Source organism: Laspinema palackyanum D2c, assembly GCF_025370875.1.
Taxonomy (GTDB): domain Bacteria; phylum Cyanobacteriota; class Cyanobacteriia; order Cyanobacteriales; family Laspinemataceae; genus Laspinema; species Laspinema palackyanum.
On record NZ_JAMXFD010000011.1, the window covers coordinates 143,724 to 188,307 of the forward strand.

33 protein-coding genes, 2 tRNA genes and 1 other annotated feature (1 of these 36 running past the window's edge) are annotated in these 44,584 nt (G+C 48.3%); of the genes, 11 read left to right on the top strand and 24 right to left on the bottom strand.

From position 1 onward, the window contains the following. On the bottom strand, positions 1 to 538 hold the start of the coding sequence (locus NG795_RS14960; protein WP_367289460.1) for an SGNH/GDSL hydrolase family protein. The gene continues 2,399 nt to the left of window position 1, outside the view; only the first 538 of its 2,937 coding nucleotides appear in the window; it begins with the start codon at positions 536 to 538; its stop codon lies off the left edge, out of view. A 728-nt stretch (positions 539 to 1,266) separates the two neighbouring features. On the opposite strand from NG795_RS14960, the gene NG795_RS14965 reads away from it, so the two are divergent. After that, positions 1,267 to 1,995, top strand: a complete 729-nt coding sequence (locus tag NG795_RS14965; protein WP_367289461.1) for a rhomboid family intramembrane serine protease — start codon at positions 1,267 to 1,269, stop codon at positions 1,993 to 1,995. Between the two features lie 147 nt (positions 1,996 to 2,142). On the opposite strand, the gene NG795_RS14970 is transcribed toward NG795_RS14965, so the two are convergent. From NG795_RS14970 to NG795_RS14980, 3 genes are all read right to left on the bottom strand, one after another. Beyond that, positions 2,143 to 2,436 (bottom strand): DUF4278 domain-containing protein, encoded by a 294-nt coding sequence (locus NG795_RS14970; RefSeq protein ID WP_367289462.1) that lies wholly within the window; start codon positions 2,434 to 2,436, stop codon positions 2,143 to 2,145. A gap of 305 nt (positions 2,437 to 2,741) precedes the next feature. Next, complete coding sequence (locus NG795_RS14975; RefSeq protein ID WP_367289463.1) at positions 2,742 to 3,632, bottom strand: tetratricopeptide repeat protein; 891 nt, start codon at positions 3,630 to 3,632, stop codon at positions 2,742 to 2,744. Between the two features lie 42 nt (positions 3,633 to 3,674). Further along, positions 3,675 to 3,746 (bottom strand) — tRNA-Gly (locus NG795_RS14980). A gap of 952 nt (positions 3,747 to 4,698) precedes the next feature. Here NG795_RS14980 and NG795_RS14985 point away from each other — a divergent pair. Then, positions 4,699 to 9,306 (top strand): PAS domain S-box protein, encoded by a 4,608-nt coding sequence (locus tag NG795_RS14985; RefSeq protein WP_367289464.1) that lies wholly within the window; start codon positions 4,699 to 4,701, stop codon positions 9,304 to 9,306. Between the two features lie 28 nt (positions 9,307 to 9,334). Here NG795_RS14985 and NG795_RS14990 read toward each other — a convergent pair whose 3' ends face one another. The 3 genes from NG795_RS14990 to era form a co-directional block, all read right to left on the bottom strand. Continuing rightward, entirely contained in the window at positions 9,335 to 11,491 is a 2,157-nt protein-coding gene (locus NG795_RS14990) for a tetratricopeptide repeat protein (RefSeq protein ID WP_367289465.1), read from the bottom strand. Positions 11,492 to 11,495: 4 nt separating this feature from the next. Continuing rightward, complete coding sequence (locus tag NG795_RS14995) at positions 11,496 to 13,151, bottom strand: DEAD/DEAH box helicase (protein WP_367289466.1); 1,656 nt, start codon at positions 13,149 to 13,151, stop codon at positions 11,496 to 11,498. A 206-nt stretch (positions 13,152 to 13,357) separates the two neighbouring features. Beyond that, complete coding sequence (era, locus tag NG795_RS15000) at positions 13,358 to 14,329, bottom strand: GTPase Era (RefSeq protein WP_436836055.1); 972 nt, start codon at positions 14,327 to 14,329, stop codon at positions 13,358 to 13,360. A 239-nt stretch (positions 14,330 to 14,568) separates the two neighbouring features. Here era and NG795_RS15005 point away from each other — a divergent pair, with 239 nt between their 5' ends. Both NG795_RS15005 and NG795_RS15010 read left to right on the top strand, forming a co-directional pair. Next, complete coding sequence (locus tag NG795_RS15005) at positions 14,569 to 15,243, top strand: actin-binding WH2 domain-containing protein (protein ID WP_367289467.1); 675 nt, start codon at positions 14,569 to 14,571, stop codon at positions 15,241 to 15,243. 66 nt (positions 15,244 to 15,309) lie between these two features. After that, on the top strand, positions 15,310 to 16,020 hold the full coding sequence (locus tag NG795_RS15010; protein WP_367289468.1) for a hypothetical protein: 711 nt from the start codon (positions 15,310 to 15,312) through the stop codon (positions 16,018 to 16,020). Positions 16,021 to 16,134: 114 nt separating this feature from the next. Here the strand turns inward: NG795_RS15010 and NG795_RS15015 are convergent, their stop codons facing one another. From NG795_RS15015 to NG795_RS15025, 3 genes are all read right to left on the bottom strand, one after another. Next, positions 16,135 to 16,926: a Uma2 family endonuclease gene (locus NG795_RS15015; protein ID WP_367289469.1), complete on the bottom strand. Its 792-nt coding sequence runs from the start codon at positions 16,924 to 16,926 to the stop codon at positions 16,135 to 16,137. Positions 16,927 to 17,119: 193 nt separating this feature from the next. Next, positions 17,120 to 17,455: a hypothetical protein gene (locus NG795_RS15020; protein ID WP_367289470.1), complete on the bottom strand. Its 336-nt coding sequence runs from the start codon at positions 17,453 to 17,455 to the stop codon at positions 17,120 to 17,122. An 8-nt stretch (positions 17,456 to 17,463) separates the two neighbouring features. Then, positions 17,464 to 18,051 carry an EndoU domain-containing protein gene (locus NG795_RS15025; protein WP_367289471.1) on the bottom strand — a complete coding sequence of 196 codons (588 nt, stop codon included), beginning with the start codon at positions 18,049 to 18,051 and terminating at the stop codon, positions 17,464 to 17,466. A gap of 280 nt (positions 18,052 to 18,331) precedes the next feature. Between NG795_RS15025 and NG795_RS15030 the strand changes: the two genes are divergently transcribed. The 3 genes from NG795_RS15030 (at position 18,332) to NG795_RS15040 (ending at position 25,268) form a co-directional block, all read left to right on the top strand. Next, complete coding sequence (locus tag NG795_RS15030; RefSeq protein ID WP_367289472.1) at positions 18,332 to 19,666, top strand: D-alanyl-D-alanine carboxypeptidase; 1,335 nt, start codon at positions 18,332 to 18,334, stop codon at positions 19,664 to 19,666. 411 nt (positions 19,667 to 20,077) lie between these two features. Next, a complete protein-coding gene (locus tag NG795_RS15035) occupies positions 20,078 to 23,995 on the top strand; it encodes a PAS domain S-box protein (RefSeq protein WP_367289473.1) in 3,918 nt (1,305 codons plus the stop codon). Continuing rightward, positions 23,988 to 25,268 carry a response regulator gene (locus NG795_RS15040; RefSeq protein ID WP_367289474.1) on the top strand — a complete coding sequence of 427 codons (1,281 nt, stop codon included), beginning with the start codon at positions 23,988 to 23,990 and terminating at the stop codon, positions 25,266 to 25,268. Before NG795_RS15035 ends, NG795_RS15040 begins: the two co-directional genes overlap by 8 nt. Positions 25,269 to 25,379: 111 nt before the next feature. Here the strand turns inward: NG795_RS15040 and rplL are convergent, their stop codons facing one another. The 8 genes from rplL to rplS form a co-directional block, all read right to left on the bottom strand. Next, the gene (gene rplL, locus NG795_RS15045; protein WP_254563723.1) at positions 25,380 to 25,769 is read right to left on the bottom strand and encodes a 50S ribosomal protein L7/L12; all 390 of its coding nucleotides are present in this window, start codon (positions 25,767 to 25,769) and stop codon (positions 25,380 to 25,382) included. 136 nt (positions 25,770 to 25,905) lie between these two features. Next, a complete protein-coding gene (gene rplJ / locus NG795_RS15050) occupies positions 25,906 to 26,457 on the bottom strand; it encodes a 50S ribosomal protein L10 (RefSeq protein ID WP_367289475.1) in 552 nt (183 codons plus the stop codon). A gap of 116 nt (positions 26,458 to 26,573) precedes the next feature. Further along, positions 26,574 to 26,740 (bottom strand) — a sequence feature (ribosomal protein L10 leader region). Positions 26,741 to 26,791: 51 nt separating this feature from the next. Continuing rightward, on the bottom strand, positions 26,792 to 27,508 hold the full coding sequence (gene rplA / locus NG795_RS15055; protein WP_367289476.1) for a 50S ribosomal protein L1: 717 nt from the start codon (positions 27,506 to 27,508) through the stop codon (positions 26,792 to 26,794). Positions 27,509 to 27,716: 208 nt separating this feature from the next. Beyond that, positions 27,717 to 28,142, bottom strand: coding sequence for a 50S ribosomal protein L11 (gene rplK / locus NG795_RS15060; protein ID WP_261208678.1), 426 nt, complete (start codon positions 28,140 to 28,142; stop codon positions 27,717 to 27,719). 17 nt (positions 28,143 to 28,159) lie between these two features. Then, positions 28,160 to 28,804 carry a transcription termination/antitermination protein NusG gene (gene nusG / locus NG795_RS15065; RefSeq protein ID WP_367289477.1) on the bottom strand — a complete coding sequence of 215 codons (645 nt, stop codon included), beginning with the start codon at positions 28,802 to 28,804 and terminating at the stop codon, positions 28,160 to 28,162. Next, positions 28,801 to 29,022, bottom strand: coding sequence for a preprotein translocase subunit SecE (secE, locus tag NG795_RS15070; RefSeq protein WP_254563764.1), 222 nt, complete (start codon positions 29,020 to 29,022; stop codon positions 28,801 to 28,803). Before secE ends, nusG begins: the two co-directional genes overlap by 4 nt. Before the next feature lie 260 nt (positions 29,023 to 29,282). Continuing rightward, positions 29,283 to 29,355, bottom strand: a tRNA-Trp gene (locus NG795_RS15075). Between the two features lie 101 nt (positions 29,356 to 29,456). Then, positions 29,457 to 29,819, bottom strand: coding sequence for a 50S ribosomal protein L19 (gene rplS, locus NG795_RS15080; RefSeq protein WP_367289478.1), 363 nt, complete (start codon positions 29,817 to 29,819; stop codon positions 29,457 to 29,459). Between the two features lie 1,179 nt (positions 29,820 to 30,998). Here rplS and NG795_RS15085 point away from each other — a divergent pair. From NG795_RS15085 to dnaK, 3 genes are all read left to right on the top strand, one after another. Further along, positions 30,999 to 32,186: a homospermidine biosynthesis protein gene (locus NG795_RS15085; RefSeq protein WP_367289479.1), complete on the top strand. Its 1,188-nt coding sequence runs from the start codon at positions 30,999 to 31,001 to the stop codon at positions 32,184 to 32,186. Between the two features lie 468 nt (positions 32,187 to 32,654). Then, entirely contained in the window at positions 32,655 to 33,227 is a 573-nt protein-coding gene (locus NG795_RS15090) for an Hsp20/alpha crystallin family protein (protein WP_367289480.1), read from the top strand. A 335-nt stretch (positions 33,228 to 33,562) separates the two neighbouring features. After that, entirely contained in the window at positions 33,563 to 35,476 is a 1,914-nt protein-coding gene (dnaK, locus tag NG795_RS15095) for a molecular chaperone DnaK (RefSeq protein WP_367289481.1), read from the top strand. A gap of 277 nt (positions 35,477 to 35,753) precedes the next feature. On the opposite strand, the gene NG795_RS15100 is transcribed toward dnaK, so the two are convergent. From NG795_RS15100 to NG795_RS15125, 6 genes are all read right to left on the bottom strand, one after another. Further along, the gene (locus NG795_RS15100; RefSeq protein ID WP_367289482.1) at positions 35,754 to 36,791 is read right to left on the bottom strand and encodes a hypothetical protein; all 1,038 of its coding nucleotides are present in this window, start codon (positions 36,789 to 36,791) and stop codon (positions 35,754 to 35,756) included. 24 nt (positions 36,792 to 36,815) lie between these two features. Next, positions 36,816 to 37,874, bottom strand: coding sequence for a hypothetical protein (locus NG795_RS15105; protein WP_367289483.1), 1,059 nt, complete (start codon positions 37,872 to 37,874; stop codon positions 36,816 to 36,818). A 107-nt stretch (positions 37,875 to 37,981) separates the two neighbouring features. Beyond that, the gene (locus NG795_RS15110; RefSeq protein ID WP_367289484.1) at positions 37,982 to 39,379 is read right to left on the bottom strand and encodes a tetratricopeptide repeat-containing S1 family peptidase; all 1,398 of its coding nucleotides are present in this window, start codon (positions 39,377 to 39,379) and stop codon (positions 37,982 to 37,984) included. A gap of 45 nt (positions 39,380 to 39,424) precedes the next feature. Further along, entirely contained in the window at positions 39,425 to 40,396 is a 972-nt protein-coding gene (locus NG795_RS15115) for a S1 family peptidase (RefSeq protein ID WP_367289485.1), read from the bottom strand. Positions 40,397 to 40,425: 29 nt separating this feature from the next. Then, positions 40,426 to 41,040, bottom strand: a complete 615-nt coding sequence (locus tag NG795_RS15120; protein WP_367289486.1) for a COP23 domain-containing protein — start codon at positions 41,038 to 41,040, stop codon at positions 40,426 to 40,428. A gap of 557 nt (positions 41,041 to 41,597) precedes the next feature. Further along, positions 41,598 to 42,479: a ParB/RepB/Spo0J family partition protein gene (locus tag NG795_RS15125; RefSeq protein ID WP_367289487.1), complete on the bottom strand. Its 882-nt coding sequence runs from the start codon at positions 42,477 to 42,479 to the stop codon at positions 41,598 to 41,600. A gap of 1,250 nt (positions 42,480 to 43,729) precedes the next feature. On the opposite strand from NG795_RS15125, the gene NG795_RS15130 reads away from it, so the two are divergent. Next, entirely contained in the window at positions 43,730 to 44,464 is a 735-nt protein-coding gene (locus NG795_RS15130; protein WP_367289488.1) for a Uma2 family endonuclease, read from the top strand. The last annotated feature ends 120 nt before the right edge of the window (positions 44,465 to 44,584 follow it).

Here is a 44,584-nt window from a genome sequence, read left to right on the forward strand (position 1 = left end):
CTGCATCATCCAGGGTCGGTCCTCCGGTACTGAGAAATCCGGGAACATCAAAACGCCTGCCGATTTGAAAGCGATTTTGTCCTTCACCTCCCCAGAGGGTATCGCTTCCTAAGTCACCAAATAGGAGATCATTTCCGCGATTGCCATACAAGCGATCGCTATCTTTACCGCCATACAGGGTATCGTTTCCGTCACCGCCATAAAGGGTGTCATCCGCTTGATTTCCAAAGATTAAATCCTCTCCCGGTCCCCCTACTAATAAGTCCTGTCCTTCCCAGTCTTCGACACTCAGATGACCCGTTCCTCCAAACAGGGTGTTATTTCCGGTCCCCCCATAAATGGTATCGTTGCCGAGATCACCAATTAATAGGTCATCCTCGGGATCTCCCAATAGCAAATCGTTGTTTGAGTCACCGGCGATCGCATCCTCGCTTTCCACTGTGACTGGGGTATTGTTCCCTACGAGCGATCGCCGGATATCTGCTTCAGACAGTCCCGCTAGAATTTCATAAATTGATGAGTCGATACTCCATACCATACGGATTTGCTCCTTGATGTTTAAGAAGGGTCGTTGAAAAAAGAATTGTAAATTTATGGCAATAAACCCTGAATCGGGGTAAAGTGTTTTTTTGAGTAAGGTCTAAATATGTCAACCGGCTAGACTGTCTTTAGTGAGAGGGAAATTAAATTTCCTGGGGGTTCACTCAGAAATCTATTGCTTTATATTTATCCTTTGCTGGGTGGAAAGTCTATCTATCTATCGAATGATTGTAAGAAATAACCTCAAACCCCTTCTCTCAAAATCTGTAGGAAGTAGATTGGCTCACCCGAAAAGAAAGAGTGCTATCACTCACCCGAATCGGCATTTAAGTCATTATCAAACTTTGATAATTTTTATATAAACTTTTGATAAAGATGTAGATTAAATCTTTAAATTTTTCGTAAATGAAGTAAAATCAGTCCCGATAGTGGGGAACAATATTTTTTTTTGTACAGAGTTTAAAAGAAAGGCGGCAGTCCAAAACCAGGGAACAGAGAGAGGAGGTCCGAGGAAGAAACAGGGAAATTCGCGGTTCAGGGCCGATCGCCAGCCTGACTTATCCTCACAAAGGGGGGTAAGGCATCTATCCAAAGGAGTAAATTTTTAACCAAGTGAGACGATCGCCCCGGGGTCACAAACCAGAAAGCGTCACCCTCGGATATCGCTCTCCTGTTTTTGCGTCCATAATAGGGAGTCAAGATTGAGAAAAATCATAATATTTAGCAATGATACCTATTGATGATAATCTCCCCAATCGTTATCCCCCCTTCGCAACATACGGCCTGATTGGGTTCAATGTGGCCCTGTTTGTGATGGAACTCAAATTAGAGGCCACGGGCCAACTCGGGGCCTTTTTGCAAAGCTGGGGCGTTGTCAGCGATCGCATGACTTCGGTTGTCACCGATGCGGTCCGCAATCCCAGTCCTGCCGCCTGGGTTGCCTTAATGGTTATGTCTGCCGGTCCCTTACTGTTTTCGATGTTTCTCCACAGCAGTTTTAGTCAAATTTTGGGGAATATGCTGTTTTTATGGGTGTTTGGCAAGCGGATTGAAGAGATTCTCGGACATGGCCGGTTTTTCCTGTTTTACCTGGTTTGTGGCATCCTCACCGCGATCGCTCAGGTGGCGATCGCCCCCAATTTAGCAGTCCCCATCGTCGGGGCGAATGGCGCAGTTTCTGCCATTCTGGGCGCTTATTTCCTGAACTTTCCTAAAGCTAAAATCGAAACCCTCTTACCCTTACTCATCCTGTTTATTCCCATCGAAGTGCCCGCCTTGTTTTATCTAATGTGGTGGTTTATTCAACAGGCATTTTATGGAATTGGTCAACTCACTGTTCTAAGAATGGTCAACCCCACTAGCTTAGGTTATTGGGCAAATGGAGTCGGATTATTCATCGGGGCCGGATTAGTTTCTCTGTTGGTTAAATATAAACCCAAGACCGCTATTTATTAAAAACCCCCGCACATCATCAGGGTGGGGCTATACAGATTGAGCGAAGTCCGGGGCGTTAGGGCTATACCCCGCCTGCGCGGGCTAAGATAGAGCAAAGAATTGTAGGGTGGGCAATGTCCACCCTACTTTTTTAAGATATAAAACCCTTTAAAAATTGGAAAATTTATGGCTTTTTAAAGCTTGCTGATTAACAGGTTTCGTCTGAAGATTTAACCGGAAATCCGGGCAACCTTCCGCATTTGGACCCTGGGGATGTACGGCACAGAGTAAGTGGGGATCTCCGGAGTAAAAGTGACAGCGATCGCACTCGCCGAGGTTCTCTGATAAATCCCCTTGTTGGAACTGCCAAAACTTACCCCGATAGGTTCCGGAAATTACCCCCGGCGGTGTTTTCACGGGAGGAGTTAAATCATAGCTGACACCACGATAATAAAGTTTCATCAATCTCACCTGTTAGCGATCGAGCATTTCATGAATTCCTAGGCCAATGATTCTTTACCCCAACTCTACCCAATGGTAGATGTCAAACAATTGGAATTAAGGTAGAGTGCCTAAATCTGCAACTCATTTCTTCACTTACTTGATCCTGACATCAGGAAAGCCGCGATCGCACCAATCCTCAGTATGAGTTCCAGTCAACTTTTGGGAAAATTTGCCACCGACTCCCCGGATTTCTGAGCATCCGGGGTGCGATCGGTCCGTCTGTGCATTCTCAACCCTGCACACCCCGAATCAGCGACTCTCCCTCAAAATAGAACCGTCATTAAATTCCGTCGATAACCCTTCGTCAGAGGATGGTCATTTCCTAGTAAGTCAAAAATAGCCAGCATTGCTTTTCTTCCCCCATCCTGTTTATAACTGCGATCGCTTTCCACAATCTTGAGGAAAAGTTGCAATGCCTCCTCATAGTCCCCCGCCACCGTCAAACAAGATGCCTTAGAAAACATTCGGTCCAGTTCACCCTCTCCTGAAGGATGATTGCATTCCATCTTAAACTGAAGTAACGCCTTCACTGCTTGCGCTTGTGCAAAAAATTGGGGTTCATCGGCTTGAATGACCGCTAAAAGTTCCTCAACTTTTCCCAACTCATCTTTACTGATATAGAACTTGGCTGCCTCTAACCGCAACCGTCTATTCTCTGGATAGTTGGTTAACAAGGATGCAAACATCGCCCCCGCTTTGTTACGATTCTCCCCTAAAAGTACCTGACGAATCGCCTCCAACCCTTCCTCTAAACCCGACTTAATATCACAATTTGCCAAAAATTCTCGCAATTGCGGTTCCGGTAACACTCCCACAAACCCATCCAACACTTCCCCATTCCGGATAATTTTCACATCGGGAACCCCTTCCACCCGAAATGCTTGTGCTAAATATTGATTTTCATCAATATTCACCTTTGCTACTACACAATCATATTCTTGGGCGACCTTTTCCAACATGGGCTTTAACATCTGACAAGGACCACACCAAACCGCATAAAAGTCCACGATCGCCGGAATTTCGTAAGACTTTTCTAAAACTTCTTGCTCAAAGTTGTGGTCATAGACCTCAATCGAATATCCCATCGTTTCTTCTGAGTTACTAAACTGCCAATCCTCCCATTGTAATAAAACCCGGGAACGCAGCAAAGCCACTCGCAACCGTAGGCACAAGCCCTAACATTGAGCCAAACAAAAAGCGGGCGATGGGACTCGAACCCACGACGTTCAGCTTGGGAAGCTGACATTCTACCACTGAATTACGCCCGCATCTAGTCCTCGTTACAACCCGTTGCCCTTGGGCACTGAAGTTATAACTTTAGACTAGAGAACCATTATATCGCCATTGCCCCCAGGTTTGTCAAGGGGTCAGTTAAATTTTCCCTCCCAAACACCGCCCAGTCCAGCCAGAGGCCCCCCAAAGTTCGGAGTAACCACTTCAGCCGTTATCTCTTCTCATGTTCGTAGTAACGACTTCAGTCGTTATCTTTTCTTAAGTTCAACGTCCCGACTTCAGTCGTTCTCCCTCTTAAGTTCAACGTCCCGACTTCAGTCGTTCTCCCTCTAAAATCAAGGGTAATCGGGGTATTTTTTCTAATAAAGTTAAGAATTAAGAGCTACCACTTCAGATGCCTCCTCTCTTGGTCCCTAAATATAGAAAATCATCCAATTTATTCCGGTTAAATTCCCCTTCAGGAAGGGCAAAAAATCCCCAATCTCTATCCTGATCCGGGGGGATTCATACCATCCCTAATTAATCAACTCTAAAAGCGTAAAATTAGGAAATTTCCCCTTTGGGAATGCTCCGGATCATCGGTGTGCGCTCACTTGATCCGGGTCGATCGCCTCCATGAAGGAAGGGACATGACCGCCAACTTTGGGGAATTCCCCAGGAACGGCATCCCTCTTCCGGTCTCCCCCATCCCCTCAATTGTGGCATCTCCACCCCCATTTATGATCCCCCGAATCAGTCCTTTTCTGATTAAAAAGGGAGATGAAAGTGGGTGAGGAGTGGCCATCCCAATCCCTAAATGAGGTAGAAACTTTTTTTCAAAAAATGCGAATCCCTCTCTAAAATTAAAAAGCCTAATCCTTTTTTTGAGTGAATCCTTCCTTTGGTAGAGGTAAAATTTCCTAAAAAAATGTACACCAAAGATGAGTAGATAAACGATAATTAGCAAGTGAGCGAATCTGAACACCCAAACAACCAGGACCTCGGTAGATGATGGAACAGCAGCCAGCCAAGCGGAAGACAAGGAGAGAACAATTGGGATGGACAGATATCGCTGATCTGAAGCGCCTAAACAAGGTTCGTGACTGGTCCAGCACAGCCCTGGGAGCAATGGAAACTTGGCATCCCAGTTGGCGGACAGCGGTGAGTTTGGGTCTATCGTCCCAATTTCCGACCCTGCTCTGGTGGGGTCCAGAGCGACGGCTCATCTACAACAAAGCGGCCCTGGGGTGGGTGGGGGACGCCAATCATCCCGATTTCCTCGGTCAACCGGGACGGGAGGTCTTTCCCCGGGAAACCTGGGAGCTGCTCTGCCCAATGTTAGAACAAGTGTTCAACAGTGGAGAAGGCATAGGAACAGAGAGTTGCCGTTTGGTGTTCGATTGCCCGGGGTCGGAGGTGGTGGGGTGGTTCAATCTGTCTCACAGTCCAGTCTATACGGAAGACAATCAAGTTTGTGGGGTCTTGACGACAGCGATCGCCCTGCCTACCCCCAGCAATGAACCCCCTGAGAACGAGGAAAACCTCCCCGAATCATTAGAGGGACGCCAAGAGGAAGCTGCACCCTCTGCCCGGATCTTGCTGGTGGATCATAACTCGGTTCGCCGAGACTATGTAGAGTCCCAATTGGTCCGTCAAGGATATCAAGTCAAAACCGCAGGCGATCGCACAACGGCCCTGGATGTCGCCCGGGAGTTCTCCCCTGCGGCGATTCTCACTGATCAGATCGCCCCGGAAATCTTAGATTGGCTACAGGAACTAGGGACCGGAGTCAACGGAAAACAGATCCCCGTGATCCAGTTTCCCCTAGGAGTGATCGAAGGGAAACCGATGGAGTCTACCGCCCAAATCGAGCGGGGGCCAGAGTTTCTTAACGGTTCAGGGTGTATCCATGAATTGCTGACTCGGGTCAACACTCACTTAACAAACCCTAACCCTAGCCAAAATCCAGAACGCCGGGACCTGACTCAACGGGACTTGACCGATGGACGGAAGGAAGACCCTCTAACTTTCCTGGACAGCATCACCGATGGGTTTGCCTGTTTTGACCGAGAGGGGCGCTATACTTATATTAATCCAGCCGGGGCGAAACTGCTGAATCACCGGGCAGAAAACCTGGTGGGACAGTATGTGTGGGATGTCTTTCCCGAAAGCCTCGGGAGTTCCTTTTATCGAGGGTTTCATCGAGCCTTAGCAGAGGGAAGAACCATCGAACTCGAAGAGGATTATCCCCCGTTACAAAAGCGGTTTGAAGTGCGATTTTATTCTCAGGCCGAAGGGCTTTGTGCGTATTTCCGAGACAAGGGTGAGGGCGCGGAATCAGCCAGCATGGAACTCCACCAAGAACGGGATTTTTTGGCGGCGGTGGTGAATGCGATTCCTAATTTAGTGGTGATTCTCGATCGCCAAGGTCGGATTGTGGGTTTTAACCAAGCTTGCGAAACCACCACGGGTTATACCTTTGCAGAAGTGCAAGGGCTGTATATTTGGGATCGATTGGTGGTTCCCGAGGAAATCGAGTCCATCAAAGGAGTGATCGAGAACCTGCGCTCAACGGCGGTGCCCCAGGAGTATATCAACGACTGGGTAACGAAAAATGGGGACCGACGAGCGATCTCCTGGTCAAACACGATCCTATGTGATAGCAAAGGAGAGATGGAATATGTCATTGGCACCGGCATTGATATCAGCGATCGCTACGCTACAGAAGCGGCCCTGCGTCAATCTACGGAACGCTTTCGGATTGCAGCGGAAAATACCAGCGATCTCATCTATGAATGGGAGATTGCTACAGGACGAGTGGAATGGTTTGGGAACATTGACGAACAACTCGGATATGAGGCGGGAGGATTTGAGCGCACTTGCCAAGCTTGGATGGATCGCATCCATCCGAGCGATCGGGAGCGAGTCGAAAATGCCATAGACCGGCATTTACAGACCCGAGAACCCTTTGATGAAGAGTATCAAATTCAAAGGGCCGATGGGATTTATCTCTATTGGAGCGATCGGGGAACGGCCCTGTGGGATGAGCAGGGACAACCCTATAAATGGATCGGAGCCACAACCGATATCACGTTGCGTCAGTGGGCGCAGAGCGAAATTCTCAAGCTGAATCGCACCCTAAAGCGCCGGGTTAAAGAGTTACAAACCCTCGTCAAGTTTATCCCCATTGGCATTGCCATTTCCGAAGATCCGCACTGTGAACAGATCCAGTTTAACTCAGTTTTGGCTCACAATTTGGGAATTGCCTCCCCGATTGTTACCCATTATCACCCCCAACCTGAAGCAACCGCCCATGGATTTAAGCTCTATCACAATGGCCAGGAACTGGCTCCCGAAGAGTTTCCCATGCGCTATGCGGCCACACATCAGGTCGAAGTGCTAGAGTTTGAAGTGGATGCTATGCATGAAGATGGGAGAGTGATTGAGTTTCTGACTTATGCCGCGCCGATCCTTGATGAAGATGGGCAAACGCGAGGCGCGGTGGGAGCTTTTGTGGATATTACCCACCGGAAACAGATCGAAGAAGCCCTCCGCAACAGCGAAGAACTGTATCGATCGCTGGCGGAAGCTCTCCCCCAAATGATATTTTTGTTTACGCTGCAAGGAAAACTGGAATATTGCAATCCCAGTGGGGTGAATTATATTGGGCTGAGTTTAGAACAAATTCTGCAACGATCAGCCCTAGACTGGATTCATCCGAGCGATCGCCCCGAAGCTCTCGCCCATTGGCGCAAGGCGAGCAACTCGGCAACCGCCTACGAAATAGAAGTGCGCTTGCGGAGGTTGGATGGAGTTTACCGTTGGCACAATCTCCGCTTGAATCCGATTACCGGAGTGGGCGATCGCCTCCTCAAGTGGTTAGGAACAGCCACCGATATTGATGATCGCAAGCGATCGCAGCAGCAAGAGCAGTTTTTAGCCACGGCGAGCAGCGTTCTAGCCAATTCCCTCGACTACCAAACGACCTTGGATAGTGTGGCTCATCTCACCGTCCCTACTCTGGCGGACTGGTGTGCGATCGATGTGGTGGAAAAAGATGGCACGATTGAGCGGCTGGCGGTAGCTCACATCGACCCAGCTAAAGAACAACTCGCCCAAGAACTGTTTCGCCGCTACCCCCCGAAAAAAGACATGGCAACGGGGCAACTTAACGTCCTTCGCACGGGAGAATCGGAACTGTATCCGCATATTCCTGAATCGCTGTTAATTGAGGCGGCATTGGATGCAGAACATTTGCGAATTTTGCGCGAGTTGCGCCTCCATAGCGGAATGTGTGTACCGCTCAAAGCACGCGGAAAAACCCTGGGGACAATCACGTTTGTGTTAGAGGCAGGCAGTCGTTCTTATGATCGCACTGACCTGATTATGGCAGAAAAGCTGGCTCATCGAGCGGCGATCGCCTTAGATAATGCCCGTCTCTATCGGGAAGCTCAAGATGCCAACCGACTCAAAGATGAGTTTCTGGCAACTCTCTCTCACGAGTTGCGAACCCCCCTCAACTCCATTCTGGGATGGGCGCAAATTTTACGCCATCGCAAACTGTCTGAGGAAAAAATGGGATTAGCCCTGGAAACCCTCGAACGCAACGCCCGATTACAGTTTCAATTGATCGAGGACCTGCTGGATGTATCTCGGATTATTACCGGGAAATTACGTCTGAATGTGGCTTCGGTTTCCCTGAACCAAGCCATCAAAGAGGCGATCGAGTCGGTTCGTCCCGCTGCGGAGGCTAAACATATTCAACTGAGGACTCAACTGGATCGCCATGCGGGTCCCGTTTCGGGCGATCGCGATCGCTTGCAGCAAATTGTCTGGAACTTACTCTCCAATGCCATTAAATTTACCCCCCCGGAGGGCTGCGTCACGGCTATTTTGGAGCAGTTCCAGACTTCTATACAAATCCGGATTGTGGATACAGGACAAGGGATTAAACCCGAATTTCTGCCCTATGTTTTTGATCGCTTTCGGCAGGCGGATAGTTCTAGCACTCGCGCCTATAATGGACTCGGGCTCGGACTGGCGATTGTGCGACACCTCACCGAACTCCACGGGGGTACAGTGTCGGCGGATAGTCCTGGATTGGGTCAAGGGGCGATGTTTACCGTGGAACTGCCTCTGATGCCTCGGTGTGAGATTTCGGAACGGACCGAATCTCAAGTTCTGAGTGTAGAGTCTCCCCCGGAGTTAAATCCGACCCATTCGCTGGAGGGTGTGAGAGTGCTGGTGGTGGATGATGAAGCCGATGCTCGGGGTTTACTCACTCTCGTCCTGGAAGAGTGCGGTGCACAGGTCCAGACAGCAGCCTCGGTCCGCCAAGCCCTGATTGCTATTCCCCAATTTTACCCCCAAGTGCTAATTTCTGATATTGCTATGCCGGAAGAAGATGGATATACTCTGATTCATCAGATCAGAAGGATGGAATTATCGGAAGGGGGATATTTACCCGCAGCCGCAGTCACAGCGTATGCACGTTCAGAAGACCGCACCCGCGCCCTCAAAGCGGGATATGATATCCACCTCCCGAAACCTGTGGATACAGCGGAGTTAATCGCCGTAGTCGAACGCCTTGCGGCGCGATCGCGTCATACCCCCTAATCCGGGGAGAGGCGATCGCCGTCAAGAGTTACCGATAGCAGGCTAACCGCTGTTGCACTTGGTTTTGCAGGGTCGGACTTTGCAGCGATCGCACCACCTGCATGGCCGCGTTATAGTCCCCCAATTGCCCATATCGAATGGCGATTTCTTCATACAAACTCCCCCGATCCATCGGGTCTTCTACTTCGGTGTAACCAAACCAATTCCCCTGGTCATCGTACTGTCCCCCAAATCTCATCACATTAGATTCTTCCCCCGGAACTGTCCTGGCCATATCAAAGGCTTTGGCTAAGGCTTCCCGGGCAATATCTCGCTCTCCCGCCTTCAAATTTTTATCGGCTAGGAGGATTAAGTTACTAACTTTTTCTGCCGGGGATTTTAACAATTCTATCACCTGATAGGCTTCAGCAATTTTTCCTTCTTGGATGAACGTCTCCATCAGCCGTTTAATTAAGGTGCTTTGGAAATATTCATCTTTTATGCTGCGGACTAGCTGCAAGGCAAAGTCATAACGTTTACCCTCGATCAGCCGATCAAACACTGTGACCCAGGCATAGGAATTTTCTTGAACCTGGTTGCTGATTAAGAGCACTTGGGCAAATAACTCTTCAGCCTTAGCCTGTTGTCCCGCTTTGGCATATTCTACCGCAACCGAGGCCAACATTTCAAATTTTAGCTCGTTACTTTCTAGGGATTCAACCGCCTTCATGCCTCGGCTTAACAGTTCAGTCGCCCGTTCAGTTTTGCCAAGATTTTGATAGACAAAAGCGACGGCCACTAAGTTAATCGGCATAATTTCAGCAGCCTTAATCGCAATTTCATCATCTCCTCGGGTTGCGGCTTCCCTTGCCAATTCTAACAAAAGATCCTGTTTTTTTTCGGGATAAGGAATTTGTTGGGCCGCTTGAATCGCCACTTCATACAGTCCCAACCGAGTATAATCTTCAACCATATCCGGGAGAAGCAGTTGTTGTTCAAAATTGTCAGGAATTGTGCGGACCGTTTCTAAAGCTTGGTTGGCAATAGTAGAGGCTTTTTCCCGTTGTCCTTGGGTCGCATATTCCAGCGCAATGGCACTGAGGACTTTCGCTTTAATTTCCGGCCTTTCGAGGGGAGCAATTTCCTGTAAAGCTCGGTCCGGATATCCCGCTTCCGCATAATGGATTAAAATCGGGGAAAGGGCGACCATGCGACCGTTTGGATCTAAGATTAAATTGGCTTGACGCAAAGCCTCTGTAAATAAAGGAATCACGCGATCGGTTTGTCCCTGTTTAGCCGATCGCAACCCAATTTCTGCTAAACCCCGGGCTTTAATTTCCGTGTCACTGACGTGATCCCAAACAATTTTATGGGCGCGTTCAATGTTACCTTTGGCCGCCAAATTCTTGGCAATTTCTGCAAAAGTCTGACTCCGATAATAAGCCTCGGAAATTGTTCCAGCAAGCTCTAAAGCTTTATCCAGTTGTCCCACTTGACCATAATAAATGGCGAGGGGTTGGAAATCCCAGGCTTGACTGTAGGCATCCTGATAGACAATGGATTGGGCATAATGGAGCGATCGCCCCAGGATTTGTGAGGCTTGAATGGTATCTTCCAGGGCAATATAGGTTCGGGCAATTTCACTTAATCCCTTGGTTTTAAATGCCGCACCTCGGATGCCCGTTTCTGCTAGAATAGCACGGGCGAGGGTTGTCCGGGCGCGATCTCGTTGTCCCCTTTGGATATACAACCGTGCAATTCCTGCCAAAGTCCGGGTTTTGGCATAGCTATATCCGGTATCCAAACTATTACTCATTCCCGCTGCCGCATCCAGGACTAAGTCTGCCTGAAAACTCTCTCCCTGTTCCACCAGACGATTAACCAGAGTTTCTAACATCCCCTCTTGTGCCTGAGTACCATTGACGACTTCAATGAAGGATAGGACTCTATCTCGGTTTTTACTGACCGATTGCATCCCTTGAAATAGCTCAATCAGGTCCTCTGCTGCCTGATCCAGTTTGCCGGATTGGATATGATTTTGAGCGCGATCGCGTAATTCAAACAAGCGCCCGTCATCGGCTATATTCTGTTCTTCCTGACAAGTCACCCCCTGGGCGATCGCCAAAGGTTCCAACAGCTTACAGCCACTCATGAACAACATCATCCCTAACCCCAATCCCACGGTCCCAACGACTGATTTTTTCATAGATTTATCTAGGGTAGTTATCGCTTCCTTCGTCCGATTCAGAAGTATTTTTAGGAAACTCATTCTCTGGATAGTCTTGACTCGAAACCTGTTCCGAATGTTCGGAGGATTTCCGTTGTTTCTCCCCCCATTCCGAGGCCCTTTCCGCCGCCTTTTTCCGCGATGCTTTACCCACCCCATAAATCGGCGTAGGCGCGGGATTAGGCGAGGAGGAACCCGGTAGGAGTTTTAACGGCTGGGGTTTTGACCCAGGAGTTTCCGGTCCGGTTTTAGGGGTTTGTGGCGTAGTTTTCGCCAGACCCCGCCGCCGTTGCGAGGTCCCTTCCTCCGCTGTATCTTCTGCCACTACTTCATACAAAATTGCTCGTTTATTTTTCTGGGTTCCTTTGCGTAAAATTCGACCTAACCGTTGAATATACTCCCTCGTTGAACCCGTTCCCGATAGCAAGATTGCCACTCTCGCATCTGGCACATCTACCCCTTCATTTAAAACATGAGATGCGATAATCGTTTTATAAATTCCTTCTTTAAATCGAGTTAAAATTTCGTGACGTTCTTTCACCGGAGTTTGATGGGTGAGGGCGGGAATTAAAAAATCCTGGGAAATGCGATAAACTGTAGCATTATCTGCGGTAAAAATCAGGATTCGTTCGGGGGAATGTTGAGCCAGTAAATCCGCAAGAATCCGCATTTTTCCATCGGTGCCCAGGGCTATCTCCTTCGCTTCCCGGTGTGCTAACATGGCCCGACGTCCCGCAGGCGATCGCGCTGAAGCTTGGACAAAGTGCTGCCATCCTTGGAGACTGCCCAAAGCAATGTGAGATTGCTGTAAAAACTCATTGCGCGTTTTAATTAACCGATCGTAGCGATCGCGTTCTAACTTGGAGAGTTTAACTTTAATTTGGACAATTTCATGTTCTGCTAAAGCACCACCGGCTAAATCTTCCGCCGTTTTACGATAGACTTCCGGACCGATTAACTGAGTCAAATCCGCGTGTTTGCCATCCGATCGCTCAGGAGTCGCCGTTAATCCCAACCGATAAGGCGCAATGGAATATTCAGCGATCGCCCGATTAAAATCCGTCGGCAAGTGATGACACTCATCAAACACAATCGACGCATAGCGATTTCCCAACGCCTCCGCATGGATCGCCGCACTGTCATACGTTGCCACCAAAATCGGACTTTTATCCCGAGAACCGCCCCCCAATAACCCCACCTCCACATCGGGAAACGCTGCTGCCAGATGCGCGTACCACTGATGCATCAAATCCAACGTCGGCACCACAATCAGGGTCGTGCGCGGAGTCGCCTGCATCGCCAACTGGGCTAAATACGTCTTCCCTGCCGCAGTCGGCAACACCACCACTCCCCATCGTCCCGCCTGTTTCCATGCCGTCAGCGCCTCTTCCTGATGTTGATAAGGCGGCATCTCAAAACTCGGGACCAACTCCAGAGGTCCAAACCCCTTCGCCTCATCAATAAATTCCGTCCCCTCCGCTTTGAGCGCCTCAATCAACGGACGATAGTCGATCGCACGCACGCGAAACTTTTCCACCCGTTCATCCCAAGTGGCAAAATCAATCCACCCTTTCCCTCGCGGTGGTGGATGCAGCAACAAAGTTCCCCGGTCAAACGTAATCGTTGGTATGCGGCCCATCAGTTCATCAAGTGTTCTATCTCTCACCCATTGTACTAGAGCGTCGCTATCCCATGAAATCCCCGGGAAAATATTACCGTAGTAGAGTAGGGTGGGCACTGCCCACCGACTGGAGGTGGGCAGTGCCCACCCTACCATGATTGCTACATTTATTGTCAGAATGATGGAGGTTCGCTCTATTAACCCACCTGCCGACAACTGATGCTTTAGTCTTCTATTTTATACCCCAATTCAGCCAATTGAATGCGAGATTGTCGCCAATTGGGTTGAACTTTGACAAAAATTTCTAAATAGACTTTACCCTCAATGAGTTTTTGCATTTGTTCTCGGGCCGCTGATCCGATCGCTTTGAGCATTTGTCCACCTTTGCCAATAATAATTCCTTTTTGAGAGGGACGTTCTACATAAATAGTTGCTAAAATCCGGGTTAAATCCTTTGTTTCTTCCATGAGATCTAGGCTGATGGCCACCGAGTGAGGCACTTCTTCTCGGGTTAAATAGAGAATTTGCTCTCGAATCAGTTCGCCAATGATAAAGCGTTCCGGGCGATCAGTGACTAAATCTGGAGGATAGTAATAAGGGCCGGGTTCTAAACGTTCGCCCAGTAAGGTTAATAAATCCTCTAGTCCTTCTCCAGTCGTAGCTGAGAATCTGGCGACTGGCCAATGGAGATTTTCTGCAAGTTCCTGATAGCTGCGATCAATGACTTCTACATCTCGCGGACGGGATAAATTAGACCGTAAGTCAATTTTATTCAGACCTAGAATAACCGGCGTTTTTGTTTGGGTGAGCATTTCCGTAATAAAGCGATCGCCTCCCCCCGCTTCCACTGAACCATCCACCATTAAAAGTAGGATATCTACAGTAGAAATCGCCCCGATCGCATTTTTCACCAACACCTTTCCCAGTTGATGATGGGGTTTATGAATCCCGGGAGTATCCACAAAAATAAATTGTGCTTCCGGGGTTGTTAAAATTCCCCGTAAACGGTTTCGGGTCGTCTGTGCCACCGGGGAAGTAATCGCTATTTTTTGTCCCACCAGGTGATTCATCAGGGTAGACTTGCCCACATTGGGCCGTCCGATAATCCCGATAAACCCGGATTTAAACCCGGCAGGGGGTTCGGGAATGACAGAAAAATCTGAGGGATTCAGGGTCGTACCTCCTAAAAAAATCAAACAGTTTCTTTCTATTTTAATTCATTTTCAGAAAACCTTGACAAATTTTTTGGAGTTTATGTACATCTCAACGGTCAATCTGGCGGTTTAGTGCAGAAGCAACCCCAGGCGATCGGCTCACCTGACTTCGTTACTTTTTGCAAACGACTGTTAAGAATTTGCAATAATCCCTGACAGTCCAGAATTGAGATGCTAAAATTCCCAAATCAAAGCCAAAGCCTTACCTGACAGGAAGTATCATGAATTACTTTTCAGTGCTGGTTAAACTGCTGCAAGATCGCCAATCCTTTCTGGAAGAAATCAAAAAAGGCGTAAAACTCACCAACAAAATCGTTGCTCTCCTGATATCGAGTGCCGTCTTTTTTGGAATCTATGGGGCAATTATCGGGGCCTCTCATAGTTGGATGCAAGTCATTTCTTCGTTTTTTAAATTACCGGCCCTTTATCTGCTAACCCTGCTGATTTGCTTTCCTACGTTATACATTTTCAGTATTATTTTTGGGTCAAAACGGAGTTTCACCCAGTATTTAACTTTACTGATGACTGCGGAAGCGATTATGAGCGCTATCCTCTTTGGATTCGCCCCAATCACCCTATTTTTCCTGATTAGTACCCAAAGTTATGATTTTTTTCTGTTGCTGAATGTCGCAATTTTAGGATTAGCCGGATTTTTGGGGATAAAATTCTTTTATGAAGGGATGCAGCTACTCGCCGAACCCGAAATAACCGGGCAGGATACGCGGACTAAATTGCTTCAATTTTGGTTATTGCTCTATGCTTTTGTGGGGACCCAAATGGCTTGGACCCTAAGACCCTTTTTTGGATCTGCGGGAGATTTCCAACTGTTTAGAGATTTAGAAGGCAATTTTTACGTCAATGTCTTGCAAATCGTGGGGCGCTTATTGGGGTATTAAAACAAGGGCGATCGCCGGGGAAAACCCTTGAGAAAATTAGGAGAAAATAGGAGGATTAAAGAGTTTATGCGCCCCGATTTAGAAAATGCCATCGTCACCGAAAGCGAACTAGAGGCGATCGCTGGGGTGGATGTGAACGATATTGGGTTAAGTCTAGCCTATCGCCCTGCTTTTCTCCAAAATTTGAACAAACTGATCTCCTTTGCGATCGCCCAGTTGTTTATCTTGGTCCTCTTCTTCATTTTACTCACGCCACTGGGAATCTTAATGGTTCGCAATTCCGGGTTATCTGGACAAGAGATGGCGACAACTTTTTATTTTCTGCTATTCACCGGAGGAATCGCTGGAGGTGCAACCCTCATTCTTAACTTGTATTTATGGAGGCGATCACAAAAATTCCAGACCTTTTTAACCCTTCTCGATGAAATCCAAAAATATAACGAAGTCGTGCGATCGCTCGATATTTTAGATAAAATAGAAGCAGCCGGGGGCGAAATCCAACTCAGCGATCGCCAGGAAGTTATCGAAGCCCTTAATATTACCCGAGACAGTTTACTCGGCAGCTTGCGAACCGATAGAATTCTCCGAGAAAATCAAGACCTTATTGACCGTCGTTATGAATTATTTGCTAAAATAGAAAATAATCTCGCCACTTTAAACCACTTACAAATCAGCGACGAAGCCACCGAATATGGGCGATTGCTCAATCAAGCCCTCAAAATTGGCGTCAGCGTCGATCGCGAAATTCGCCGCCTTCAAAATCGCACCTTGAATTAATCAATCTGCGTCCCTATTTCTCAAAAAATTGAATCAACTCCTATTTTTTCCACAAAGGAGGGGCAATTCATGAATTGCCCCTCCTTTCGATTAGTTGTGATTCAATGACCCCAATTATAGGGATTCTAAATCGATGCCCTTCTCCCGGAGTCGGGCTTTAAGTGCCTCTAATTCCGAGCGAGCTTCCTCAGCCCGTTGGCGTTCATCCTCAGCCCGTTGCGCTTCATTTTCAGCCCGTTGGCGTTCAATTTTAGCTAGTTCTTCGGGCAACAGAATCAAATTGCCATCGCCATCAAAAAACCTTAACCAAGTGGCTGTTTCCTGTTGCAATGTTCCCTCCCAAGTTCCCAACCAGAACCCGAGAGAATCGCACCATAACCAACCGCGATCGTCCTTGGTTAACTCCTCATACTTTTGTCCCTTTAACTGCCATCCCCGCAATGAATCTGGCTCAAAGGGATCATAAACAAAATACTCAGGAAGTCTAAATTTACGTTCATAAACATCCTTTTTGTGTCCGAGGTCCTCGCGGGCTGTAGAGGGGGACAGTAACTCTACAATCACATTAGGATACTGTCCTTCTTCTTCCCAAACGACCCAGCCTTGCCGTTCCTTTGTCCCATCAACATTGAGGGCGACAAAGAAATCCGGCCCTTTAAAATCCCGATTTCTGGCTTGTTCGCTATTAAAATAGACGAACATATTGCCCCCAGTAAAATAGTCTTGCCGCCCAGCAAAGGCTTCATGTACTGCGGCAATCAGCACATTCATGGCGATCCGGTGACGATTACTTTCCAAGCATTCTCCATCATCAAAAATTAAATCCGTAGGCGGCATCGGGGGAGTCCATTCATCCTCCACCCCTATCGGAGTTTGCAGTTCTGGGGTGAGTTCAGCTTTAGTCATAAAATTCCCCACCAATTACTAAATTATGATGTTTTGCAGAAATCCAAGGGACAGGGTAGGGACAAGGCAATGGCCGGTCTTTTCCCATTATCCCACGGCTAGATCTATTGTAACAGCGATCGCTTCCAGATTCACCCTAAAAATCAGCAACTTTAGCTTTTTTAAAACCTCCCTAAAATCCTCGGTAAATGCTTCAAATATTCCTTAAATCTGAAACAGAATTATCAATCTCATCTTGCCATTTTAAAACCGCTTCTTTGAACTCCGGCAGAGAAATTGTTTCAATGGGTTCTGCGTCAATTAACAGATTCTCTATGGTCACGGTGTGGGGTGAAAAAATCAAATAGTAGGCATTCCCCGATCGCGTCCATTCGCCAATCTTTCCCGTCTCCAATGCTGCTATTTTGTCTAACAACTGATTAACCCATTCTTGGCTATTTTGAATATCCAGGGTCAGAAACTCTAAAACCCGACGATGAGCACTACTTTGGTCAAACCAGTCCGTTTCGTTACAGGGTTGTTCGATCATAATCTTGATTACCTTAAGGGAAAGCCCGTATTAATTTTACCATCTCGATGGGTTGCCCCAGCAATCCGATAGGAACTGCCATTATTCGCCGTACAAAACCGAGTTTGCTGGTTGCTGTCTGTTGGCGCATTTAATCCGCACCAGGCCCAATGCGGTGCGCCAGAAGGACATTGCACCGGATTAGCTTCCGCATAAGCAATGGAATTGATCACTTGTTCTGGAGTACAGCGATCGGGAAACATCGTTGAAAACTTGCTGCCGCCTCCGGAGGTATGACTCCATTCTCCCCCGTAAATCCCCTGATTATTCACGGATTGGGTGACTCTAAATTGTCGGACGGTAGAGGGGTTTTGTCCCCGGGGTCGCGCATGAAATCCCACCAAACGCCCCTCTCGATTCACCTCCCCACAAAAAATGTGAGCGTGATTCACCTGCTGATTATTATAAGCAGTTACCCAATGGGATGAACTCCCACAATTGATGCCTTGGCCTTGTGCTATACCCTGGAACAAAGCCACTAGCAAACAGGCGACAGCGCATATTCCGATTTGACGGATGGTTCTGCCGTTCAACAGTTGCCCCAATCTGCGGTTCATTTGTGCGTTCAACTTCCGGATTTTACTCATGACTTGAAATTTGCTCTCACCGTATCATACTGGGTCTCTCCAGGTCATCCGCAAATTTGCTAGAGATGAATGGGCAAAAGCTTGATGAAAAGTGAGGGTTTTGAAGTAAAGTGAGGTAGAGCTAAAGTTTGAACGGGGAAGAGAGCGATCGCCACCGGCTGCTAATTAGTCTGAGGATTTGATAGGATGAATCTTCAAGGCTTATGCTATCCTCTGTGTCGAATACCTGCACCGACTTCATCAATTCCCTATGCTAAAAACTCCCCGTTTGACTGCTGCTGTATTGATCACCTTATCTGCACTCATGACTGCTTGCAATCCTTCAGAAGCCCCCCAAACTGAAGTCCCCTCGGCAGAAGCCTCGATCGCAGAAATTCCGACTCCCGAAGCCCCAAAAATTCCGACGATCGCCCCCTTAGATAACCCTGACCCCACGGTTACCGCTGCGATCGCCCAATATATCAACAGCCTCTCCTCCCAAGGATTTGCCTCAGAAAATCAAGGTATCTGGATGCAACGGGGGGAGACTCTCCTCGCCCAACATCAAGGCACTACCCCCCTCCCGGCTGCCTCTCTCACTAAAATCGCCACCTCTTTGGTTGCCTTGCAAACCTTCGGTCCCGATCGCGAATTCGTCACCCAAATTGGCGCAACCGGACCCATCCAAAATGGCGAATTAAAAGGCGATTTAGTCATCCAAGGAGAAGGCGACCCCTTGTTTGTCTGGGAAGAAGCAATGGCGATCGGCAACCGCCTCAACGAAATGGGAATTCAACGGGTAACCGGGGATTTGGTGATTCTGGACAAATTTTATATGAACTTCGAGACTGACTCGGCGATCGCCGGTAACCTCTTCCTCGAAGGCATTAATGGGCAAATTTGGCCCTCAGAAGCGGAAACCCAATATCAAACCTTACCCCCAGGTACTCCCAGACCCCAAGTGGCGATCGCCGGTACAGTCCGAGTTGCCACTACACCCCCGAGTCAAGTCCAACCCCTTGTGCGTCATTATTCCCTTCCCGTGGTGGAACTCGTCAAACGCATGAATCAGTACAGCAACAACCCAATGGCGGAAATGTTAGCTGACGCCGTGGGAGGTCCCCAAATCGTCGCCCAAAAAGCCGCTGCTGCTGCCGGAGTTCCCTCCCAAGAAATCCAACTGATCAACGGGTCCGGATTAGCTGAAGAAAATATCATGTCCCCTCGCGCCGCCTGTGGTCTATTTCTGGCATTAGAACGGGAATTACAACCCCATAATCTGACCATTGGAGATGCGATCGCCATTGTTGGACAAGATGAAGGCATCCTCAACCAACGGCAAATTCCCCGCTTCTCTGTCGTCAAATCCGGCAGTCTCAACGATGTGAGTGCCTTAGCCGGTGCCTTACCCACCCAAACCCAGGGTTCCGTCTGGTTTGTGATTATGAATGGCGGCAGTAACCTAGAAGGATTCCGCATTCAACAAGAAGCACTACTCACTCAGTTTGTTACTCAATGGGGATCGGTCACCGAACTCCCCCCGGAATTAAGCCCAAATCCCCTGCGGAAAACCAAAACTTCCCGCAGTGAAATCGTCAAACAATAGAGGAAATGTCACCCTAATTACTAAAACAAGACACCCGGTTTCTGGGCGTAATCGATTGTGACGGAGCAAATTGTTTTCCAGAAACCCGGTTTGTCTTTCCCTGCTTTACCTCTGCTGCTCAAAGCTGGGTTAAGTTAAATCACTCGCATTAAACATCAAGTTTTGATTTTTTATTTTTAACAGCTTCTGCATCCTGACTCACCTGTGAATCATCCCATCTCATTTAAAGGGGGAGCTAGTCTCCCTAACTTTCTGCGAAACTCTAAAATGCCCCAATTTAAAAATGTTTCCCCCCGGTAAACAAGGTAGAATCAACTCAGGAATAAAAACCACTTAGGTAGAGTATTGATACTCTCGCCTGACTGATTTCTAGCGATACCCCACCTCAAACTCAAAGAGGAGATTGTTCCTATGGTTTACCGGATCTCTCGCATCGCCAGTGCCTTCGTCATCCTGATGGGGGCCATCCATTTGCTGGGTTGGCATTTTAATCCGGAAGGATTCACCAGCGGTTTTCTGGGCAACCCCTACACCATGAAACCCAATACCGCTTTGTGCTTTGTGAGCGTGGGTATTGCTCTAGGATTGTTACAACGACCACGACTCCCTCGACGGTGGCGACAAATAGTCCGAGGATTAGCCTGGTTCGTGATTGCGATCGCCACTCTCACCTTACTCCAGTATCTTTTTAACTGGAACTTCGGCATCGATCAACTCCTGATTCCCCATCTCAAAGTCTCCGTCACCGACCCCTATCCCGGACGGATGGCGGAAAGCGTTGCCGTGAATTTTATCTTGAGTGGGATCTGCCTGTTGCTGTTGGCACAGCAGACCCCACAGAATGACCGACTCGCTCAGATCTTGACTGTCGGGGTAGCCTTGATGGCGTTGGTGCCTCTCTCCGGTCATTTGTTTGGTTCTGAGGTGTTATATCAGTTAGTGGTCCCAACCACTCACACCGCCTTTAGTACCGCAGTCACCTTTCTCCTCCTGTCCGTGGCGATCTTATTCAGCCGTCCAAAACAGGGGCTGATGCGGACGATCCTCAGTCCTTTGGTGGGGGGAATGATGGCGCGGCGACTGTTGCCTGGGGCGATCGCCCTGCCTTTGGTCCTCGGTTGGGTGATCTTTAATGGTTATAAACTGGGATGGTATGATAAGCCCACCGCCTATGCTGCTCTGATCATTAGCGAGATTTTTATCTTTTCCATCGAGATTTATGTCCAGGCTCAATTGCTCAATCGCATCGAGGGCGATCGCCAGGAGTCACACCGCCAGTTCCAGTATGCCGTCATGAATTCCCCAGTCCCGATCATGCTCCATGCGGAAGATGGAGAAGTGCTGCAACTTAATAGAGCTTGGTCCAAGATTACTGGCTATGAGCTTGTAGATATTCCCACCGTTGCTGACTGGGCGGCGCAAGCTTATGGGGAAAGAACACAAAGCTTCCAAGACACGATTCAGACAATCTACGCCTTACCCAAAGACGAGGTTCTGGAAAAAGAGGTCACTATTCGCACCAAAACCGGCGGAAACCGCGTTTGGTACTTTTATGCCGTGACTCTGGGGAAATCTGCCGATGGCCGAAGAATTGCGATGTGTACTGCGGTTGACCTGAGCGATCGCCAGCAAGCACAGCAAGCCCTTCGGGAGTTAAATCAAAGTTTAGAACATCGCATCGCCGAACGAACCGATCAACTCCAACAAGAATTGCACCAGCGGCAGCAAATCGAGGCTAACCTCAGAGGCAGTCAAGCACTTTTCAATAGTTTGATAGAAGGCAGTCCAGATATTATTGCAGCGATAGATACAGAGTTTAACTGTGTGGTGCTAAATGAAGCGGCTAAAACCGAATTTAGCAAGCTGTTTGGCCGGCCCTTGGAAGTGGGGCGGAACCTCCTGGAAGCCTTATCCCATTTACCCAGTGAACAGGCCAATTCAAGAGAAGTTTGGGGACGAGCATTTCGAGGAGAACACTTTAGCCTGACTCTACCATTAGGAGACGCCTCCCACGACCTTCACTATTATGAAATGAACTACAGTTCCATGCGAGATCCCAACGGAGAAATCTTGGGTGCTTCTCTCATGGGTAGGAATGTGAACGATCGGGTTACAGCCGAGCGAGCTTTGCGCGAAAGCGAAGCCAGATTTCAGGCTTTTATGAACCACAGTCCGGCCCTTGCCTGGATTTGTGATTACGATGGCAAAATTGTTTACTGCAATCAAAACTTGGCTAATTTATTCGGTAAGCCTGTAGGAGAGTTGATGAGGAAAACACCCTTCGACCTCAACCCAAGGGAGTTAGCCGAACAGCACATTGCCAACACTCGGTTAGTGATTGATGGCGGTGAAGTCATCGAGGCGATCGAATCCGCATTTCGTCCTGATGGTTCCCTGGGTGAGTTTTTAGTTTATAAATTTCCCATAGCAATTGAAGGAGGAGAGCCTTTAGTCGGCGGAGTTGGGCTGGATATCACCCACCAAATTCAAGCTGAAAAAGCTTTGCGGGAAAGTGAAGCAAAGTTCAAAGCCATTTTAGATAATGCGCCAGCGGGAATTTTTTTGAAAGACCTGCAAGGTCAAATATTGTTAGCCAATCAATATATCCTTGATTTATTACAGATCCCAGAAGAGCAGTGTCTTGGTAAAACCTCTAGCGACTTAATCCCTGGAGAGTTTTCCGAGCAAGTAGACGCCAATGAACGAAACCTGATCGAAAACGGCGTGCCTTATTCTTGTGAAGAATACCTCCTTCGGCCCGATGGCATTCATACCTTTTATACCTCTAAGTTAATCCTCCATGACTTGAGCGGTCAACCTTATGGGATCTGTGGAATTACCACAGATATTACCGATCGCAAGCGGGCTGAAATAGCCTTACTAGAAGCCAAAGAAGCGGCGGAAGCGGCGAACCTGACTAAAAGCACCTTTCTTGCCAATATGAGCCACGAATTGCGAACCCCCCTGAATGCGATTCTGGGCTTTAGCCAAATCTTAGCTGGCGATTCGTCTTTAAATCCGCAACAACAAGAACAAATTGCGATTATCAATAGTAGTGGTGAGCATCTCCTCAATCTGATTAACGATGTCCTAGAAATCTCCAAAATCGAAGCGGGGCGATCGGCCCTTCATCTGAGCAATTTTGACTTCTATGCTCTCATTAAGGGATTAGAAGCCATGCTCAACATCAAAGCCGCCTCTAAAGGGTTACAGATTATTTTTGACCGAGGTACTGTACCCCAATATATCACCACCGATGAAAGCAAATTGCGCCAAGTTTTGACCAATCTCGTGGGAAATGCCATCAAATTTACCCGGGAAGGTGGGGTATCCCTGCGCGTGAGAGCGACTCCACTCCCAGAGGCCAATTCAGAGGGAGCCTCTCGGTCCTGTTTCTACTTTGAAATCGAAGATACGGGCCAGGGGATTGCTGAGGACGAGTTGCCTGGATTATTTACACCCTTCCATCAAACCGCAACGGGCAAAACCGCCTCAGAAGGGACAGGTTTAGGATTGAGCATTAGCCGTAAATTTATCCAAATGATGGGCGGTGAGATTGAGGTCAGCAGTCGCCTGGATGTGGGGACCTTGGTTAAATTTACCATTCAAGTCTCTCTCGCCCAAGCCAGTGACCTCAAAACTGGAAGTCCGGTTCACCGGATTATCGGATTAGAACCGGATCAGCCCTCCTATCGGATTTTGGTGGCTGACGATCGCATTGAAAGTCGCCGCTTAATCCGCTGTTACCTCGAACCCCTAGGATTTGAAGTCCGGGAAGCCGAAAATGGCCAACAAGCGTTAGAAGTATGGGAAAATTGGGAACCCCATTTAATAGTGATGGATATGCAAATGCCGGTGATGAATGGTTATGAAGCCACTCGACAAATTAAGCGCCATTTAAAAGGGCAGGCGACGGTGGTGATTGCATTAACCGCGAGTGCCTTTGAAGAAAATCGCAGATTGATTTTGTCCGCCGGTTGTGATGAGTTCCTGCGAAAGCCCTGCCGACGAGAGGTGCTGTTGCAAGCATTGGCTCAACATCTCGGTGTGCGCTATCGATACGAATATCCCGACTCGGGAAGAGAAGACAAGGGTGATTCAGGGGATCCGACCTTTATTCCAGACCCTTCGGCGTTGCAAGGGATGCCCGTCACTTGGATTCGTGCATTGCACAATGCTGCCCTTGCTGCGGATAGTGAAGCCATTGAGGAACTCATCCAGGAAATTCCGGAAAATTTGGCGGCGATCGCTCACTGTTTCCAGGACTGGATTGACAACTTTCGATTTGACAAAATCACCCAACTCACCCAGGAAATTCTTTATGAATAAACATCAATCCCAGGGAAATTTAGTCAATATTTTAATCGTAGATGATGAACCGAATAATTTACGCCTTCTGTCGGATTTGCTAAAAAAACAAGGCTATAAAGTCCGGGCCGTCCTCTCAGGAGAGATGGCTTTATCTGCTGCAAAATCCAACCCACCCGATTTGATTTTGCTGGATATCATGATGCCGGATATGGATGGCTATCAAGTTTGTCACCAGCTCAAAAATAATTCCGAAACTTGTCAAATTCCAGTAATTTTTGTGAGTGCCAAAGACCAAGGATTTGACAAAGTAAAAGCCTTTGCGGTGGGCGGAGTAGACTATATTACCAAACCTTTTCAAGTCGAAGAGGTGTTTGCCCGTATGGAATGTCATCTCAAACTAAATCACCTGCAAATGAAGTTAGAAGAGCAAAACTATCAATTGCAATCTGAAATTTGTCAACGGAACGCCGCTGAAAAAGCGCTACAGGAGCAAAATGAACTGCTCAGACAAGAAATTAAGCGCCGCCAAAACACAGAACTTGCTCTCGAAAAAGCCAATCAAGAACTGGCGCGGTCTAATGCCGATTTAGAACAATTTGCGGGAATTGCCTCTCATGACTTACGCTCACCTTTAGCGACCATCAATGGCTATGCCCAACTCTTGCAAATGTGTGGGAAAGAACAACTGGATGATAAATGTAATGACTTCGTAGAGCAAATTTTAAAACTCTGCAATCGCACGAATCTATTAATTGGAGAGTTACTCTCCTATGCTCGTCTGAATCAGGCTGAGGAACCGTTTCAACTCCTCCCCGGCGATCGGCTCATCCAACAGGCGTTGGAAAATCTAACCACTGAAATTTATAAGAATCAAGCCCAGATTACTTATGACGAGTTACCCGCAATCATCGGCACCGAATCCCAATTCGTCCAACTCTTCCAAAATTTAATCGCAAACGCCATTAAATACCGTCGCGAAGAGTCGCCAAAAATTCATCTGAGTGCTGTATTGCAAGATAGTCAGTATTTATTTTCTATCCAGGATAACGGCATTGGGATTGATGAACAATATTCCGAGCATATTTTTGAAATCTTTAAACGCTTGCACACCCAAGACTATCCCGGGACCGGCATCGGATTAGCCACTTGCCGCAAAATTGTCGAACGGCATGGGGGTTCTATCTGGATAAAATCAGTACCGGGTCAGGGTTCGACTTTTTACTTTACCTTACCCACACAGCAGAAGTTAGTGGAACAACAGATGATAGAGGCGATCGGCCATCCCCACTGACTGAATCACCCCCTCAAAAAAAATAAGCCCACTGCCGTGGACTTATCGAGTAGAGTGGCAAAATAGGATTGATATTCTGCCACTCCGGTATTGATTTTCCCAGGGAAAATCTTACTTGATGCTGACTTTTCCGCCTGCTTCTTCCAGTTGCTTCTTAGCATCTTCCGCTGCATCTTTGGCGATGCCTTCTTTAATCGGCTTCGGTGCAGATTCAACCATATCTTTGGCTTCTTTCAGACCTAATCCGGTCAAAGCACGCACAACTTTGAGAACAGCAATTTTCTTGTCTGCGGGAACTTCTTCGAGAATGACATCAAATTCAGTCTTCTCTTCGACTTCTTCAGCAGCAGCAGCAGCGCCAGGAGCCATCATCATCATGCCGCCTGCGGGTGCAGCAGCGCTCACGCCAAAGGCTTCTTCAATTTGTTTGACCAGTTCAGAAGCTTCCAACAAGGTCAAGGATTTTAGCTTTTCGAGAATTTCATCAGTTGCTGCAGACATGGATTGACTCCTATCAAATATATAAATGGAATAGTCAGGGGTTCAGGGTCACTCAACAAATGACCCCGGACAGTGAAAATCCTTAATCCGTTATCCAAGGACAAATGACAAAGGACAAATGACAAAGGACAAGCCTCTAGGCCGCTTGGTCTTCGTCGCTGGTGCTGCCGTCTTTGTCGGCGTAGGCTTGGAGACCCCGGGCCAGACCCGAAGGAACTTCTTTGATCCCCACAGCAATCTTGGTGGCCACTGCATTGAGGGCCCCGGCGATTTGCGCCATGAGTTCTTCCTTGGAGGGAAGATCTCCGATCGCCTTCACTTGCTCGAAAGTCAGCGCTTTTCCTTCTAATACACCACCGCGAAGTTCACTCTTCTTGGTCGCTTTTTGGAAGTCTTGATACGCCTTAATCGGACCATTCAGGTCATCTTTCAGGAATAAAAAGGCAGAGGAATCTTTGAGGAATTCCTCTAAAGATTGCCAATTTTCGTCGCCATCAACAGCCCGTCGCATCAGGGTGTTTTTAGCGACTGCACAGGTTGCACCGCTTTCGCGCAGACGCCGACGTAAATCGGTAATCTCCGCCACGGTTAACCCTTTGTAATCAATCACAAGCGTCATCTGGGCTTGGCTCAACTCTTGTTTGAGCTCCGTCACCATCGCTTGTTTATCTTCTAGCGTTTTACCCACTCGTTTTCACCTCCTGATTGGGATGAAGATTAAGAAATTAGAGACATTTGGGAGCCGGAGCATTCATCCCCTGGGAATATGAGTGGAATGGATGATTCCCACTGCTCCCTTATCCCCGACCCAATCAAAAACCCCAGCAGGGTAGCCGGGGTTTTGTCAGTTTCCGATGGCAATCTTGTCAATTAATGACAAGATCAGCACAAGGGGAACGATAACGCAAACCTAGGTAGGAAATTAAGCCCTGTTGGACACCTACTGTCTCCGGCTACTGTGCTATTTAATTGTGGGGTTTGAAGGGATGAATTTTGAGTTTCCTCAAAATTTTAACTCGCGCTTAGGCGGTTTCTGTCAGTTTGAGATCTCGCAAGGCACTGATATCAACTTCAATGGAGGGTCCCATCGTTGAAGTCACATATACACTGCGCCAGTAGCGGCCTTTAGCACCAGAAGGACGGTTGCGGTCAATGCTTTCTTGCAACGCCTTCAGGTTGACTAGGAGATCTTCAGTCGGGAAAGCGGCTTTCCCAAACATGACATGGACGATGCCCGTGCGATCGGCCCGAAATTCTAGTTTACCGGCTTTGAACTCGTTAATTGCTTGACCGAGGTCAAAGGTTACTGTACCACCTTTTGGCGAAGGCATCAACCCACGGGGACCGAGAAGTTTACCTAATTTGGCAACTTGGGGCATCATGTCCGGGGTGGCAATCAGTTTATCAAAGTCCATGCGGCCTTGTTGGATTTCAGCAATGAGATCTTCTGATCCTGCTAAATCTGCACCGGCTTGGGTGGCTTCGTTCACTTTTTCCCCCCGAGCGATCACCGCCACGCGGACGGTTTGACCCGTTCCTTTGGGGAGGGCCACGGTGGTCCGTAGCTGTTGGTCGGTGTACTTGGGATCAATGCCTAAGCGAATATGAGCTTCGGCGGATTCAGGAAATTTGGCTGTAGCGGTCTCTTTTAAAAGGGTGAGCGCCTCTAAGGGTTGATAAGGCCGCTCTTCAACCTTTTTGTTGAGTTCTTGTAATCTACGCGAGATTTTTTTTGGCATTTTTCTCTCCTGGGGTCATAGCGAGGCGATGCCTCTGCCCCTTGTATGGGTCACTCGGTTGAGATTTTTAAGGATAAGGAACGCACTAGAAATGCGATCGCTTACTCTTGGAAATCTCATTTAGATCAATCCAGAGATTTCAAACCCCAGTTCCTAGAATCTAAAGAGAATTCTAAAAATCTAACAATCTAAAATCTCCAATCGGTTCCTAATCGCCGACGGTCACACCCATATTCCGGGCGGTCCCTTCGACAATTTTCATGGCCGCTTCAATGTCATTGGCATTGAGGTCGGGCATTTTCGTTTGGGCAATATCTCGGAGTTGATCCCGGGAGATTTGCGCCACTTTCTTGCGATTGGGTTCCCCTGAACCTCTTTCAATCCCTGCTGCCTTGCGAATCAAGACAGAGGCGGGAGGGGTTTTCAGAATGAAGGTGAAACTGCGGTCCTCAAAGACGGAAATTTCTACCGGCACCACGAGACCCGCTTGATCGGCAGTTCTGGCGTTATATTCTTTACAGAACATCATGATGTTCACGCCATGCTGACCGAGCGCAGGCCCGATCGGGGGTGCGGGGTTGGCTTTTCCGGCATTAATCGCCAACTTAATCACCGCAACTACTTTTTTTGCCATTTGCTGTGTTAGCTGCTTTAACTCAATTTGCGGACTTGATTAAACTCCAGTTCGACGGGCGTATCTCGTCCGAAGATAGACAGAAGTGCTTTGAGCTTACTGCGCTCTGGGCTAACTTCAATGACTTCCCCATCAAAATCTTTAAAGGGTCCAGAGACCACTTCAATTTTTTCTCCTGGAGTCAAATAAGTTTTTACTACTGGCTCTGCTTCATCCCGTTGCCTGAATATTCGTTGAACTTCCGAATAACTCAGGGGCATGGGTTTGACGTGACCGCGTCCGCGTCCGTAACGGCGTTTTTGTTCTGCCCCCACAAAGTTAATCACATGGGGGGTGTTTTTGACAACCTGCCAGCTTTCATCATCCATGTCCATTTGGACGAGGACGTAACCGGGGAAGATTTTTTCATCCGTTTGCTGTCTGCTTCCATCCTTGCGAATTTTAAAGGCAGCAGCTTGGGGAATCTCAACTTGAAAAATCCGCTCACCCATATCCAAGGTTTGAATCCGCTGTTCTAGGGTCGCTTTGACCCGTTTTTCACAGCCGGAAGCTACCTGGACGGCATACCAGCGCTTTTGCACTGATGATGTGGATTCTTCCGCTTCGTCGGTTTCTGACGGTTGAGTTGGATATTGAGAGTCGTCGTCCGATGCAAACATCATCCGAACACCTGTGTAGCTGCCCAACCAAAAAATTTATCGATGAAATAGATTAAGCTGGCAATTAAGGCGACCATCGAAAGGACGGCCAATGATTCACTAATTACCTGCTGCCGAGATGGCCAAACTACCTTAGCTAGTTCTTCTTTTGTTTCCTGGAAAAACTCTGCGGGATTGAAACCGCTTGCTGTTTCTTGGTTTGCTTCGTTATTCTTTGCCACAATATGCTTTTCCTCTCCCACTGAACGCAACAACAGGTAGTTCTTTCTTGGCAACAGCTTTTATGCTTCCAGCCAGTGAATCCCGCCACAATCGTTATGGTGGCTGCACCAGTCGCCGTTTTTGCTTAAACTTTTTCTTGTTCTTCCAATACTTGGTACGAACCACCCAGATAATAATTCTACCCGAAAGTTTTTAGGTTGTTTGCTGTTTTTCACAGCAGACATACTTTCGGGCAGATATCTTTCGGAAGATGGTTCAGCGCGCCCTGGAGGACTTGAACCCCCGACATCAGGTTTTGGAGACCTGCGTTCTACCAACTGAACTAAGAGCGCACGGGTTGAATCTGCTGGTTAGAGCGATTCACCCATTTCCTATCCTATACCTAAACTTGCGATCGCGTCAACCCACCCGGGGCAATTTTTTTGGATTGGTGTTAGATAGGGCGGTCAAACCGTTGTTTGATACGGGTAGCTTTACCCACGCGATCGCGCAGATAGTACAGCTTCGCCCGTCGTGCTTTACCCCGACGCAATATTTTGATGCTCTCAATCCGGGGCGAGTGCAGCAAAAAGACTCGTTCCACCCCGACTCCCTGGAACACGCGGCGCACGGTAATGGTTTCGTTAATCCCACCATTGCGCATGGCAATCACCACGCCCTCGTATGGCTGGGTTCTTTCTTTGCCCGCTTCTCTAATTCTGACGCCCACTCTTACGCTGTCACCAACATAAATCTGCGGCAGGTCAGTTTTTAACTGTTCCGCCTCAATGCCACGGATAATCTCTTCAGCCTTCATAGTTATGGTTTTTAACTCACAATCTCCCATCATACCGCTCAATTGGCATTTCGGTCTAGCCAATCTCCAGGAGTTTTTTTCCCGTCTCGTGCCCGGGTTTCGTCCGCCAATTGGACCCACTGCTCGGGGTCCACTTCGGGAACAAAACCTCCGGTCCCCTCCCCTGTGTCTTGGTCCGGGTTAGGGTGGGGTCCACGCGCGCTTCCCTACGGGAGAGCTTCCGCTTACCGCGCTTCACGAAGAAAGAGGTTTCCCCACTCTCCATGCAGATGCTTAAACCTCCTTTGAGTGACGCGCAAGTGGCGATCGCCCCAGAAGAACCCCACCTGACGCCTCCCATTGTCCTGACTCCATTTCGGCCCTTGCGATCCACTCTTTGTTGAGTCCTACTACTCCACAGAGAGCTTTTAGGCTTGAAAAAGCCGAAAAAATGCAAAAAAAGTAGATAACCCTATGTTATCTACCCCTAAAGGCAGAAATTCCCTAAAAAAACTCAATTTCCAGATTTCAGCCCTGGAATTTTAATGCTAGAGTAGAGTGAAAATGTTGTCTTCTCAAGAGAGGTTGCATAACAACGTTGAAACTCTTTGCTCTAACTGGCTACCCTTGGCGTGGCCTCTGGTATCTGGATATGCAGTTGAAGCGTAAACGGCATTGCGACCCTGCGCTGTCCTGGACTGATCGATGTGAAGCGCCTAGTATGGTCCGATCGGCCTGTTAGATAAGGTTTGCGCTCGGTACTGCTGAAGCTTCTTGGAAGCTGCTGTTAAGACCCTAAGTCTTTAGGGGTCCGCAAACTAGGTCGATCGGGGTTATAGACCCACAAAATTTTGACAAGGAGACGGCGTTCCGATAACCGTCTCTAAACAATCTGGATTTTTCCGGCCCTAGCTCTATCAAAAATCGAGCGGATTCATGACAGAGAAACTCGCATCAGATGAACGAAACATCTGTCAGACCCGCTCATTAAGCATCATGCTTACGGGATAGAGCGTGGGGTAGAGATCTCCAGCCACTGCCTAGGGATGAGGTCGGTTCCAACGAACCTGACCCAATCCTTCACATCCGGCAGTAATGTCAATCAACTTAAATATTCACGATTGAACATAGTCAATCGCCTTAGTCGCTTGGGTTGCTAAGGCCACTATGTTCTGTATTTCAACCGTTTGGAGTGGAAAAATGTCTCAAATGATAGATCGCAAAATTGCCCCCGCCCCCATGACCGAGAACGTGAGTGTCGTGGACTTAATTGATGGTTACTTCACCGCTTATAATTCCGCTCGGTTGCGGGAAATCTGTCACCTGCTGACCCAAAAGGTGATGCGGGAAGGGGTGACTGTGGGACTGAGCCTATCAGGGGCCATGACTCCGGCGGGATTTGGGGTATCCGCCTTAGCACCGCTGATCCGCAACGGCTTTATTGATTACATCATCAGTACCGGCGCAAATCTGTATCACGATATCCATTACGGACTCGGATTAAACCTCTATGCAGGAAATCCGTTCGTCGATGATATCAAGCTGCGGGAAGAGGGTCATATCCGCATCTACGACATCATTTTTGACTACGATGTGTTGCTCGAAACCGATGCCTTTATTCGGACGATTTTGCGCGCCGAACCGTTTCAGAAGCGGATGGGAACGGCTGAATTTCACTATCTGCTGGGCAAATATGTCCGGGAAATTGAGAAGCAACGCGGGGTAGAACATTCCTGCTTGCTGGCAACGGCGTATGAGTGCGGGGTGCCGATTTATACCTCGTCGCCAGGAGATAGTTCGATCGGGATGAATGTGGCGGCGCTTGCTCTAGAAGGGTCGCAATTAATCATTGATCCGGCGATCGATGTCAACGAAACAGCGGCGATCGCCTATGCTGCCCGGGACCCCAACAAAGACTTCCCCGGAGAAAGTGCCGCCTTCATTCTCGGTGGCGGTTCTCCGAAAAACTTCCTCCTGCAAACCCAACCCCAAATTCACGAGGTCCTCGGTTTAGAAGAACGGGGACATGACTACTTCATCCAGATTACCGATGCCCGTCCCGATACCGGCGGTTTATCTGGGGCCACCCCCGCTGAAGCCGTAAGCTGGGGCAAAGTTGACCCCAACGAACTGCCCAATACCGTGGTTTGCTACACCGACAGCACGATCGCCCTGCCGATTCTCACCGCTTATGTGATGAATCAATGTCCCCCGCGTTCCCTCAAGCGACTGTACGATCGCCGCCAGGAAATGCTGACCAAACTGCAATTAGACTACCAATTGGCGCAAGCGAAAAAATCTGAACGAACTGTCCCCACAGTTTCCGAAAGACCCGAACCTGTTGCCACTTATCCCTGCGGTACGCCCATCCGCAAGGGCCGTGGTTAGCGGTTAAATTAGTCTTCTGCTGATTTAAACCCTCCGAGTTCCTAAAACTCGGGGGGTTTTGTGTTGCCCTGTTTTATTTCCATCAACATCCAAGATAGATATTGACGGCAAATACAACAGTCCTCTTACGGTTTGCCCCCCTGAGTCTAAACCGAGATTTTCCTATCCTAGATTCATGGTCAAATCGGAATGAAGATTTAAAAATTTTCGCCCATCGGCGGCAAATACAACAGTCTTCTTACGGTTTACCCCCTGGTTAATCGAGTGTTAGTTAACCTACATTAGAGAGAAGTAACCCACTCGAATATCTGCAACAGAATTGCATCAAAAGTATGGAAAAAACGCTTTAGTTTCCCAATGTTACATAAAATTTTATCGGTGTTTTAATCGCCCACTGGTTTGATAAAACCCGATTCTGCCCACTCTACCGATTTCAGAATTCACTCTTACTTTAGGAGAGGAAACCCAATGAGAACATCAATGAATTTTGACCTGTTACGCGAGGTCGATGCCTGGGGACGTCAATTTGAACAACTCTTAACTGAACAACCCCCGTGCCAACGTCCCGAAATGGGTAGAGTGTGGCAACCGGCGATCGAACTGGAAGAAACTGAGAATAGCTTTGTATTGCGGGTGGAAGTACCCGGTTTAACGGGATCCGAGATTGATGTGCAAGCGAGTCGCTTTCAAGTGGCGATCGCCGCCCACCGTCAGCCCCCCCAGAACGTGAGTCAGAACAGCGGTTACCTGCGTTCCGAACTCCGTTACGGCAAGTTACGTCGGGTCGTACCCTTGACGAAACCGATTGTCCCGGACCGCATCGAAGCCCAGTTAAAGGATGGCATTCTCACCTTAACCTTGCCGAAATTTTCGGCCCAACAACCCCAAGTGGTCAAGGTGCAGTTGGATGAGTTCAAATCTGAGGTTAATCCCATGATGCCGGTGGAGCAGAAACCGGAGCTAACCCCACAGAAAACTGAGGAGAAAATCGCTTCCAGTGAAGGGGAACTGTTAAACGACTTATGGGCAGCCCAAGGGTAAATCTGCTCACCCCAAATCCGGAGATTTAATGGATTCAGGGACAAGGGTGGGAAGAAGGGGCCGATCGCCCACCTGATGGGATAGACCCCCAAATCACCGGCGATCGGCCCCTAAAAACACCCCCTAAGCCTGCTTTCTCGGTAAACCGTCCCTAATGAGGTTCGGTAACCTCCCCTTCAATACAAGCCCAAACGCCCACACCATATAGATTGGTAGGCTTAAAAAATATTCAATCTGGAAAAGCTGCTCTCTTGCAGTTGGTCCGATAGCCCAAATAAACCGGGCTAAATCAGCCCAAACCCTTTGTTAGTAGTAAATTGGAGTAAAACATCCCTATGGGTAAAGTAGTTGGAATTGACTTAGGAACCACAAACTCTTGCGTTGCTGTGATGGAAGGGGGTAAACCCACCGTTATCGCTAACGCAGAAGGCTTCCGGACCACGCCTTCGGTCGTCGCTTACACGAAAAACAGCGATCGCCTCGTTGGTCAAATCGCCAAGCGTCAAGCGGTGATGAACCCGGAAAACACCTTCTATTCCGTGAAGCGCTTCATCGGACGCAAACATACCGAAGTCACTCACGAAACCACCGAGGTTTCCTACAAAGTCCTTAATATCAATGGCAACGTTAAGATCGATTGCCCTGCTTTAAGCAAGCAATATGCTCCCGAAGAAATTTCTGCTCAAGTGCTGCGGAAACTGGTGGATGATGCCAGCACCTACCTCGGCGAAAAAGTCACCCAAGCCGTGATTACGGTTCCCGCCTATTTCAACGATTCTCAGCGTCAAGCAACGAAAGACGCCGGGAAAATTGCCGGGATTGAAGTGCTGCGGATTATCAACGAACCGACTGCCGCTTCTCTGGCTTATGGGTTAGACAAGAAGAGTAATGAAACCATTCTGGTGTTTGACTTAGGGGGTGGGACCTTCGACGTTTCCATCTTAGAAGTTGGCGACGGTGTGTTTGAAGTGCTCGCCACCTCCGGTGATACCCACTTGGGTGGGGATGACTTCGATAAGAAAATTGTGGACTTCCTCGCCGAAGAATTCCGCAAGGCAGAAGGAATCGACCTGCGCAAGGATAAGCAAGCCCTGCAACGGTTGACTGAGGCCGCTGAAAAGGCCAAAATTGAGCTCTCTAGCGTGACTCAAACGGAAATCAACCTGCCGTTTATCACCGCAACTCAAGAAGGTCCGAAGCACTTAGATACGACCTTGACTCGGGCTAAGTTTGAGGAACTGACGGCAGATTTAATCGACCGTTGCGGCATTCCCGTAGAAAATGCGGTTCGTGATGCCAAGTTGGATAAGAGTGCGATCGATGAAGTCGTGCTCGTCGGAGGTTCCACCCGGATTCCTGCGGTGAAAGAACTGGTGAAAAAGGTTCTCGGCAAGGAACCGAACCAAACCGTGAACCCGGATGAAGTGGTAGCCGTGGGTGCTGCTATTCAAGCTGGGGTGCTGGCAGGGGAAGTTAAAGACATTCTGCTGCTGGACGTGACTCCCCTCTCCCTGGGTGTGGAAACCCTGGGTGGCGTGATGACCAAGATTATTCCTCGCAACACCACGATTCCTACCAAGAAATCCGAAGTGTTCTCCACCGCAGTGGATGGTCAAACCAATGTGGAAATCCACATTCTGCAAGGGGAACGGGAAATGGCGAACGATAACAAGAGTTTGGGAACGTTCCGCTTAGATGGCATTCCCCCGGCACAACGTGGGATTCCTCAAATTGAAGTGACGTTTGATATTGATGCGAACGGGATCCTGAATGTCCATGCGAAGGATAAGGGGACTGGTAAGGAACAGTCGATCAGTATCACGGGTGCGAGTACCCTGCCTGGAGATGAAGTGGAACGGATGGTCCGAGAAGCTGAATCCAATGCCTCGGCAGATAAAGAACGTCGCGAGAAGATTGATCTGAAGAACCAAGCGGATTCGTTGACTTATCAAGCTGAGAAGCAGATGGCTGAGTTGGGAGATAAGGTCCCGGCAGATGAGAAGACGAAGGTGACTGATTTGATTCAGGCGCTTAAGGATGCGATCGCCAAGGATGACTTTGACCTGATGAAGTCGCAAATGACTGAGTTGCAACAAGCTCTGTATGCGATCGGTAGCAAGATCTACGAGCAATCCGGCGGTGCTGCCGGTGGCCCATCGAATGATAATGACGGCAGCAGTGGTGGTACTCCTCCCTCTGGCGGTTCTGATGAAGATGTAATCGACGCTGAGTTCTCTGAAACGAAGTAGGTTAGCATCATCATGTATAGGAAGAGAGGTAGGGTTAACCCTGCCTCTTTGTGAAAGCCCGTTTAGGCGGGCTATTTTTTTGGGGATGCGTTGGGCGATCGGCAATCAACCGGATTGCCAGAATATACATTGGCCCAAAATTTTGTGCCAAGTATAAAACGAAGAAGTGAGAATGGGCGGGCAGGTGTTCCATCTGAGAAAATTAGTAGAACTCTTCCTCAATTCTGGAGTGTTCCCCCCAACCCCCCTTTTCAAGGGGGGCTTTATTTGTCTCACATTAGTTAACACCTGCCGCTTCAATTAATCGGGACAGGGCTACTTGAATCGCCAACAATTCCGCTGGAGGGTTTCGCAAAAATTCCGAATTACTCTGCCGAATCATTTCGTTATAAGAGCGAATTGAATCTAATAAGTCTTGCGCGTTCACTTGTCCATCCGCTAACAGTCGGGCTAATTTAGACGCTAATCGTCTTGTTGCTTCAACGGATGGAGCGCCTGGAGTGCTAGAGAGTGCGGTGGACAGGGCATTAACGCTATTCACTTCACCCGTAGTGAGGACCGCCGCCACGAGTTGCTGTGCTTCAAAAGAAACGCTTGCGCCTGTCAATCCATTGATATTTCCTGCACTTAGCTGCCCGAGGACATTACTACCGGCTTCATTCACCGCCGCTTGAGCATCCCCTGTTCCGGCAAAGACCGTTTGGCTTCCGGTTCCGGATCCAAAACCCCCAATGTCCCCGGTGGTGGAGATTACCCCTTGTTGCCCTTGAGCACCAGTCGATGGATTTGTTTCACTACCTCCGGAGGTTGAGGGTGCGGTAGGGGTCTCAGTGGTGATGGGTGGCGGTTGTACCTGGGTCGGTTGAAACACTGGTGGCGGTTGCACCTGGGTCGGTTGAAACACTGGTGGCGGTTGCACCTGGGTCGGTTGAAACACTGGTGGCGGTTGTACCTGGGTCGGTTGAAACACTGGTGGCGGTTGTACGGGTGCAGGTTCAACCACTGGTGGCGGTTGCACTGGTGCAGGTTCAACCACTGGTGGGGGTGTGATGTTGGGTGCAGGTTCAACCACTGGTGGCGGTTGCACTGGTGCAGGTTCAACCACTGGTGGGGGTGTGATGTTGGGTGCAGGGGCAATGGGTGGAGGGGGTACTATCTCACTGGGTGGAGGGGGTACTATCTCACTCCCCATCATGGAACCACTTGTCGGAGATTGAGGTATTTGTTGAGCCTGAACTGGGGAGGCACTGAGGAAGATAACACCACACAATCCTAACCCAACTGCACAATATTGATAGAGAAATTTATGATTCATTGCGATTACACTAAATGACAACATTTAAAAGGCTAAAGAATAGCCATAGCCAATGCCGAGAATGAACCGGGCACCATCCCCGGCACTATTGGTTACATCGGCAAAAGCGGGGGTAATTACTACAGGGAGATCCTTGAATGGGACGATTGAAGCGCCGAGAAACAAATCTTGACCTGTCCAGTCCGCAATCAGCGAGATCTGTTCAGCGACCCGCAAACCCACACTGCTAAAGACACCTATCGTGTTGTTATCATTGATTACATCATCTTCTGAGCGGTAACGACCACCTCCCACTCCTAAAGATACAGTGAGTTGGCTCAGAGGTTCGGCACTATTTTCTTTAAAGCGAAAGACTTTTGTCACGACGCCGTAGGGACTGGTGGTGGTATCAATGTCGCCCCAAGACAGGGCATATTCTACCCCAGCGGCAACGGCAAAATTATTGGGAAGTAAACGGTGGACTTTAAAACTAACGCCACCATCAGCTAGGGTTTCGTCAATTAAATCGGTAACCACCAGACTCACTTCTAAGCCAACATTTTCGCGAGAGTTCCCTAACCCAAATCCTAATGCTAAAGTTCCATCAGCTTTGGTTGTGTAGCGAGTTCTCTCTTGATATCCAAATCCGGTATAGACTCGACCCCAGTTCGCACCGAATGCGGTAGGAGTTCCGATACTCACTCCGGGTGCAGAACTTCCACCGGCTGTGGGGACAACTAGGGTGGCGGGTTCTGGAAGTAAATACTGATTCCGTAGGGTTTCTAGGTCTGAATCGGTAGAAGCGGGTTCCTGGGCGATGATCGCCTGGTCTGGCCGAAAGAAGGAGTTAAAGGTACGTTCTTTTACCTGCAATGCCTCAGCGGTTGGAGAGGGAAAGGGTAACGTGAACTGAGTGGTTTCTGAGGGGAGTTCTGAGGCGATCGCCTGGGGTGACTCGGGGTTCTGATTCAGCGGGACGGGGTTACTACGGCCCATTGGACTATATAAGGCGATTCCCACAAAAGATGCGATCGCCAATAGCAACCGTTTTGACCGTTGAGTTTTACCTATCCCTGGATATTTCGTTAATAATTTTTGACTCATGAATTTTTAAGCTCACTGCTCACGCACACTGAATTTCTGAACTTTGCTCGACTTCAACCCGGGAATGTCTCATCACCCCTAGATCTGCCCTAAAATTAGCCCTTCACTTACCATAACAATCCCGGTTGGGTTTCCGGTTGGGGTTGGGGTGGTGAAATGGGGGCTGGTGGGGGTGAGGATGGACTTGGTTGCATCGTTGATTCGGACTGGGTTTGGGGCGCTGGAGAATTAACTGGTGGGGTTGTGGATGTAGGAGGGGAATTCGCCATCAAAGGCTGGATTTGGTCTCGCAGCTTCACTACCCACTCTCTTCTATTTTGTCTTTCTGTTTCTCTGGGAAATTGTGCGATTTGTTGGTCAAGAATTGTGATGGCTTTGTTGTAACTGACAAATGCCTCATCATACTTCTCCTGAAAGGTTTTCACTAATCCTTTCCCATACCAAACTGGATAGAATTCTGAATCGATTTCCAGGGCTTTTTCATAAGCATCAAGCGCTTCTGGAGGCTTCAAGGCTCTCCAATATTGATTTCCCTGATTGGCCCAATACACTGCACTATTGGGCTGTGCCGCATTTTGCTCCTGCATCCCCGCCAACACAAATTCTGTCCCGATCGCCTCGATATCATCTTGATTTAATGCCCGAGCCGGATTAGTTTGGATGGTGACATTATTTAAAGGAATACTGACTTGGGGTGCTAAATTCAAAAATTTAGAAATCGGAATTGATAAACTATAGCCAATAAGCACTCGTTCGTTTCCTGAAGCCCCTTCATTAGAAACCCGTTCTCCTTCATTTTGTCCATGAACAGCAATGACTCTCCCATCGGTATCTAAGACCGGACCCCCACTCATCCCCGGATAAGTTATACTCGTATAAACGGCTTGGTAACCTTCTGCAACCGGGCGAATTCTAAACCCGACCATTTTATTCTCGGGCAGGAGTCTCCCGACACTAAATCGATACTTTAATTGAGCGATATCTCGATTATTAACTCCCGGCCATCCAGAAGCGAACACAAAATGTCCATATTCCCGAATAAGTTCCCCATTAGGAAGTCGCAGGTCTCGTTCGCTATTAATATTAGTATCATAATTAGCCAGGGTCGCTAATTTATAATTCCTGTTGCTGTCGAATTGCAGGATGGCTAAATCGACTTCGGGAAGTTTTTTTACGGTATTAAAATCTAGGGAATGTTCTTGTCCGTCATGGGTTACCACCTTCAGTCCAGGACGGGGTTGCTTACAAACGGGTTGTTGATCTCTACAAACTACATGATTAGCGGTTAGTACCGTATAGGTGTTTCCTTGTTGGGCAATCAGAAACCCGGACCCGTTAGCCGTTTTGCCTGATTCGGGCTCGGTTTCAGGAATTAAGACGGTAATTTCTTGAGCGATCGCCTTGACTTGATCAACGCGATCGCCCATAGCGGTCCCGAGGTAGGGTTGTGCTACAGCCATTGCCAAACCAATGAGGACCGCTAAAAGGATACGATATACTTTCATGGTTCTGAATGCAACTCCTGCTTGAGGTTCAGTGAAGTCTGGGTGTTACCACAACGGGTCGGACCCCGGATTTGGCAGTCCAGGAGTTTCCTCTACTCGGGGTAATCCAGAAGAATCAACCTGGGGTTGTGCCGATTCTGGCAGAGAATGCCGGGGTTGTTCCTCTGGGGAAACCAACCGAATGGGGGAGGGAGGAACGCTTGCCGCTGGCATTCCCCCAGAATTGTTGTAAAATCCCGCTGCCAGTTGGACAAAGGTATCGATCGCAATTCCCATGCTCGATCGCATCATGATATCTCGCATGGCGGTATTGGGTCGGGAACCATCGGTAAAGATATAAGGATCACCCCATAAGGGATAGGCGTGCATTCCATTAATCCCAATCACCTGACCTTGACGATTCAAGATGGGACCGCCACTCATGCCTTTTTCCACCAGATTGGTATAGGCAATCTGATATCCCCGCGCGATCGGGCGATCGGCGATTAAAGAGACTGTACCCGTCGTGAAGGTCCAAGCAGAACCATACTGTTCCGATTCAACGGGAAACCCTGCCGCAAAGACCTCATCCCCAGCTTGCAAGCTTGAAGAAGTCCCCAGGGAGGCCACAGGATAATCAGCACCCGTACTGCGAAATTGCAGTAAGGCCAAATCGTTGCCCTCAAAACTCACGGTTCTCACTACTTCCGCTGAATAGGTGCGGCCATCATGGGTTTGAATTTGATATCCAGAACCCTGTCCAGCAGTCAAAACGTGCTGATTGGTGACAACGGTATAAATCGGTCCTTGTTTTTGAATAACAATACCGGAACCTCCACTGCGCCCTGACAACACTTTTACCGTAATTGATTGGGCAATTTGACGGACTTGTTCGGTCAAGAGTTGACCGGACGGTTGTGCCGTGAATCCACTCACGGGCCGGATTTGAGCGGAACTAGATAAGGGAAATAACTGTGTTGGTAGGGTGATTAAGAAGCTACCAACACAGATAAGAACAATCTGCGATCGCAAATTCACGTTATAATCGCCTTTGAATCAGCTTACAATTACCAAACAGATCCACCGCTACCGGAGGGTTGAGAAGGCTCAGAAGGGGTGACATTTGCCCCACTAGAACCTCCCTGGGAAGGGCCATTTGGATCAACGGCAGCATTATCCAAGAAGTTGTTCAGGTCGATGGTTATCTCACCCTCATTCTCGGCAGAGGTTTCATACAAGGGGCCACCGACTCCAGCGCGGAGGTCAAAGAGCTGCTGAACTGCTGCGGCAGCATCTGCCCCAGACTTAAGCGTAAATAACAGATTGCTGTTATTACAGCCCCCCCCTTGATTCGCACAAACAACGGGCTGACCATTTACATAGCCTGTGGTGATGAACCCGAGTTGTCCCTGTCTATTGAGATTGTCAAATCGGGAGGAGACTTCCTGACAACGCCGCTCTGGAGTATAACCCGAAGCACTAAAATATTCCGCATACCAGCGAACGACCGGGACCGCACCCCGTGGAGTCAGGGCAAAAGTGGTGGGTAAACCCGTTGTGGAACTCATGCCACACACAAATCGGGTGCTTTGTGCTTCAGAAGGCTGCTGGAGGGTGAAGGTTGCCGCGATCGCAACTGCCGCAGCCGTCAACATTGACGTAATGGCGAATTTTGCTTTCATAATGTATGATGAGATACGGATCAGTGGAATCAAGAGCTTGCATCTCTTATTTCACGCCTAGGAATATCCTGGCTTTTTTATATTAACAGAAAAAGCCAGGATACTTTTTATCTTTACAAAACTTAACATTTTTAATTCCCGAAATCGAAAGCAATTTATATTAATCGTAATAACCTAAAATTTTGCATTGTAGATACTTAAAAAAATGCCTGTTAAACACACATCAACTTAAATTAATTTCCATTTATTTGTTGTTGAAAGCCTGGGGTTACGGATGCCATAAACCTCTTCCTCTATCAGTTTTAGCCAAAATTTAGATTTGGTACAGGCAAATTCTCCCCCTCTCCTGCACGGGTGAAAGGGGGAGTTTGAAATAAAGTAGAATAATTTATTTCAACCTAGTCAACGTAGTGATAGCTCTATTGAACTATCCGATTTTCTAGTCTAATTGTTGAAAAAATCGGCCAAGGATTTATGGAGTGAATGAGCGCTCATCTGACCCCGCGAATTAAGATAAAGGGTTAACAAAACCCGTTTGACTGGAACCCGCCAATTGTTCAATCCTGTTCTGTGATAAGGTGTTTGAGTTCTATGAGCAAAGACTCCATCTTATAGCGCTTATCTGGGTTCTCCCATGCCTTAAACTGAGTAAATTTTTGCAGAAGTCCTTCCACCTCGCGTTGTTGTTGCGCTGAATCTCTGGGTATTTTTTTCTCCCGGACGATTTGTTGAATTTGTCGCAAACTCAGAGACTCAGCGATCGCCCGTTCTAGGAGTGCCAACCGCTCAGACTCCGACTCCAACTTGGCGATTTCCTTCGCTTTGGTCCACTTAATCCGTCCATAGCGGAGCGCTTCAAACAGTTCTGGAGGCAGTTTTAGCAAAGGAAGGCGATGAGTTCGGAACGATTCGGGAGTGATCCTCCTGCCGATGGTAGCAAACACCTCTTGAATCAACTGTTGTTCTCGATTACGGACAGCGATGTCCGTAAGTCCTCGCTTGCCATTCGCGATATAGTTGAGCAGGGAGATAATCCAGTCGCGGTCCTTTTGCAGGCGCATTTCCAGCAATTGTAAAATCCCTTCGGTTTCTTCAACGGGATTCAAATCCTCCCGTTGTAAGTTTTCGACCAAGGCGTACTGTAGCACTTCTGTATCCGTCATTTCCCTGACTGTCACCGGCACTAGGGTTAATCCCAGGGTTTGAGCGGCTTTATACCGACGTTCTCCCGCGACTAACTCATATTGATTCCCGGCGATCGGGCGCACGAGTAGGGGCTGAAGGATACCATGTTCTTTGATACTAGCGGCGAGTTCCTCCATTGCCACTTCGTTAAAGTAGTTTCGGGGTTGAAACTGGGAAGGGCAAATTTGCTCAAGTGGCAGGGTCTTCGAGAAGAGGAAGGTGGGGATAGGATGTTGAGTATTTTGGGTGTCCATCTGCTTTTTAAGTGGTGAGTGGGAAGCGATTAAAGGAGGCGATCGCTGGGGTGCGATCGGGCGGGGTACATCGGGTCACGGTTAAAAGCAGGGTGGACTCGATGAAAAAACGCTTCCCCGAACTGGGTTGGGATGTATTCTCCTGTCCGTTGTAAGTACATGAGCACAATATCTTAATAGGATTCTATATCTATCTCTAGGAGTAGACTCGGGTTTTTATGCGTTTTTTTGGCTTTTTTATGAAAATTTCACAGAATTGATGCTCAGGGGCCACTTAAATCCCGCAGAGTTTGCATAAAAATTTAGCCCAGCTTTAGCTTTGTGTTCTTTTCAAATCAAGGGTTTGACAGGAATTCTTTGGAGTATCCCCAGGAGTAGAGAAGCGCTTTTTGACCGGGAAAATTTTATGGCGAGTTTTCTTGCCAAGAGTCCAGAGTCACTCATCAGACAGAAGCGCTCATCCTCAGCGCATTGAAAATTCTTGCAGCGCTTCGCACTAAATTTTTATCGTGGTGAGGCTACTCTTTCTGATTTAATTTTGTTCTGAGTCATCTGGACAGTGAACAGTCCTGTATAAGTCCCCGTCAGTTACTGATGAGGTAAAAAAAAGGAGCGGCATCAAACCCGTCCATCACTCATACGGGTAAGGATTCTAAGCTTAATGAGTTTTACCCTGATGCACCCAAAAGAGCGACTAAGCCAGTCTGGCACGTCAAACATATTTTAAAAAAGCGATCGGCCACATTTGTGGTGTTTTTAGGAACTGCATGAGGGTTACTTTTGCCGTTTAATCCATATATAATTAATCCAAAATTTATGCACTTTTATTCCCCAGCCTAATTTCTTATTTCGCAAATTCAGCGGTCAAGAAATGTCAACTTAGGAACTGTTTATAACAAGACAACGATCGCGGTTGCGCCGATTATTCAGGATTTGACATAAAACAACCTTGAAATCATTCTTTGATGTGACCAGAACTTCCCCCTGACCCACTGCGATCGCGAAGCCTCTCCCGAGGAGAATCGTCTACCTCCTCTGAGAACCCACTCCATCTGTTATCTGCTAGGGACACTGGGTGAGGAGAAATTTAAGCCACCCGGGAACCCGCTTGCTGACCATTGAGGGCAAAATTCGCTAAAATGTCAGCTAACCCTAAACACCGATTCGGACAGTTTAAAAGTCTGGCCAAAGAGGGTCTGACCCAGACTCAAGGGTGTTGCTCACCGTTCAATAATTGAGAGGTCTAATTTATGGTAACCACCCCTCAAACTCCAAAGGTCATCTACCCTGATTGTGATGGAAATCCGATGTCTGATAATACCCGCCAGTTTCGTTGGATTGTGGTGATTAAAGAGAATTTAGAAATTCTGTTTGATAATGATCCGAATGTCTTTGTGGCGGGGGATTTGCTTTGGTATCCCATCGAAGGCAATAATAAACTGCGTCAAGCCCCTGATGTGATGGTGGCGATGGGACGACCTAAAGGCGATCGCGGGTCTTATAAGCAATGGGAAGAAGCAGACATCCCTCCCCAAGTCGTGTTTGAAATTCTTTCCCCCGGAAATCGCCTCAAGGAGATGGCCAAGAAACAAGAGTTTTATGACCTCTATGGGGTGGCAGAATATTATGTTTTCGACCCCGATCGCCTGGATTTCAATGGGTGGTTACGCAATCAAGCCGGTTCCCTGAAAGTAATTGAACAGCCCGAAAATTGGACCAGTCCCCGTTTAGGGATTCGCTTTGAACTCCAGGATGAACAGTTTACCATCTACCGTCCCGATGGTGAGCGATTTCTCACCTCTACCGAGTTAGCCAAACAAGCCGAACAACAACGCCAGGAGGCTGAACAACAACGCCAGGAGGCTGAACAACAACGCCAGGAGGCGGAACAACAACGTCAGAGGGCGGAGTCAGCAGAAGCACGTCTTCGGGAATTGGAGGCGCGTTTACGGGAACTAGAGGGCGATCGGCATCCTGAAGGGTAAGATCATTTGACTCTGGACAGTGGAACAGTTTCGCCCCTCTGAACCTGGTTGACTGACAAAAGTTAAGAATGAGGGCTGAAAGCTTTACATTCAGGGATTTTTAGCCTGGGGCTTGAAAAG

Bases quoted from the DNA above. Each gene is read 5' to 3' on its own strand.
- NG795_RS14965 (WP_367289461.1), top strand. From the start codon at position 1,267: ATGATACCTATTGATGATAATCTCCCCAATCGTTATCCCCCCTTCGCA.
- NG795_RS14970 (WP_367289462.1), bottom strand. From the start codon at position 2,436: ATGAAACTTTATTATCGTGGTGTCAGCTATGATTTAACTCCTCCCGTG.
- NG795_RS14985 (WP_367289464.1), top strand. From the start codon at position 4,699: ATGATGGAACAGCAGCCAGCCAAGCGGAAGACAAGGAGAGAACAATTG.
- NG795_RS14990 (WP_367289465.1), bottom strand. From the start codon at position 11,491: ATGAAAAAATCAGTCGTTGGGACCGTGGGATTGGGGTTAGGGATGATG.
- NG795_RS14995 (WP_367289466.1), bottom strand. From the start codon at position 13,151: ATGGGCCGCATACCAACGATTACGTTTGACCGGGGAACTTTGTTGCTG.
- NG795_RS15005 (WP_367289467.1), top strand. From the start codon at position 14,569: ATGAATTACTTTTCAGTGCTGGTTAAACTGCTGCAAGATCGCCAATCC.
- NG795_RS15010 (WP_367289468.1), top strand. From the start codon at position 15,310: ATGCGCCCCGATTTAGAAAATGCCATCGTCACCGAAAGCGAACTAGAG.
- NG795_RS15015 (WP_367289469.1), bottom strand. From the start codon at position 16,926: ATGACTAAAGCTGAACTCACCCCAGAACTGCAAACTCCGATAGGGGTG.
- NG795_RS15020 (WP_367289470.1), bottom strand. From the start codon at position 17,455: ATGATCGAACAACCCTGTAACGAAACGGACTGGTTTGACCAAAGTAGT.
- NG795_RS15025 (WP_367289471.1), bottom strand. From the start codon at position 18,051: ATGAACCGCAGATTGGGGCAACTGTTGAACGGCAGAACCATCCGTCAA.
- NG795_RS15030 (WP_367289472.1), top strand. From the start codon at position 18,332: ATGCTAAAAACTCCCCGTTTGACTGCTGCTGTATTGATCACCTTATCT.
- NG795_RS15035 (WP_367289473.1), top strand. From the start codon at position 20,078: ATGGTTTACCGGATCTCTCGCATCGCCAGTGCCTTCGTCATCCTGATG.
- NG795_RS15040 (WP_367289474.1), top strand. From the start codon at position 23,988: ATGAATAAACATCAATCCCAGGGAAATTTAGTCAATATTTTAATCGTA.
- rplL (WP_254563723.1), bottom strand. From the start codon at position 25,769: ATGTCTGCAGCAACTGATGAAATTCTCGAAAAGCTAAAATCCTTGACC.
- rplA (WP_367289476.1), bottom strand. From the start codon at position 27,508: ATGCCAAAAAAAATCTCGCGTAGATTACAAGAACTCAACAAAAAGGTT.
- rplK (WP_261208678.1), bottom strand. From the start codon at position 28,142: ATGGCAAAAAAAGTAGTTGCGGTGATTAAGTTGGCGATTAATGCCGGA.
- nusG (WP_367289477.1), bottom strand. From the start codon at position 28,804: ATGATGTTTGCATCGGACGACGACTCTCAATATCCAACTCAACCGTCA.
- rplS (WP_367289478.1), bottom strand. From the start codon at position 29,819: ATGAAGGCTGAAGAGATTATCCGTGGCATTGAGGCGGAACAGTTAAAA.
- NG795_RS15085 (WP_367289479.1), top strand. From the start codon at position 30,999: ATGTCTCAAATGATAGATCGCAAAATTGCCCCCGCCCCCATGACCGAG.
- NG795_RS15090 (WP_367289480.1), top strand. From the start codon at position 32,655: ATGAGAACATCAATGAATTTTGACCTGTTACGCGAGGTCGATGCCTGG.
- dnaK (WP_367289481.1), top strand. From the start codon at position 33,563: ATGGGTAAAGTAGTTGGAATTGACTTAGGAACCACAAACTCTTGCGTT.
- NG795_RS15100 (WP_367289482.1), bottom strand. From the start codon at position 36,791: ATGAATCATAAATTTCTCTATCAATATTGTGCAGTTGGGTTAGGATTG.
- NG795_RS15105 (WP_367289483.1), bottom strand. From the start codon at position 37,874: ATGAGTCAAAAATTATTAACGAAATATCCAGGGATAGGTAAAACTCAA.
- NG795_RS15110 (WP_367289484.1), bottom strand. From the start codon at position 39,379: ATGAAAGTATATCGTATCCTTTTAGCGGTCCTCATTGGTTTGGCAATG.
- NG795_RS15120 (WP_367289486.1), bottom strand. From the start codon at position 41,040: ATGAAAGCAAAATTCGCCATTACGTCAATGTTGACGGCTGCGGCAGTT.
- NG795_RS15125 (WP_367289487.1), bottom strand. From the start codon at position 42,479: ATGGACACCCAAAATACTCAACATCCTATCCCCACCTTCCTCTTCTCG.
- NG795_RS15130 (WP_367289488.1), top strand. From the start codon at position 43,730: ATGGTAACCACCCCTCAAACTCCAAAGGTCATCTACCCTGATTGTGAT.